33 protein-coding genes and 1 tRNA gene (2 of these 34 cut by a window edge) are annotated in these 57,671 nt (G+C 39.9%); 24 read left to right on the top strand and 10 right to left on the bottom strand.

Annotation, left to right across the window (positions count from 1 at the left end; genetic code table 11):
- From lacZ to QX565_RS16875, 3 genes are all read left to right on the top strand, one after another.
- Nucleotides 1–122, top strand: the final stretch of a protein-coding gene (gene lacZ / locus QX565_RS16885; RefSeq protein WP_289293615.1) for a beta-galactosidase, LacZ type. Its footprint begins 3,019 nt before the window's first position; only the last 122 of its 3,141 coding nucleotides appear in the window; the start codon falls outside the window, past its left edge; it ends in the stop codon at nucleotides 120–122.
- A 17-nt stretch (nucleotides 123–139) separates the two neighbouring features.
- Entirely contained in the window at nucleotides 140–2,074 is a 1,935-nt protein-coding gene (locus tag QX565_RS16880) for an MGH1-like glycoside hydrolase domain-containing protein (RefSeq protein ID WP_289293613.1), read from the top strand.
- Nucleotides 2,075–2,294: 220 nt separating this feature from the next.
- Nucleotides 2,295–5,186: a M43 family zinc metalloprotease gene (locus QX565_RS16875; protein ID WP_221649106.1), complete on the top strand. Its 2,892-nt coding sequence runs from the start codon at nucleotides 2,295–2,297 to the stop codon at nucleotides 5,184–5,186.
- A 78-nt stretch (nucleotides 5,187–5,264) separates the two neighbouring features.
- Here the strand turns inward: QX565_RS16875 and QX565_RS16870 are convergent, their stop codons facing one another.
- From QX565_RS16870 to rpsO, 3 genes are all read right to left on the bottom strand, one after another.
- Nucleotides 5,265–6,914, bottom strand: a complete 1,650-nt coding sequence (locus tag QX565_RS16870; protein WP_289293611.1) for an AMP-binding protein — start codon at nucleotides 6,912–6,914, stop codon at nucleotides 5,265–5,267.
- A 104-nt stretch (nucleotides 6,915–7,018) separates the two neighbouring features.
- Nucleotides 7,019–7,594 carry a helix-turn-helix domain-containing protein gene (locus QX565_RS16865; RefSeq protein WP_002558243.1) on the bottom strand — a complete coding sequence of 192 codons (576 nt, stop codon included), beginning with the start codon at nucleotides 7,592–7,594 and terminating at the stop codon, nucleotides 7,019–7,021.
- A 437-nt stretch (nucleotides 7,595–8,031) separates the two neighbouring features.
- On the bottom strand, nucleotides 8,032–8,301 hold the full coding sequence (gene rpsO, locus QX565_RS16860; protein WP_002558242.1) for a 30S ribosomal protein S15: 270 nt from the start codon (nucleotides 8,299–8,301) through the stop codon (nucleotides 8,032–8,034).
- Between the two features lie 156 nt (nucleotides 8,302–8,457).
- Here rpsO and typA point away from each other — a divergent pair, with 156 nt between their 5' ends.
- Nucleotides 8,458–10,257 carry a translational GTPase TypA gene (gene typA / locus QX565_RS16855; RefSeq protein WP_221649108.1) on the top strand — a complete coding sequence of 600 codons (1,800 nt, stop codon included), beginning with the start codon at nucleotides 8,458–8,460 and terminating at the stop codon, nucleotides 10,255–10,257.
- A gap of 178 nt (nucleotides 10,258–10,435) precedes the next feature.
- Nucleotides 10,436–11,875 carry a chitobiase/beta-hexosaminidase C-terminal domain-containing protein gene (locus QX565_RS16850; protein WP_289293609.1) on the top strand — a complete coding sequence of 480 codons (1,440 nt, stop codon included), beginning with the start codon at nucleotides 10,436–10,438 and terminating at the stop codon, nucleotides 11,873–11,875.
- A 97-nt stretch (nucleotides 11,876–11,972) separates the two neighbouring features.
- Here the strand turns inward: QX565_RS16850 and QX565_RS16845 are convergent, their stop codons facing one another.
- From QX565_RS16845 to pckA, 3 genes are all read right to left on the bottom strand, one after another.
- A complete protein-coding gene (locus QX565_RS16845; protein ID WP_289293607.1) occupies nucleotides 11,973–12,983 on the bottom strand; it encodes a hypothetical protein in 1,011 nt (336 codons plus the stop codon).
- A 25-nt stretch (nucleotides 12,984–13,008) separates the two neighbouring features.
- A complete protein-coding gene (locus QX565_RS16840; protein WP_289293606.1) occupies nucleotides 13,009–14,034 on the bottom strand; it encodes a hypothetical protein in 1,026 nt (341 codons plus the stop codon).
- Nucleotides 14,035–14,242: 208 nt separating this feature from the next.
- Nucleotides 14,243–15,850: a phosphoenolpyruvate carboxykinase (ATP) gene (pckA, locus tag QX565_RS16835; protein WP_289293604.1), complete on the bottom strand. Its 1,608-nt coding sequence runs from the start codon at nucleotides 15,848–15,850 to the stop codon at nucleotides 14,243–14,245.
- Between the two features lie 264 nt (nucleotides 15,851–16,114).
- Between pckA and upp the strand changes: the two genes are divergently transcribed.
- Complete coding sequence (gene upp / locus QX565_RS16830; protein WP_025867053.1) at nucleotides 16,115–16,768, top strand: uracil phosphoribosyltransferase; 654 nt, start codon at nucleotides 16,115–16,117, stop codon at nucleotides 16,766–16,768.
- Between the two features lie 269 nt (nucleotides 16,769–17,037).
- Here the strand turns inward: upp and QX565_RS16825 are convergent, their stop codons facing one another.
- Both QX565_RS16825 and QX565_RS16820 read right to left on the bottom strand, forming a co-directional pair.
- A complete protein-coding gene (locus QX565_RS16825; RefSeq protein ID WP_025867052.1) occupies nucleotides 17,038–18,048 on the bottom strand; it encodes a 2-oxoacid:ferredoxin oxidoreductase subunit beta in 1,011 nt (336 codons plus the stop codon).
- A 3-nt stretch (nucleotides 18,049–18,051) separates the two neighbouring features.
- The gene (locus QX565_RS16820) at nucleotides 18,052–19,902 is read right to left on the bottom strand and encodes a 2-oxoacid:acceptor oxidoreductase subunit alpha (RefSeq protein WP_195350561.1); all 1,851 of its coding nucleotides are present in this window, start codon (nucleotides 19,900–19,902) and stop codon (nucleotides 18,052–18,054) included.
- A 503-nt stretch (nucleotides 19,903–20,405) separates the two neighbouring features.
- On the opposite strand from QX565_RS16820, the gene QX565_RS16815 reads away from it, so the two are divergent.
- From QX565_RS16815 to QX565_RS16730, 18 genes are all read left to right on the top strand, one after another.
- Nucleotides 20,406–20,477: transfer RNA gene (locus QX565_RS16815), tRNA-Arg, on the top strand.
- Between the two features lie 223 nt (nucleotides 20,478–20,700).
- Entirely contained in the window at nucleotides 20,701–24,795 is a 4,095-nt protein-coding gene (locus QX565_RS16810; RefSeq protein ID WP_221649112.1) for a hybrid sensor histidine kinase/response regulator transcription factor, read from the top strand.
- A gap of 130 nt (nucleotides 24,796–24,925) precedes the next feature.
- The gene (locus QX565_RS16805) at nucleotides 24,926–25,813 is read left to right on the top strand and encodes an ROK family protein (protein WP_221649113.1); all 888 of its coding nucleotides are present in this window, start codon (nucleotides 24,926–24,928) and stop codon (nucleotides 25,811–25,813) included.
- A gap of 26 nt (nucleotides 25,814–25,839) precedes the next feature.
- Nucleotides 25,840–27,609 (top strand): class I mannose-6-phosphate isomerase, encoded by a 1,770-nt coding sequence (locus QX565_RS16800; RefSeq protein ID WP_289293601.1) that lies wholly within the window; start codon nucleotides 25,840–25,842, stop codon nucleotides 27,607–27,609.
- A 19-nt stretch (nucleotides 27,610–27,628) separates the two neighbouring features.
- Entirely contained in the window at nucleotides 27,629–28,792 is a 1,164-nt protein-coding gene (locus QX565_RS16795) for an MFS transporter (RefSeq protein WP_221649115.1), read from the top strand.
- Between the two features lie 101 nt (nucleotides 28,793–28,893).
- Nucleotides 28,894–29,334 (top strand): lipocalin-like domain-containing protein, encoded by a 441-nt coding sequence (locus QX565_RS16790; protein ID WP_221649116.1) that lies wholly within the window; start codon nucleotides 28,894–28,896, stop codon nucleotides 29,332–29,334.
- A gap of 17 nt (nucleotides 29,335–29,351) precedes the next feature.
- The gene (locus QX565_RS16785) at nucleotides 29,352–29,876 is read left to right on the top strand and encodes a hypothetical protein (protein ID WP_289293598.1); all 525 of its coding nucleotides are present in this window, start codon (nucleotides 29,352–29,354) and stop codon (nucleotides 29,874–29,876) included.
- Between the two features lie 11 nt (nucleotides 29,877–29,887).
- Entirely contained in the window at nucleotides 29,888–32,932 is a 3,045-nt protein-coding gene (locus tag QX565_RS16780; RefSeq protein ID WP_289293597.1) for a SusC/RagA family TonB-linked outer membrane protein, read from the top strand.
- Between the two features lie 6 nt (nucleotides 32,933–32,938).
- A complete protein-coding gene (locus QX565_RS16775) occupies nucleotides 32,939–34,597 on the top strand; it encodes a RagB/SusD family nutrient uptake outer membrane protein (protein ID WP_221649119.1) in 1,659 nt (552 codons plus the stop codon).
- Between the two features lie 49 nt (nucleotides 34,598–34,646).
- Nucleotides 34,647–37,466 (top strand): SusC/RagA family TonB-linked outer membrane protein, encoded by a 2,820-nt coding sequence (locus QX565_RS16770; RefSeq protein WP_289293596.1) that lies wholly within the window; start codon nucleotides 34,647–34,649, stop codon nucleotides 37,464–37,466.
- 12 nt (nucleotides 37,467–37,478) lie between these two features.
- Nucleotides 37,479–39,116, top strand: a complete 1,638-nt coding sequence (locus QX565_RS16765) for a RagB/SusD family nutrient uptake outer membrane protein (protein ID WP_221649121.1) — start codon at nucleotides 37,479–37,481, stop codon at nucleotides 39,114–39,116.
- 34 nt (nucleotides 39,117–39,150) lie between these two features.
- Nucleotides 39,151–39,600 (top strand): hypothetical protein, encoded by a 450-nt coding sequence (locus tag QX565_RS16760; protein ID WP_289293595.1) that lies wholly within the window; start codon nucleotides 39,151–39,153, stop codon nucleotides 39,598–39,600.
- A 1-nt stretch (nucleotide 39,601) separates the two neighbouring features.
- The gene (locus QX565_RS16755; protein ID WP_289293594.1) at nucleotides 39,602–41,887 is read left to right on the top strand and encodes a GH92 family glycosyl hydrolase; all 2,286 of its coding nucleotides are present in this window, start codon (nucleotides 39,602–39,604) and stop codon (nucleotides 41,885–41,887) included.
- A 16-nt stretch (nucleotides 41,888–41,903) separates the two neighbouring features.
- Complete coding sequence (locus QX565_RS16750; protein WP_289293593.1) at nucleotides 41,904–43,391, top strand: metallopeptidase domain-containing protein; 1,488 nt, start codon at nucleotides 41,904–41,906, stop codon at nucleotides 43,389–43,391.
- A 130-nt stretch (nucleotides 43,392–43,521) separates the two neighbouring features.
- Nucleotides 43,522–46,647 carry a GH92 family glycosyl hydrolase gene (locus QX565_RS16745; RefSeq protein ID WP_289293592.1) on the top strand — a complete coding sequence of 1,042 codons (3,126 nt, stop codon included), beginning with the start codon at nucleotides 43,522–43,524 and terminating at the stop codon, nucleotides 46,645–46,647.
- A gap of 84 nt (nucleotides 46,648–46,731) precedes the next feature.
- Nucleotides 46,732–48,705, top strand: a complete 1,974-nt coding sequence (locus QX565_RS16740; RefSeq protein WP_289293590.1) for a discoidin domain-containing protein — start codon at nucleotides 46,732–46,734, stop codon at nucleotides 48,703–48,705.
- 115 nt (nucleotides 48,706–48,820) lie between these two features.
- Complete coding sequence (locus QX565_RS16735; RefSeq protein ID WP_289293588.1) at nucleotides 48,821–50,164, top strand: TroA family protein; 1,344 nt, start codon at nucleotides 48,821–48,823, stop codon at nucleotides 50,162–50,164.
- A 96-nt stretch (nucleotides 50,165–50,260) separates the two neighbouring features.
- On the top strand, nucleotides 50,261–53,425 hold the full coding sequence (locus QX565_RS16730; protein WP_221649127.1) for a glycoside hydrolase family 2 TIM barrel-domain containing protein: 3,165 nt from the start codon (nucleotides 50,261–50,263) through the stop codon (nucleotides 53,423–53,425).
- 158 nt (nucleotides 53,426–53,583) lie between these two features.
- On the opposite strand, the gene secDF is transcribed toward QX565_RS16730, so the two are convergent.
- Both secDF and QX565_RS16720 read right to left on the bottom strand, forming a co-directional pair.
- Nucleotides 53,584–56,604 carry a protein translocase subunit SecDF gene (secDF, locus tag QX565_RS16725; RefSeq protein WP_289293586.1) on the bottom strand — a complete coding sequence of 1,007 codons (3,021 nt, stop codon included), beginning with the start codon at nucleotides 56,602–56,604 and terminating at the stop codon, nucleotides 53,584–53,586.
- Nucleotides 56,605–56,870: 266 nt separating this feature from the next.
- Nucleotides 56,871–57,671, bottom strand: partial view of a M3 family metallopeptidase gene (locus QX565_RS16720; RefSeq protein ID WP_289293585.1) — the 3' end only. 1,287 nt of this gene lie beyond the right edge of the window; 801 of the gene's 2,088 nt are visible here — the last part of the coding sequence; the start codon falls outside the window, past its right edge — the gene reads right to left on this strand; its stop codon occupies nucleotides 56,871–56,873.

Below are 57,671 nucleotides of genomic sequence, written 5' to 3'. Positions count from 1 at the left end.
GGGGGGCTCAGGTACATCCGGAATACACTATTACTCCGTCAATGAGGAAATATAGTTTTGTCATACAACCCATCCGGACTTTAGAGAAAATAGCTGAGCAGGCTCGTCAGATATGGTTTTAATTAAATTCGTAAAGATTATGAGAAAATATATTATAAGATTTTGTGTACTGATTGGCGTGAGTATACTTTTTAGTAATTGTTCTGAGCAAAAAAAAGAGTTTCATCCTTTGTTAGTACATAAGTATGACAATATTCTGGATATATCTTATACTCCTAATGACTCTCTTTATTGTAGCGGGTGGTTTTCTGATCAAGGAGCGTGGATGGGGTTTACTGTACCACAAAAGGAACGATGGATTAATGGCTTTTGCGGTCCCTTCGATCTGGAAACACGCCGATGGATTTCTCAATCATTGGTAACGGTAGGATTTGCTGAAGCTCCTGATGAAGTTTTCTCTCCGGATTCTGTTGTCTATTTTCCGGGAGAGCTATATATGCGTTCTTCCTCTAGGCATGGGACTATAAGTCAGCGTCTTTTCTTTATTGATAAATCCAACGTACTGCTGGAATGTGTTTCGGATAGTAATAAACCGTTGTGTTTTTATGGTCAGGCATTAGATGATAATTCTTCTTATAGTGTAGTAAATAATTCATGCATGCTTTCTTCACCCTCCGGAGATCAATATCTGATTACCTTTCCGGAAAATGTAAAGATCCATTTCTCCGGTAATAGATATGAGGCGAATGTTTCGTCTGCATCTCCAATTTATGTGGTAATCTCTTCCCTGGAGAATATCAAGGGGCAGATGTTTGATTTTGGTGCTATTGCCAAGATACAATCGAATCCTTCCGGTTTCATCAATAAGCATTATCAGTGTTGGAACGGTTATTTAGAGAAAGTGTTGCGACCTGATATGCCGGAGGAGTACGATCGGATTGCAGTCAAAGCAGTGGTTACCCTCATTGCCAACTGGCGTAGTAGCCGTGCCGGATTATTACATGATGGAGTAGTCCCATCACATGCTGTAGGCTATTTTATGGGATTCTGGGCCTGGGACTCATGGAAACATGCTGCAGCGTTAGCTGACTTTGCTCCGGAACTGGCTAAGAATCAGGTACGTGCCATGTTCGATTATCAATTGGATAACGGAATGATAATAGATTGTATTTATACGGATATCCGTGAAAACAATGCAAGAGATAGTAAACCACCTTTGGCTGTATGGGCCGTGAGTAAGATATTTGAAGCAACAGCCGATACTGCTTTTGTGGAAGAGATGTACCCTCAGTTACTTAACTATTATCATTGGTGGTATCTGGATCGTGATCATGATTCAAATGGTATCTGTGAGTTCGGTTCGGTAGATGGAACGCTTGAGGCGGCAGCCTGGGAGAGTGGAATGGACAATGCTATTAGATTTGATCATGCAAAAATGGTAAAGAATAGCGATACAGCCTGGAGTTTTGATCAGGAATCGGTTGATCTGAATGCTTTTCTGGCTTATGAATATTCTCTGCTGAAAAAACTTGCGGTAGTGGCGAAACAGCCATTCAGTGAAAAGGAATATGCAGATATTATAAGTACTTATTTTTATGATAAAGAGTCCGGATTCTTTTTTGATAAAAAGTTGGATGGAACATTTGTGAAAGAACCAGGCAGTGAGGCTTATATACCTTTTTGGGCAGGTATCGCAACTAAGGAGCAGATGAAGGAGGCTATGAAGCTATTTACGGATTCTACAAAGTTCTCTACTTATATCCCTTTTCCTACTGTTGCGGCCGATAATCCGAAGTTTATACCCCGCGGATACTGGAGAGGGCCTATATGGTTGGATCAGACTTATTTTGCTATTTCCGGATTACGAAGATATGGCTATGTGGAGGAGGCAGATGCATATACCCGTCAGGTATTCGACAGGCTTCATGGACTGAAGGGAGATGGTGCAATACATGAAAACTACGAAACGTATACAGGTAAACAGTTGAAAGCTCCCCACTTTAGTTGGTCGGCTGCACATCTTCTGATGTTGTATGAGGAGTACAACAGGCAAGCTTCTGTTACCGGATTATAAGTTACTACAATTTATTAAGTAATCGTTCTAAATTATATGATATTATTATTGAAACGCAGAAACTCACAGATTCACGCAAAGCATATCATCGCTCAAGTATAGCGCAGTCATTTAATCTGCGAAAATCTACGATCATTTGCGTTTCAATAAAACGCTGTCATAGTATGAACTAAATTTGAAATACTACTTATTCTATATAAACCATTTAAAATTTTTTGCAATGAAGAACAGAACAAGTTATTGGACTACATTACTGTGTCTATTAGTAGCTTTGGGAGGTACTGCGCAAAACGTGCCGGGTTATGTACCGGGAGCGCCTTTGCCATGTCGTGCCCATGAACAGATTCAGCGTTATTTTGAGGAAAACCCGACTGCTTTAAAGAGACACAATCAACTACCGCAAACAAGAGTATCAACAGAGCGTCCCGACTCTTATGTGATCCCGGTAGTGTTTCACGTCTTTGGAGAGACTTTTAATGGGGCAAAGCTCAATGATGAGATAATAAAGGATGCTCTGAGAAAAACGAATGAAGATTTTCAGGGTATAACAGCAAATTCCGGTGATGATAATCCTGACTTTAACAAACTTCAGGCTAATATGAATATTACTTTCAAATTGGCCGAAAAGGGACCCGACGGAGAAGCGACTACCGGTATTCTGTATCATCGTCTTGAAAGTGGGTTCGGGAACTATTATGCACCCCGAATGGCACTGTATGCCTGGGACAACCATAAATATATGAATGTGTATGTGATGAATGATCTTTATGGTGATGGAGTGACCAATAATTCGGGCGTATCCTGGTATCCGGATGTAGAAATGATGGAAGAAAATCTGGCCCGTGTAGTATATAATGGTGCTTATATCGGAATGAATACGGATGAAAATTTCCGTCGGGTATTAACCCATGAATTCGGGCATTTCCTGAACTTGGCTCATACTTTCGATGACAATGGCGGACGTTGGCCCGACGGTTGTAAAGCAAATAAGGCAGGACAACCTAATCCGGGTGACTGGGTAGATGACACGCCTAAAGCAGATGTGGCTCTGATGGGAGCAGCTGACCGGAATTGTGAGAATGAATTGACCAACTGGACGAATTATATGAATTATTCCTATGTGCGTACGTCTATGTTCACAAAGGGTCAGATAGACCGGATGCTCGATGCGCTGGATCATCCGGCTCGTATAGAATTGTGGCAAAAAGAAACTGCCGACCAAGTCTTTTTTATAGAGGAAGCTACCAAACGCATCGCTTTGACCAGTCGTGGAGACATCCTGGAGGCACCTGCCAATGATGGAACTTTTGAGGGTACATTTGAGTTCACATTAATCAATGGAGTACTGGCTGATAAAGACTTTGTGTACGGTACTGATTTTGTTATTGATGGATTGCCGGAAGGATTGACTCCTAAGTTGCAGAAGAAAAGTAACACGGTACTTATTTTATCTTTCCAGGGTAAGGCAGTAGTAAACGACCGGAACATAGAATTAGCTGTAATTTTCAAGAATGGAATGTTAGAGAGTGGTGAGTTATATGATTGTAAATTGCCGTTGACGTTGGAATGTCGTCCCGATTATGGTATTAAGTATGTAGATTGTGAGGATATCAATATTTCATCTGCTCATGGTTGGGAGATTATTAAGTTAGATACAAAATATGAGAATTCTGAATTTGGGTTAATGTGGAACTCTAACCAGGGTAGTTATTACGGTAACCTGTATATCGAATCATATGAGAAGAAGATGATGGGAGCCAGAACCAATCTGACTGTAGTTAATTATGGAGAAAAGATTGGTGATTCTTCTGATTGGACAACAGGTATTGGAGCTTATCCGAATCTGGGAACTTTAGTCTCTAAAGGCTATGCAAACTGGAAAGGAAAAATTGCATTTGTGGGTATTCAGTTTGAAGGAACTCTGGCTGGTGAGATATTATATGGCTGGCTGAGAATATCTGTAGCCGATGATGGTAATTCGTTCACCTTATTGGATTATGCCTTTAATGAAGCTCCGGGAAGTGCTATCATAGCGGGACAAAAGAGTGGGGACATGGGTAAATCGGAATTGATATTCGGTACTACTTCTGTGATGGAAAATGCAGAGTTGAATGACGGGACAATTACGCAAACTATAAATCTGGTTGTTATGGGAGATAATGCATTCAACCGGACAGGTATCTTGACCGAGGGAACGGATTATACATTGAATGTACCCCAGGGCCTGATTTCTCAATTGGAGGTTGTATCAGAGAAGCAAGCTGTTTTATCTTTCAAAGGAAAGGCCGAAAGCCATGAAGCAAAGGATATGGATGTAACCGAATTAACATTGAAGCCAACTGTATTCAACCATTCGGATATTGAAAATTTATCAGCGCAATTGAGCTTTGATTTTCTGAATCCATATCAGATTATAGTTGGAGATCTCGGGATAGGTGCCGGAGAAGAATATGGAAACTGGACTTATTTTTATGCTCCCGAAGATTTGGATAACGGCTATGGTGCCTGGGAATTTGGTGTAAAACATTTGAAACTGGAAACCTACCTTAAACCAATGGTTTGCCTGGAAAATACGAGGAATATTGCACCTTTGGCCGAAGGAACAGAGATTGGGGTTAAATCCAACTGGGTTACTCCCGGAGATTATCCCAATCAGCTGGATATTGCCACCAGCCAGTTTACCAGCTGGTATGGCCGTACTGCATATGCTGGTTTTGCTTTTGAGTATTTAGGTAATATGTTGTATGGCTGGTTTGAAATAACAGTAAGTGCTGATGGAGGCTATTACGTAGTCAACCGGTTTGCTTACAATGAAAAGCCGGGTGAACCTATTTTTGCCGGTAAGATTGATACAGGTGGAGGAAGTGCTATTCATAATCCGGGTCTTCAGGCTGTCTCTTTGTCTCCCAATCCTGTAAGTGATCTGTTACATATAACTGCTCCGGAGCGTACTCACATATCTGTTTATGGTATTAATGGAACAAAAGTATGGAGTGGCGTAATGACTACCGGACAAACAGATGTCTCAGTGTCGTATTGGGAAAAAGGTTTCTACTTTGTTCATTTGTCTAAGGACGGAGTGAATGTGGTACAAAAGATTATGGTAAAATAGAAAAGAAAGATAAAGAAAAGGCCAGCCGATAATTAATCAGCTGGCTTTTTTTTATTTTGAAGTATATTGCTGCAAGAGTTATATTATCTCGATTCCCTGTTCTTTACAGAGTTGCAGTCCCAGATCTTTTAATTTGAATTTCTGTATCTTTCCGCTACCTGTCATTGGAAATTCGTCGATAAAGAAGATGTATTTGGGTATCTTATAACGGGATATCTTGTTTTTGCAGAAGTCTCTTACATCTGATTCGTGCATCTTTACTCCTTCGCGGAGAATGATAAAGGCTCCTACAGCTTCTCCGTATTTCTTAGAGGGAATTCCTGCCACCTGTACATCTTTTATACCGTCTAACTTATAGAGGAATTCTTCTATTTCGCGTGGATAGATGTTCTCTCCTCCACGAATAATCATATCTTTAATACGGCCGGTGATGCGGTAATTACCGTCTTCGTCTTTGATACCAAGATCACCCGAGTGCAGGAAGTTATTCTTATCAATTACTTCGGCCGTGGCCTGAGGATTTTTATAATATCCTTTCATTGTGTTATAACCCCGGTTACACATTTCACCTTGTACTCCTACCGGACATTCTTCTCCTGTTTCCGGATTGATTACTTTTACTTCGGTGAATTCAAAATCATGTCCCACTGTATTACAACGAACGTCAAACGAGTCATCAATTCGTGTAGCCGTCATGCCGGGGGCTGCTTCTGTAAGTCCGTATACACTGGTTACTTTCATGTACATTTTCTCTTCCACCTGTTTCATTAATTCTACCGGACAGAGAGAACCTGCCATAATTCCGGTACGGAGGCTGGACATATCGAACATGTCGAACATCGGGTGGTTCAGTTCGGCAATGAACATAGTGGGAACTCCGTAAAGTGCCGTACAGCGTTCTTTATGAATAGATGCTAATACTACCAGTGGGTCGAAACGTTCTACCATTACTTGTGTACAGCCATGGGTGAGGCAGTTCATTGTGGCCAGCACCACACCGAAACAGTGGAATAACGGCACACAGCAACATAATTTGTCATCTGCTGTGAATTTCATATGCTCACCGGTGAGGTAACCATTGTTGGCAATATTATAATGGGTAAGCATTACTCCTTTAGGAAATCCGGTGGTTCCTGATGTATACTGCATGTTTACTACATCATGGCAGTCTACCTGGCTTTTCAACTGATTCAGCTTTTCGTCTTCCACATTATTTCCCAGTAACAGAATTTCGGCAGTGTTATACATGCCCCTGTGTTTTTCCTGGCCTACATATATCACATTTTTCATGTAGGGGAAACGTTCGCTCTTCAGATGTCCCCGTTCACAGGTTTTTAATTCAGGAAGCATGGTATAAGTCATCTGTACAAAATCGCTGTCTTTCTCTCCGTTGACAATACACAGTGTGTGCATATCGGAATTCTGGCAGAGATATTCCAATTCAGCCTGCTTATAATTGGTATTTACAGTTACGTAGACGGCACCTATCTTGGCGCAAGCGTATAGTAGCGTAAGCCAGTCGGGTACATTGGCAGCCCAGATTCCTACGTGTGTACCTCTTTCTACTCCGATGGCGATAAGACCTTTAGCCATATCGTCTACGCGACGGTCGAGTTGTTTCCATGTGAAACGCAGATTACGGTCGGAGTATACAATGTATTCTTTGTCGGGAGTTTCCTCAGCCCAATGTTCAAGCCATTGGCCGAGAGTTCGGTTGTATAATTGCATGATAAATGGTGATAAGTGTTGAGTGATAAGCGATTAGTGATTAGTGAGAAGAGATAAGTACGATGGATATGCGATACTTATCACTTCTCACTAATCGCTAATCACTAAATAGGTGTATAGATTACGGCCAGAATTTTTGCTGCCTTTCCTTCATAAGCATGTACGTGGTGCGGGACAATGGAGTCATAGTAAATGCTGTCACCTTCTTCAAGCAAATAACTGGCTTTACCATAACTGATTTCCATGATGCCTTCCATAACCATGATAAATTCTTCGCCTTCGTGAGAAGAGAGTACAAAGTCATTGTCAGCGGTAGGAGCTACATCAATAATGAACGGCTCCATGTGGCGGTCGGCTTTAGACTTAGATAAAGAGTGATACTCCATGTGCTTGCGCGAATGAATGGCATTGTTGGAGAAGCTGATGGAATCTTTGGCTTCTTCCTTACGGCATACCACAGGACCTGTTTCGTCCTGATCGTCAAGGAATGTTCCCAAGCGTACTCCCAATACACGTGCTATCTTGATCAGTGGTGCAAGTGACGGAAGGTCGATATTCCCCTCGATGCGTTCTACTTGTTCTACTGCCAGGCCGGAGCGCTGTGCTAATTCTTCTATTGTAATCGATTTGTTTTCGCGGAGGGCTTTTATTTTTTCTCCGACAATCTTACTTGTATCCATATTGATAGTATTTATTGTCTATAAGGTTATAATTTAGAGCTATTAAGTTGCAAAAATAGCAAATTCTTTATAGCATCGCAATTATAAGTGTAGAAAATGTCAATTTACTGTTTCCTCTTGCGGGGACAAACTTCAATCAATCGTTTGGTTACTGGCATATACTTTCTGCCTCGGTGAAGGGTATTGTACGACATGTACATCTCGTGCAGTCCCAGATGTACATGTCGTACAGTCCCAGATGCACATGTCGTACTGTACGAGATGTACATGTCGTACAATGTTCTGTTACGACTTCTTTAAAGGCTGTCTATGGTATAGCGTACGAAGGGTTTAATGAAAGTTCGGGTAGGACAATAACTGAGGGAGGACTAAAAAAAAGAAGTCGCTTCTTCTTCTCAGAGAAACGACTTCTTTTAATCTTGTTTGTAACAAGCGGATTACTTACGCAATCCAAGAGTTTTGATAATGGCACGATATCTTTCGATATCTTTTGCTTTCAAATAGTCGAGTAAGCGACGACGCTTACCTACCAACATTGTCAAAGCTCTTTCAGTACTATAATCTTTTCTGTTGAGCTTCATATGCTCAGTCAGATGGGAGATACGGTATGAAAACAAAGCTATCTGAGCCTCAGCTGAGCCAGTATCAGAGTTAGACTTTCCGTATTTTCCGAAGATTTCTTGCTTTTTAGCAGCATCTAAATACATAATTCTTAGTTTTTTGTAATATATAAACTTTACTTTTGAGCGTGCAAAGATAGCCATTATCTTTATATCCCACAACGTTTTGCAGGAAAAAAAATCTCTATAGGTCTTTTTTCTAATCCAATTTTCGTACCTTTGCCGGCAAATATTAGGTATTATATGCAAAACATTAGGAACATTGCAATTATTGCCCATGTTGACCATGGGAAAACGACGTTAGTCGATAAGATGCTTCTGGCCGGAAATTTGTTCCGCGACAATCAGACAAACGGTGAACTAATTCTGGATAACAATGACCTGGAACGTGAACGAGGTATAACGATTCTCTCTAAAAACGTTTCTATCACTTATAACGGAACTAAGATTAACATTATTGATACTCCGGGGCACAGTGACTTCGGTGGCGAAGTAGAACGTGTGCTCAATATGGCCGACGGATGTATTCTGTTGGTAGATGCTTTTGAAGGCCCGATGCCTCAAACTCGCTTCGTATTGCAAAAAGCATTGGAGATCGGTTTGAAGCCTATTGTGGTTATTAATAAAGTAGACAAACCCAACTGTCGTCCGGACGAGGTACATGAAATGGTATTTGACCTGATGTTCAGTCTTGATGCTACAGAAGAACAGCTTGATTTTCCAACTATCTATGGTTCGGCAAAGAATGGATGGATGAGTACCGATTGGCAGAAGCCTACAGATACTATTCTTCCGTTGTTGGATTGTATTATTGAGAATATTCCGGCTCCTACGCAATTGGACGGTACACCTCAGATGTTGATTACTTCATTGGACTATTCTTCTTATACAGGTCGTATCGCCGTAGGGCGTGTACATCGTGGCGTGTTGAAGGAAGGCATGAATGTGTCATTGGCAAAAAGAGATGGCAGCTTTGTGAAATCGAAGATTAAAGAGGTACACGTATTTGAAGGACTGGGTCGTGTGAAAACGACGGAAGTAGAGTCCGGAGATATTTGTGCTTTGGTAGGTATTGATGGTTTTGAGATCGGTGATACGATCTGTGATTATGAAAATCCGGAAGCATTGCCGCCAATCGCTATTGACGAACCTACTATGAGTATGTTGTTTACTATCAACGATTCTCCCTTCTATGGTAAAGACGGTAAGTTTGTAACTTCACGTCATATACATGATCGGTTGATGAAGGAACTCGATAAAAACCTTGCCCTTCGCATTCGTAAGAGTGAAGAGGATGGTAAGTGGGTTGTTTCCGGTCGTGGCGTTCTTCACTTGTCTGTACTTATCGAAACGATGCGTCGTGAAGGATACGAGTTGCAGGTAGGACAGCCGCAGGTTATCTATAAAGAGATAGATGGTGTAAAGTGCGAACCGATAGAGGAGTTGACCGTAAATGTCCCCGAAGAATATTCAAGTAAGATTATCGACATGGTAACCCGCCGTAAGGGGGAGATGACGATGATGGAAAGCAACGGTGAACGTGTAAATCTTGAATTTGATATGCCGTCACGTGGTATCATCGGTCTTCGTACCAATGTGTTGACTGCTTCTGCTGGTGAAGCTATTATGGCTCATCGCTTCAAAGAATATCAACCGTTCAAGGGTGAGATTGAACGTCGTACCAATGGTTCTATTATAGCCATGGAGGCCGGAACGGCATTTGCTTATGCAATTGACAAGTTACAAGATCGTGGAAAGTTCTTTATTTTCCCACAGGAAGAGGTGTATGCCGGACAGGTGGTAGGTGAACATTCTCACGAAAAAGATCTGGTGGTGAATGTAACTAAATCGAAAAAACTGACTAATACCCGTGCTTCCGGTACGGATGATAAAGCGAGGCTGATCCCTCCTGTACAATTCTCACTTGAGGAAGCTTTGGAGTATATCAAGGAAGATGAATATGTTGAAGTTACTCCGAAAGCAATGCGTATGCGTAAAGTCATTTTAGATGAAAACGAACGTAAACGTGCGAATAAAAATTAACGCTTTTGTAATATAGTAAGGAAAAGCCCGGCTGGAGTCATCTTGCCGGGCTTTATTTTGCTTGTAATTGCTCTTGGTATTACAATGCGGTAACATTGTGAAATTTTAAATATTGAGCGCTTGCTTAATTTTAAATATTGTATAACTTTGTGGAATAATAACTTAAAAACATTATGATATGAAAAAACTATTACTTTCGTTATTTATGGTGGTGGTTGCAATGGGGATGACAAATGCAACAGAAAAGACTGTTCTAACAAATTCTTCGGCTTCTACGTGGACAGGAGATGCCGAAGGATATTCTACTACTATTGATGGGATGACTATTTCCTATACAAAAGGAGGATCGCCTGCAGTTGCTCCATCTGCTGATCATATAAGAGTTTATAAAGGAGCAACTTTGACAGTAAAGAGCGCTAATGGAGAGGCTATTACAAGCATTGTAATCAATTGTACTGAGAAAAAATATTGTGCTGATATTATTGTTGGAGGTGAAACGCTCACTGCAAATACTACTGATAATACAATTACTTGGACTGGGAATGTGTCTGAGTTTGTGGCAAAGTCTGATATTGCCCAGATACGTATCAAGTCAATTGTGATTTCTTATGGTAAACCGGCTGCAGTAGCTACTCCGGCATTCTCTCCGAATGGTGGAACTTATTATGAAGCACAGAATGTGATTATTTCTTGTAGTACTGCTGATGCAACTATTCATTATACTATTGACGGAACAGAACCTACTACAGCTTCTACTGTTTATACTGCTCCTATTAAAGTAGAAACTACTACTACGATCAAGGCTATAGCTTCTAAAGGTAATGATCTCAGTGATGTTGCTTCAGCAACCTATAATATGGCTGTAAGTGTAGATAATATTGCTAAGTTCTATGAATTGGGTAAGGATGCTGCTGTCGAATTTGTTAATCCTGTGAATGTTCTCTATCAGAATGGTATATACTTATTCGTACAGGATGCAACTGGAGCATTACAGATTTATGGTGCTGTTGGACAAACGTATAAGAATGGTGATGTAATTCCTGCAGGCTTCCAAGGAGTCGTTGGAGAATTTGCTGGTGCTCTTCAATTAGGTTCTCCGGTACAAGCCTCGTTTAAGGCAGGAACTACAGGTGCAACTATTGCTCCGACTATTGTTACAGCTGCACAGGTAACTAACGACATGGCTAATAGGCTGATCAAAATAGGTAATGTTAGTGTCGCTTCTGATGGTAAGTCAATTACTGATGCGAGTGGTAGCCTCAATATTTATTCTCGTTTTACTGATGTTACAATCCCTCAGGACGAAAAGAAATATGATATCACTGCTATCGTGAACCTCCGTAATGGGGATATTCAGTTATTCCCAACCAACTTTACTGAATCCCAAAACGTAGGTATTACTGGTACTGAAAGTGATAACGCTATTGCAACCGTTTTTGCTGGTGATAAAGCTATCAAGATTGATGCTGCTGAAAGTGCTCAGGTGCTTGTTGTCAATACTGTCGGTCAGGTGGTGGCAAGCAAAATAATTGCTGCTGGTGCTAATACAGTTGAGGTACCTGCTGGTCTTTATCTTGTTAAAGTAAATAATGCTGTAACTAAGGTGATCATTAAGTAACTTTGATTATTAAGATATGAAAAAAGGAAAGTGTATGTACGACAATGAGTCGGTATACACTTTCCTTTTTAGTTTTATCAGTTAATATCTTGTTTCATTAATTTCCTCCTTGCCAGGGAAGGTCAGTTGTCGGATCATTTTCCAGTTCACCTTCATCAGCTATTTTTATACTTAGATCGGCGTCTGTACCAAAGTTGTCAATGTCGCTGATAGCGATAACCGATTTATAATTGCGTTTAAAAGAACGGTTATATTCCATTATTTTCCCCTGACTGACTCCATCCTTAAAAAGTTCCACTCTGAACATTGCATTTTCTGAAATAATATTACCACTTGTGATTTTTCCGGTTAAAGTTCTGAAAGATATGTAGGTATAATCTGTCTCATTCTTTTCCGGTGTCAGGACCCATTTAGGAGAATCATCCAGTTGAACTTCCAGTTTGTAGTTCTTACGCAAGCCGTTTGCTACGAATTTTACAGCAAAGTAACGTCGGTATAGTTCTAATTCATTATTTGCAGTATGTGTTTCCAGGGAGTCAATAAGTCCATGATATCGTAAAATAGATGGGCGAGAGATATCTTCTTGTGCTTTAGTTCCTATTTTACTGTTATCTGCATCAAAGAGGAATAGCTGTGTACCGTCAGGTTGATCTGCTATAAGAAACTTGTTTTCTACTGTACCATATACTTTCCCGTTGCGGTCAAGAGTGAAAGGGCGGGCTAATTTTCCATCTACTTCGAGGGAGTCTGTTGCATTTCTTACCATTGTGCAAGCTACACGATATTTGTAACCGTCTAACAGATTTAATTTCAGGTTACTAATGTTGTCAAATATCCCATATGCATAAGGTTTACTTTGGAGACGTCCACTTGTGTCTCTGATCCATTGAGAAACAGTAATACCATAAATGTCTTTTTTCTCATTTGCAGCACGTGAAAGCGGAGTTTCTGTGGTGCTACATTCACCTCCAATATTAAAAGTTACCTCTGAATAGGTTTCCGGTTCAGGAACTTTACTAATTTGTGACAGATCTTTTTCTTCGATGCAAGAACTTAATATTGCCACTGCTAAAGCGCTGATGGTAGCAAGTTTTTTAGAATAATTCATGATGATATATGTTTATTTTATTGTTTTAGATAATTTCCTGGTGTTCAGAATCAGTGGGGTTACCAGCTATTTCTCCTTCGCCCATAGTAAAATGACTTTCTCCTGTGGCCTGATCTATATTGATGAATTTGATAATATTTCGTTTGTTTCGTTTTAGCGTGATGAGAGGAGCATCTTGATAGATGGAGTGCCATTCTTTGTCTTTGGTTGAGTAATATCTCACTAAAATAGAACTTTGATCACTTGCATTGATTCCTCCGTTCCATCTGTCGGCTGTTTTGCTGAGTGCCAATAATCGTTCTTCCGTTTTTATCGTTCCATCTCCACCGGTTCCGAGAATGGTAAAGGGAGATGTTCCTGAAAGAGTTATTTCAATAATATCTCCTTGCGGAATATCTTTCGATTCGAATGTCAGTGTACAGTATGCCCGTAGCAATTCGATGTTCACATTGACATGTGAAGTTGTTGATTGGCTCAGATCGACAATGTTGCTTCCGTAATAACGATGGTTGGAAGGGTAAGAGCATATTTTGCCTTCTGTAACTTCTGTGTTGCCTGAATAAGTTCCCTGATAAAACTGATTATTTTTATCGAATGGAGCCAGAGAGACAATTAATCTATTGGTGACCGGAGCATAAATACTGCCATCTTGCGTCAGAGCAAAAGGACGTCCATATTTTATAACCCCATTGTCGATAATGTGATGAGGAAGTTCATTTTCTCCTAAATAGGTACAGTCAAAACGGTATTTATACCCATCGATGAGGCTGATACTTACTTGGCTTACATCATCGAACAGACCAGAAACGTATGGTTCGTAATTTTTTAATCCCTTACCTTGCCAAAATACATTAATAGTATACAACCCTTTCGGTTGTTCACTGCTACGGCTCATTGGTAATTCGCTTTGTTCAATAGAAGGTGCGATACAGAGAGATACTTGGGTGGTGCTCACCGGATCTGTAGGGTAGTCAGAAGCTTCATCACTGTTGCATGCTACAACGAAGAATGAAATTAGAAAAAAGGCAAAGGCAATGAATGGTGATTTCATTTTACTTTGGAGTTTAATATTGCAAAAGTGAGAGCCAAATTCTTGCTAAAAAAACATGAATAAGAGTCTGATTATTTGTTGTTAAGTTTGTCTTGTACAAAAGTAAGTGTTTTAACTGTAAGAAACAAAAAAAGCGACCCCCTTTTGGGAATCGCTTTTATTATTATAATCAGTATTTGAACTTTCGTTCGAAACGATTTGCTTTATCTTACAATTTCGGACCAGCAGCAACCAATGCTTTACCAGCTTCGTTACCTTCAAACTTAGCGAAGTTCTTGATGAAACGAGCAGACAGGTCTTTTGCTTTTTCTTCCCATTTGCAAGCACATTCGTAAGTGTCGCGTGGGTCAAGAATTTTAGGATCAACTCCCGGAAGTTCAGTAGGAACAACAAAGTCGAAGAAAGGAATAACCTTAGTAGGAGCTTTGTCGATAGAACCGTCAAGGATAGCATCGATGATACCACGAGTATCTTTGATAGAAATACGTTTGCCAGAACCGTTCCAACCTGTGTTAACCAAGTAAGCCTTAGCACCAGATTTTTCCATCTTCTTCACCAGTTCTTCAGCATATTTTGTTGGGTGCAATGACAAGAAAGCAGCACCGAAACAAGCAGAGAATGTAGGAGTCGGTTCAGTGATACCACGTTCTGTACCTGCCAATTTAGCTGTAAATCCAGACAAGAAGTAATATTTAGTTTGTTCAGCGTTCAGGATAGATACCGGAGGCAATACACCGAATGCGTCAGCTGACAAGAAGATAACTTGTTTTGCAGCCGGGCCTTTAGATACCGGTTTAACGATGTTTTCGATGTGATAGATCGGGTAAGAAACACGAGTGTTTTCTGTAACTGACTTATCAGCGAAATCGATTTTACCGTTAGCATCAACAGTAACGTTTTCAAGAAGAGCATCACGTTTGATGGCGTTGTAGATATCCGGTTCGCTGTCTTTATCCAAGTTGATAACCTTAGCGTAGCAACCACCTTCGAAGTTGAATACACCTTCGTCGTCCCATCCGTGTTCGTCGTCACCAATCAACAGACGTTTCGGGTCAGTAGACAAAGTTGTTTTACCTGTACCAGACAGACCGAAGAAAATAGCTGTGTTTTTACCTTCTTTGTCTGTGTTAGCAGAGCAGTGCATAGAAGCCATACCGTTCAATGGGAGCAAGTAGTTCATGTAAGAGAACATACCTTTCTTCATTTCACCACCGTACCAGGTGTTCAGGATAACCTGAATCTTTTCTGTAAGGTTGAATACAACTGCAGTTTCTGAGTTCAGACCCAGTTCTTTATAGTTTTCAACTTTAGCCTTAGAAGCGTTCATGATAACGAAATCAGGTTCACCGAAGTTAGCCAGTTCTTCAGCTGTCGGACGGATGAACATGTTTGTTACGAAATGAGCCTGCCAAGCAACTTCCATGATGAAACGCAGTTTCAGACGAGAGTTAGGGTTAGCACCGCAGAATGCATCAACAACAAACAATCTTTTGTTAGAAAGTTCTTTAGTTGCCAATTCTTTAACGGCTTTCCAGCATTTTTCATCTACTGGTTTGTTATCGTTTTTGTATTCGTCAGAAGTCCACCATACTGTGTTTTCGCTGGTAGCATCTTTAACGAAGAATTTATCTTTAGGAGAACGACCTGTGTATACACCTGTCATTACGTTTACAGCACCCAGTTCTGTTTTCTGGCCTTTTTCAAAACCTTCCAAACCCGGTTTGGTTTCTTCAGCGAACAATACATCGTAAGACGGGTTGTGTAAAATCTCTGTTACACCTGTAATACCGTACTTGCTTAAATCTAAATTTGCCATTTTCTTTTGAATTAATTTAAATTGGTATTTTGTTTTATTATCTCATTCTGGCATTTAAGGGAAAGGATGTTTTTAAACATCTCCTTGTAAATCGGCTACAAAAGTAGTATTTTCTTTGGAAAGAAATAACGTATTAGAGAAATTTTTCCCTAATCGAATCTCTTTTATATATTACTAACAATATCTGCTAACTGAATGTTGCAATTTGAAAGATTATCATTTACTTTGCATCGTATAAATTCTGAATAAATAAAGGCTAATAAAATGAAGATAATTGATTTTAGTGAAACAAATTCTATTCTGAATCAGTATGTATCAGAAATAAGGAATATAGAAGTTCAAAATGACCGTCTGCGTTTTCGTCGTAACATTGAGCGGATAGGTGAGATTATGGCTTATGAAATGAGTAAGACGTTTGCTTATTCTGTAAAGGAGATTCAGACTCCTTTGGGGATTTCACCGGTCAGTACACCGGATAGTCAGTTGGTAATCAGTACTATTCTTCGTGCCGGGTTGCCATTTCACCAGGGCTTTCTGAGCTATTTTGACTATGCAGAAAATGCCTTCGTTTCGGCATATCGTAAGTATAAGGATACATTGAAATTTGATATACATATTGAGTATATTGCTTCACCACGTATCGATGGAAAAACTTTGATAATTACTGATCCGATGCTTGCGACGGGAAGCAGTATGGAGCTTAGTTATCAGGCTATGCTTACTAAAGGGCATCCGGCAGAAATTCATGTAGCTTCTATTATTGCCAGCAGGCAGGCGGTGGAACATATTGCTTCGATATTTCCGGAAGATAAAACGACTATTTGGTGTGCAGCTATTGATCCGGAGATTAACGAGCATTCGTATATTGTTCCGGGATTAGGTGATGCCGGTGATCTGGCTTACGGAGAAAAAGAATAGGAGAGCTGTGAATCATTATTCTTCTCAATATATATGAAACAACTTTCTCAATGCATATGAAACAGTGTTCTCAATGTATTGAGAATTTTTTCTCAAAGCTTTGAGAAAAGACTCTCAAAGGGTTGAAACAGATAGACCCTCTAAAGCCAATAAGAAGTATATAAAGCAGAGGATGTTTATATAGAATGCTGAAGGGGTGATAAGAAAAAAGAGGTCGCACTGTAACCGTCTTAGGTAAGTGCAACCTCTTTTCTGTTTGTATATAGTAATTATTTTACTTCCCAGGTATCGTTGGTCATAAGTAGTTCGTTGAAATTGTGATATTTCTTCTTACCTTTTACTTCCTCGATCTGCTCTACTACGGCATCATTGTAAGTAGGAGCTTCCACATCGCGAATTACACCTAAAGCAATCGGGAACTCGGGACCTTCCATCAGTGCAAGTTTCAGTTGCAGTGTGTTGTCTGCGCAGTGGGCATCGTGTATCAGAATATCTTTCTCTGTGATACCATTTTCTCCCAGCTTTACTACTTTCAATCCGAAACCTTGCTGCATTAACCCAAACTCTTTGTTTTCACCAAAGATCATCGGTTTGCCATGCTCCAGATAGATTGCATTTTTAGCGCGTCCTTCTTTGGTAGCAACGCTCTCGTGGGTACCGTCGTTGAAGATAACGCAGTTTTGCAGTACTTCTACGACAGAAGCGCCTTTATGGTTGGCTGCTGCTTTCAGTACCTCTACAGAAGCGGCACCATCAACAGCTATACAACGGGCAAAGAAGCGTCCACGTGCTCCAAAACAAAGCTCTGCAGGGTGGAAAGGATCTTCTACTGTTCCGTAAGGAGATGATTTACTGACAAATCCACGTTCCGAAGTCGGAGAATATTGCCCTTTAGTCAGTCCATAAATACGATTGTTTAGCAGAATCATATTCAGGTCTATATTACGACGAACGGCGTGGATAAAATGATTACCACCGATAGCCAGTCCGTCACCATCACCGGATATCTGCCAGATAGTCAAGTCGGGATTAGCAACTTTGGCACCTGTAGCTACGGCGGCAGCACGTCCATGGATGGTGTGGAAGCCGTAGGTGTTTACGTAATAAGGCAGACGGGAGGAGCAGCCGATACCGGAGATTACTGCGATATTGTGCGGAGCAACTCCCAAGTCGGCCATTGCTTTATGCAGAGAGTTCAGGAAAGCATGGTCACCACATCCCGGGCACCAACGGGGCTGACCTGATTTATAATCTTTTGCTGTATATACTGTTTCGCTCATCTCTTATTCCTCCAATAATTTAGTGAATGCATCTACAAGTTCTCTCGTAACGAAAGGTTGCCCCTTCACCTGGTTGAATTGGCTGACATTCAGTCCGGGCACTTTCATTCGCAGGTATCCGGCAAATTGCCCCAGGTTCTGTTCGGCTACTATAATCTTTTTGTATTTCTTCAGTACGTCGGCTGTGTTCTTGGGTAACGGATTGATGTACTGGAAATGAGCAAGGGCTACTTTCTTACCGTTCTTACGCATATGTTCTACAGCCGAATAGAGATGTCCGTATGTTCCACCCCATCCTACTACCAGTAGGTCAGCATCTGCATCACCTTGTACTTCGAGTTCAGGAATACTATCGGCAATCTTATCTACTTTGGCTTGGCGTAACAACGTCATCTTATGGTGATTCTCAGGTTCAGTAGAGATCACTCCTGTTTCGTTGCTTTTTTCCAGTCCGCCGATACGGTGCATAAATCCTTCTGTTCCCGGAACAGCCCAGTAACGTGTACCGGTCTTCTCGTTGCGTTGGAACGGAGTCCATGTTTCCGCCATGTCCGGAGTGACGTATGGAGGATTAATAGCCGGGTATTCTTCCAGATTAGGTAACTTCCAGGCAGCAGAACCATTGGCGATGAAAGCATCAGTCAGCAATACTACCGGAGTCATGTGTTCCAGGGCTATCTTGGCTGCCATATAAGCAGCATCAAAGCAATTGGTAGGTGAAATAGCGGCAATAACAGGCATCGGGCTTTCGCCATTACGGCCGTAAAGCGCTTGTAACAGGTCGGTTTGTTCCGATTTAGTAGGAAGCCCAGTCGAAGGACCGCCACGTTGTACATTGACTATTACCAACGGAAGTTCGGCAATGACAGCGAGGTTCATCGCTTCGCTTTTTAAGCATACACCCGGTCCGGAAGTAGTAGTAACAGCGAGGTCGCCTGCAAAAGCAGCTCCTACGGCTGAAGCACATCCGGCAATTTCGTCTTCACACTGTACTGTTTTTACACCCAGTGATTTATGTTTTGAAAGCTCGTGTAGAATGTCTGTAGCCGGAGTAATAGGATAAGAACCCAGGTAGAGTTCCAGTCCTGCTTTCTCAGCAGCGGCAATCAGACCATATGAAGTGGCTTTGTTACCATTAATATCGGTATAGAGTCCTTTTGCTTTCGGACTTTTACTTTCTATTTTATAAGTAGAGGTAGAAGCATGGGTATTGGCGCCGTAATTATAACCGTCGTTCAATACTTTTATATTTGCTGTGGCAATCTCGGGCTTTTTAGCAAACTTCTGGCGAAGCATGTTTTCTGCAGCTTCGAGGTTACGGTTGAAGAGCCAGCAAACCAGTCCCAGTGCAAACATGTTTTTGCAACGGAGTATAGCTTTGTTATCCAGTCCGGAATCTTTCAGACTCTCTTTGCACATAGATGAAATAGGTACTTCAAGTACTTCTTGCTTAACACCTAATTCTTCAAACGGGTTATCTGTTGTGAATTTTGCTTTTTCCAGATCTTTTGCTCCAAAAGAATCGGAATCAGTGATGATCAATCCTTGCGGTTTACAGAACTTAATCTGTGTTTTCAGTGCTGCGGGGTTCATTGCAACCAATACGTTGCAGCGGTCGCCCGGAGTAAATATCTTACTTGCTCCAATATGTACCTGGAAGCCGGATACACCCGTTAATGACCCTTGCGGGGCACGGATATCTGCCGGATAGTCAGGGAATGTACAGATGTCATTTCCTACTGTTGCCGACACGTTCGAGAAGATGTTGCCGGCCAATTGCATACCGTCGCCGGAATCGCCGGAGAAGCGCACTACCACTTGCTCCAATTCTTTAACCATCATTTCGTCTGCCATAATTTTACTTACTATATTTAATTTTAGGATCGACTTTCTTCGTTTTGCATAAATATAACCCCTTTTTAAGTGGTTTGTGTATATTCATTTATTGTGCAGAAGGTTTCGCAAAGGTCGTAAAGTTAAACGACTTAGCAAAATCTTTTTCTGTTTATCTGTAGCCTCCTGTCAAAAGAATTATGTTATGGGGCTATTTTGGTATTTAGAGTAAGCAAAATGCGCTGTTCTGTGTCTTGTTTGTGTTTTAAATGATTGCATATTGTTATTGCTCTTTTATGCTGAAAATGACGAAATGTTGCAGTTTTTATGCAAAATACAATCTATCTGTTAGTTTTTAGGGTGTATTATCTTGCAATGATGAGAATATTCTTGTTCTTTACTGACTCTATTTTATAGTATATTTTATGACTGCCTTATTATTGTTCGGATACTCTATAAATCTGTATGTTCTGTCTTGTTAAATCAAGAGAATACGTTATCTTTGCAACCGAAATCTAAAAGGAGGTCCTGTAGTTCAACGGATAGAATAGAAGTTTCCTAAACTTTAGATAGGGGTTCGATTCCCCTCGGGACTACTTTCAGAGAAGCAATTATCTTACAATGGATAATTGCTTTTTTATTTTTAAATACAGTGTGAATAGAGTATTATGATAGAATGAACAAATTTTAGATAATATGCAGTAATTTGTATGAAACGTGATTGATTGTTTGACAATTGATTGCGTTTTGTTTTTTTGTATTATTTTTGTGCCTGCCATGAAATGTGTTTTATATCTATACTTTAAGAAAACCAGGAACATGATGTACCGACTTATATTTTATTTGTTCTTTTTGTGCAGTTCATTAGCTGTGAATGCAAATTCCACTTATTTTGCTCATGAGCGTTTTGAAAAATTCGGGATACAGGATGGACTTTCCAGTAGTAAGGTCTTTGATATAAAACAAGATAAGGATGGGTATATCTGGTGTGCTACGGATGAAGGATTTTGCCGTTTTGACGGGATTGACTTTAAAAGTTACAAATGGTCATTGGGTAATTCTTTAGATTTTACCAATCAGCAGTCTCTTAAAATATGCTGTGATAAAAGCTGTATCTATGTCGGCACAAACTTTGGTCTGTTAATGTATGATGTAGAGACAGACACCTATAAAATTCTAAAAAATAATACGCTTCAGCCGGGGAGGGATCTATATTCTGTCCGTTCGATAATAAAGAGAAAAGAAGGAGGTTTGTGGATAGGTACCTATGGAGACGGAGTCTACTCCTTTGATCCTGAAACCGGTTCTTTCAATCGTTTTTATTATCAAGCTTCGGATGACCGTGTCTTGAGTTTATATGAATCGAATGATGGACTACTATATGTAGGTACACATTTCGGTGGGCTGGATGTTATTCATTTGAATACACGTTCAGTAACCAATTATAGCGTACAAAATCATAATTTTCCGGATAGCCAGGTGGAAGCTATTTCTCAGGATTCTTATGGAAATATCTGGATTGGAACCTGGAAAGGACTGCTACGCTTTGTAAAAGGGAAGAAAGAGCCGGAATTGATAGAATTGGATGAATTGAAAGATGCGAAAGTAAATTGTATAGAAGAGAATAGATTAGGGCAGCTATGGATTGGCACAGAATATTTTCTATGCTCCATTAAATTGAAAACGGGTGGAGAGGAAATAAAGAAAACAGATATCAAATTCTATTATGAATCGGAGACGGAAACAGGGTTGTCTTATAAAACAATCAGGTGTGTGTTGAGTGATAAGAATGATAATTTATGGATTGGTACCTATGGTGGTGGAGTGAATTTTGTGAATCAGCATAAACAGAAGTTCAATTATATCACAAGTGATATTCTTCTGACAAACAGCCTGTCCTATAAACATGTTTCTTCTTTTAGTGAAGACAGGTATGGTAACCTTTGGATCACTACTGATGGTGGGGGCATTAATTATTGGGATATCGGAAATAATACATTCAAGGAGATCACTGCTAAGACGGACGGATATAATTTAAGTGATGATGCAACTCTATGTTCATTGATTGATTCGGACAATGATCTTTGGGTCGGAACTTATAATTGTGTTTTGAATAGGATGAAAGATGGAACAAAGAGGTTCATTCATTATACATATCAGAAAGATAATTCTAGTTCACTTTTACATAGTGACTTGAGTTGTTTGTACGAAGATTCCAAAAAGAATATCTGGGTAGGACAGCGTGCCGGACTGTCTTATTTTGATAAGAAAAATAGCTCTTTCCATATCGTAGAACCATTGAGATGGAGTCCTGTAACTGCACTTCAGGAATATAAAAATGAATTGATCGTCGGAACTTTTGGCGGTTTGTATAAGTATGATTATGAGACTGGAAATGTCGAACCGTTTAGTTCTAAATTAAAGAATGTACAGGTTAATTCTTTTCTGTTTGATAAACATGGAAACATGTGGATTGGTACAGAAGGACAGGGCTTATGGGAGTATACCGTAAAGACCGATTCTCTGACGATATACGGACAAGCAAATGGGCTGAACAGTTCTATTGTGCGGGAGTTAATCTTGGTGGGTGATGAACTGTGGATGGGAACAAATAAAGACATTGTGAAGATATCTACGGAAACAAAAGAGATCGATTCTTATAGTGCATCTGATGGAGTTCAGCCAGGAAGTTTTTTAAAGAATTCGGGATTAATGATGAAATCGGGAATGATTGCTTTGGGTGGTACGGAAGGGATGAATATTTTTGATCCTTCTGTTATTATGAAAGATAAAACTCCGGTTTCGGTTGTTTTTACTGATTTTTTGTTATTCAATCAGCATGTTGCAATCAGGAGTGAACAGAATCCGGATTCACCTTTGGTCAAAAATATAAATTCTACTGATAGAATAGAGCTGAACTATGATGAGTCAGTTTTTACTATAGAGTATTTGGGGATTAATTATTCCTCTCCGGAACGTATTCAGTATGCCTATTTTTTGAAAGGTGCAGATACGGAGTGGAATAAAGTTGGTACTATGCGTTCTGTTACCTATCGGAATTTGAAGCCTGGTAATTACTGTTTTATGGTAATGGCATCTTCGCCTTCTGGAAATTTTAATGAAGATAATGTACGTACTTTGTATATTCTGGTAAAACCACCTTTCTGGCAAACATGGTGGGCTTATATCATTTATTTTGTTTTATTATTGGGTCTTTTATATCTGTGCTGGAATATTGCTATGATGAAAATCAGAGTCCGAGATAAGATAAATTATGAACGATTGGAGAAACAGAAACAAAAAGAGTTATATCAGGCCAAATTACAGTTCTTTACAAATGCTTCGCATGAGTTGAAGAATCCACTCACTTTGATTCTGGCACCACTGGAGAAATTATTATTAGGAGAGACAGATAGTAAGAAGAGGTATTTACTGTCTCTTATAAAAAGAAACACGATGCGGGTGATCAAGAACGTGAATGAAGTAATTGATATCCGTAAGATAGATTATGGGCAACTAAAACTTAAGGTAAAGGAGATAGATGTAGTCTCTTTTTTTAAAGAAATAACTGATACATTTGAAGGAGTAGTGGAAGACAAAAACATCAATTTTGTTTTTAATACAAGTGCAGATCGGTTGATTGGCTGGGTTTCTCCTAAATTTATGGACAAGATTGTGTATAACATTCTGTCTAACGCTTTTAAATATGTGAAAGATTATGATGAGATTGTGATGAATGTCTTTGTAGAACGGACTGATATAGGTAATTTGTTGCATATTGAAATATCGGATACAGGTATTGGCATTGATAAAAAGGACTTGAAAAAGATATTCGATTGCTTCTATCAGGTGGAATTGAATGATAAAAATATTGTGTATCCGGGTTCGGGTATTGGACTGTATCTGGTAAAATCTTTGGTAGATTTACATAAAGGGCATATTTCTGTTGAGAGTGAATTGAATGTTGGTTCCAGGTTTGCAATTGTTATTCCATTTGATAAAGCAAGTTATTCCAAAGAGGAGATAGCTGATACTGATAAGAAAGACGAGTCTTATGTTACGTTCGTTAAAGAACCATTGCAGGAAAATACAGAGATAATTGAGGAAAAAACAGAAGAGAAGAATGTTAAAAAATATAAGATTCTTGTTGTAGATGATGAGGCTGAGATTCGTGATTTTCTTGCTCTGGAATTACGTGAAGAATACGAAGTATATACAGCAGCAGATGGGGTGGAAGGATGTGAAAGTGCATTGAGTTTTATTCCGGATTTGATTATCAGTGACATTATCATGCCGAATATGGATGGTATAGAACTTTGTGGGAAAATAAAATCAAATATAAACACGTCTCATATTCCAATTATTCTGTTGACGGCTAAAGAAACCCATGAGGATAGGCTGGTTGGGTTGGAAGTGGGAGCGAATTCTTATATACCCAAGCCGTTTGATATCCGGCATCTTCGGATTCGCATCGAACAACTGATCAAATATCAGGAGGTTGTTAAAGAGAAATTTATGAAAAAAGTGTCTCTTGTATCCGGTGAGGAGCCGGATGCAGGAACAGCACCTGCGGCATCCAATGATGATATTCTGATACAAAAGATTATAAATTATATCAATGAAAATATTTCTGATCCTGATATAAAAGGAGAGAGTATTGCCAATCATGTGGGGATGAGCCGGATGAATCTTCACCGGAAACTGAAAGCGTTAGTTGGGCTTTCTTCCGGAGATTTTATCAGAACGGTTCGGTTGGAGAATGCGAAGAAGGAGTTACTGAATACAAATAAAACAATTACGGAGATTACTTATGATCTGGGTTTTTCTTCCCCTTCTTATTTTTATATTTGTTTTGTGAAGAAATTTGGTGTATCTCCTACTGAATTTAGGGGGCAGCATGAATCTCCAGTATAAGAGTAAGATCTTCAACATCCTGTTGCAGGCTATTCTGAGCGGGATGTTACAGCATATATACAGTATGTTACAGTAGCTAATCTTTTATAGTTGGATATGTTCTATGTTTGCAGAAAATAAATCTGAAAACATGGGAAATTACACTATTGGAGTAGATATTGGAGGGAGTCATATCTCCTCTTGCCTAGTTAACTTGCAGGATAAATCGATCTTGGAAGAGTCTATAAAATCTCAAAAAATCAATAGTCAGGATTCTGCTCAAAGGATTCTGGAACAATGGGTATGCTGTCTGAAGTCCACCATCTCTTCAATAAATGAAACTCCTGTAGGAATTGGATTTTCTTTCCCAGGACCTTTTGACTATGAAAAAGGAGTGTCGTTGGTTGAAGGAGTCAATAAGTTTGATAAACTGTTTGGATTGGACTTAACCTCTTCACTTATCTCCCGGTTCCGGAGGATGAAAATAAGCAATTTCAGGTATGTGAATGATGCCGGAGCATTTGCCATAGGTGAAGCTTTTGCCGGAGTGGTGAAGAATCATAAGCGAGTGATGGCTCTCACATTGGGTACCGGACTGGGTTCCGGGTTTGTGGTAAACGGACAATTAATAACGACGGGAGAGTCTGTTCCGCCCAATGGATGGGTCTATAATCTAACGTTTGAAGATACTATAGCTGATAATTCTTTTTCTACACGTTGGTTTTGTAACCGATATGAAGCATTGACAGGGATGCGGATTGAAGGAGTACGTGAAATTGCAGAAAAGATTGGTACTGATATTTACAGTAAGCAGGTGTTTGAGGAGTATGGCTATCGTTTGGGGAGTTTTATTATTCCTGTTTACACTAGATTTAAAGGGGATATCATTGTTTTGGGAGGTAATATCTCAAAAGCTTATCCTCTTTTCAAAGAATCTTTATTGCAAAGAATTCGGGAAGAAGGGCTGGATATGCCCATATCAGTCTCTTCGTTACAAGATAATGCGGCAATGCTTGGTGCTGGTCTTCTTTTTATTTGAAAAATAACTTTTAAAATATGACAAATATGAAATCATTGAGAAAAACATCTCAGATTCTGCTTCCTATGCAGAAAGAGAAAAACCTGACGGCGGGTAGTTATGATATATATCCTGTTCATTCAATAGCAGAAAATCAAATTTTTGTAGGTTACCGGAAACTTGCCGAAGCAATTCGTAACGAACGGAATGTGATTATAGACGGATACGCAGGAATCTTTTTTGATGAAATAAAAACTCGTCTGAATGAGGTTTTAGCTGAGTTGGATGTAGAAGTAACCTGGTGGAATATAGATGCCGCCCTAAAAACGGAAGAAGAGATTAATGATTTGGTTACACCCTATTTGGGAGGTGACGATCCTATTTTCGGAAAACGTTGTGACCTGGAGCTAAAAGATCTTTTCTGTATTGGAAAATTGTCTAAAATTCACCCCGATTCATCTGCTTCCCTGAATATACTTATAGGTTGTGGGGCAGCTTTAGCCGGTTGGAAAGGGAAATTGATTTATATTGATATACCTAAGAATGAAATTCAATTTAGGGCACGTGCCGGGAAAGTGACAAATTTAGGGGTAACAAAGGTCGTGGCTCCCAAAGTAATGTATAAACGTTTCTATTTCGTAGACTGGGTACTTCTTAATAAACATAAAAAAAATATTTTCCCGGATATTGATGTGATGGTTGACGGACAACATTTGGATACTATCACCTGGATGCAAGGAAATACTTTAAGAGAAGGATTGAAAGTGATGGGACAGGCTGGTTTTCGTGTTCGTCCCTGGTTTGAACCGGGTGCCTGGGGAGGGCAGTGGATAAAGGAACATATAGAAGGGCTGGAAAAGGAAGTACCTAATTATGCCTGGTCTTTTGAGCTGATTGTGCCGGAGAATGGTTTGTTGTTTGAGAGTTCCGGGAATATGTTGGAGGTATCGTTTGATTCTTTAATGTATGTAGCCGGAGAGAATGTGGTTGGTACAGACTGCTACAATGAATATGGCGATGAGTTTCCGATACGGATGGACTATCTGGATAATTTTGATGGTGGGAATCTCTCTATACAATGTCATCCCAGAAAAGAGTACATACAAAAAAACTTCGGGGAGGTACTAACTCAGGAAGAAACTTATTATATTACAGACTGTAAAGATAATGCCGTGGTTTATCTGGGTTTTCAGGATAATATTGAGCCGGCCGAGTTTGAGAAGGCACTTACAAAAAGCTTTGTTGAAAATACTCCATTGGAAGTTGATCGTTATGTGCAATCATTACCTGCAAAGAAACACGAACTGTTTTTGATACCTCCCGGCACTTTACATAGTTCCGGCCGCAACAATCTAGTTCTTGAAATAAGTACTACTCCCTATATTTTTACATTTAAAATGTATGATTGGCTGGCGCTTGACTTAGATGGTACTCCTCGTCCTTTAAATATAAAAAGGGGGATGGAGAATTTATATTTCGACCGTTGTGGAGAGAAAGTACGGAATGAACACGTTTCTAAGCCTGCCTTATTGGAGAAAGGAAAAGACTGGGAATTATATCATCTTCCTACACATCCAAATCACTCTTATGATGTACATCGTGTACATTTCAAATCGGAAGTAACATTGAATACAGCGGGTAAGTGCCATGTATTAAATCTGGTGGAAGGCGACTTTATCTATATTGAGATCTCCGGACAAAAGAGAGTACGGTTGAACTATGCTGAAACATATGTGATTTCTGCTGCTGCCGGAGATTATAAACTGAGCTGCGGTTCTCAGCGTGAGGCAATGGTGGTAAAAGCATTTATGAAGTAATAGGGCAGGGGGAAATAGTATGAAACGTACGCAGGTAATAGCATTACTACCAGTTTTGACCAGTTTTTTTGTGATGGGGTTTTGTGATCTTGTGGGGATAGCATCCAACTATATGCAATCTGATTTTTCTTTGTCTGAAACCCAAAAGAACTTTTTACCTTCAATGGTTTTTATCTGGTTTTTTGTGTTTTCGGTTCCGTTTGGTGCCTTTATGAATCGGGTGGGTAGAAAAAACACAGTTCTGATTAGTCTGGGTTTTACAGCTTTAGCCATGCTATTGCCATTGTTGGATTATTCGTATGTATCTTGCCTGACTGCGTTTGCATTGCTGGGTATTGGGAATACAATTTTGCAAGTTTCATTGAATCCGTTATTAATGAATATTGTGGATGAAAATAAATTGGCCAGCAGTTTAACTGCAGGTCAATTTATTAAAGCCATATCCTCTTTTGCCGGACCTATTGTTGCCGTTTGGGCGGCTGGCTTTTGGGGAAACTGGATTTATATGTTTTCCGTTTTTGCTCTGATAACACTTATTGTTGGTTGTTGGTTGCTATGTACACCTGTCCCTAAAGAGGTCACGAAGAATACGATTTGGTCATTAAAACCCTATCTGACCTTATTGAAAGATAAAACGATCCTTTTGTTGTTTCTTGGAATCGTTTTCATTGTGGGAGTAGATGTCGGCCTGAATGTAATGATACCTGGTTTCTTAATGGAGCGCTGTGGTATGGAGTTAAGTGAAGCCGGTTATGGTATTAGCCTATATTTCGTATTTCGTACCATTGGTGCCTTTCTTGGAACATTTATATTGGCACGCTTTTCCGCTATAAAGTTTCTTCGGCTTAGTATGATTATCACGCTATGCGTATTTGTTTTTATGCTTTTTGTGTCCGAAAGTCAGATGCTTCTGGCTATTATAGCTATTGTTGGCTTCTTTTGTGCAAATGTGTTTAGTATCATTTTCTCAAAGGCGTTACAACTCTATCCCGGTAGTGCCAATGAACTTTCCGGATTGATGATTATGGGAATATCGGGTGGGGCGGTTGTACCACCATTGATGGCGGTCTTTTCTCAATGGACTGGTAGTTTTAACGGTTCATTGGCGATAATCGGACTTTGTATTGCTTATTTGCTTTACTGTTCTTTTGTACTGAGAACCGAAAATAGAAGTATTGACTGATTTTCAGACAAATGTTACAACGAATAGAAGAGTTGTTACCAGAGTGATTTATAGAAAAACACATTCTGCATACTTTTGTGACATGTAAAAATCTTATTATTATGAAAATAAAAAAAATCCCACTGTTGTGTGTCTTATTCATTTCTTTTTTGGGAATTGCCTGTGATAAGGATGATAACATTGATTTATCCGGCTCCTGGCAATTGATTTCGCAAACCTGGAACGGCGAAGAGCAGGAACTTGATGAATGTGCGAAAGGCAAATTATTGTATTTTGCAGAAAAAAATGTTTGCTATCTCTATCTACCCTGTGAACAGAAGGATTTAAGAACCGCCTGGAATTATGACGGTGACAATCGAATTCTGAATATTTCGGACTTATTACCGATAACTTTTTATGTAGAAGAACGGTCTGATAACAGATTAGTTTTAAAACATTACACCTATTCTGCAACCGGACAACTGGATACTTATATAGAGACTTATAAAGCAGTCGAAACTGTATTGGAAGATGGTAAACTGAGGCTGAAAGAATCATATTAATAAAATATTAAGATACTATGAATAAATATCTGTTAGGTTTAGTATTTCTACTGTTCATCTTTTCTTCTTGTTCGAAAGATGAGGATTTTGCAAATGAATTGCCGGGATATTGGAAACAAGTTGCGGCTTATGACGACGGAGAACTATGCAGTACTGATAAAGAAAATAACCTTTCTATCCTGTTTGAGGCAAATGGAGTGTATCGAATGTTTGATCCTTGTGCTGAAAAAGAACATGCCGGGACATGGCTTGTGACCGATGAGGATTGGTTAACAATGTCCATGGATAAAATTGCAGGTAAAAATACCTCTGATGGTTCGTACCGTTATACTCCGGTCACGGTCCGTTTTACAATTATCCGATTGGACGGAGATGAAATGGAACTTCGTATAAAGACTTTCCTGGGAGAACGAAAGAAGACAGTTATGTTCTCACAAATGGAACAGGATTCTCAACCGGCTACCCCCGAAGAAGCCTTGGAACTGGATACCAAAAATAAAGAACTGCATACCTATACTTATCAGTTTAGAAGAATTCATTAAAATATAATATTATGAAAGGATATGCTATAACGCTTTTATTATTCTTTTTTTCGTGTGCAATATCGGCACAGGACCTGGTAGTGAAAGGGATAGTATTAGATAAGAATACTGGAGAACCACTGATCGGTGCTACCATTTTGGTGAAAGATACTTCTATTGGTGTTGTTACTGATCTGGATGGTAACTTCACTTTGAAGTTACCTAAAAAAAATGTACAATTAGTAATTAGTTATATAGGTTATGAGGCTCAAACTATTACCCCACAATTCGGAAAGAAGATTAAAATTGAAATGGGAGGGGATTCGGCTGTGGCTTTAGATGAAGTAGTGGTGGTGGCTTTTGGTACTCAGAAGAAAGAATCGATGGTAGGTTCCATTTCTACGGTAAAAAGTAAAACGCTTACCACAGTTCCTGCTTCCAACCTAACACAATCGCTTGCCGGTAAAGCTTCCGGTGTGACGATTGTACAGAGTTCCGGCGAGATTGGTCGTGATGAAGCGGATATATATATACGTGGAAAAGCGACATTTGCCAATGAAAATACAAAGCCGCTTATCGTAGTGGACGGTATTATACGTGAAAGTTTTGCACAGATTGACCCAAACGAAATTGAAAGTATAAATATCCTGAAGGATGCCTCGGCTACTGCCGTTTACGGTGTGAAAGGAGCGAATGGTGTTATTATTGTTACTACTAAAAGAGGAGTAGCCGGTAAACCGGAAGTTTCGATTACATCGCAGGTTGCTGTGAATGTTCCTATACGTTTGTATAAGCCTTTGGATGCTTACCGTTCGGCATTATTGCGTAATGAGATGCTGAATAATGGTGGGCAGCAGGCTGAATACAGCTCAACCGATCTTATGAAGTACCGGACAAAGGTATCTCCATATACTCATCCTGATGTAGATTGGATGGATGAGATTATGAAGTCCGGTTCTGTTCAGCAGCAGTACAATGTGAATGTACGTGGCGGAACAAAATCAATGCGTTATTTCGTTTCCGGTGGATTCTTTAATCAGAACTCTCCGTTTAAGGGAGATGATATAACCAATTACAATCGTTATAATTTTCGTTCGAATCTGGACTTTGATATTACAAAGGATTTAAGTGCATCCATTAATATTGGTGCTCGTATCGAAGACAGGCATTACCCCACTTCCATGCAATATAGTAGCTGGGATATCTATCATGCCGCTATTGCTAATTCCGGGCGTAAATATCCTGCTTTCAATATGGATGGTTCTTACGGAGGCGATAAAGATTACTCAAATATACACGCTTTGATCCGTGATTCCGGAGAATTTAAAGAAAATCGGAATGTGCTGGAAGCCGGTCTGAACGTCACTTATAAATTGAACTGGCTTCTCCCGGGACTTGCCGTCAGAGGACAAGTGGCTTATGATGACGACAGTAAACATGGTAAAATCTATCGGAAGAATGTAGCTCTTTATCAATATCTTTATGCTACGGACAGCTACATTATGCATGGAGAAAATCGGCCGTTACGCTGGGACTGGCAGTATGTGGATAACTTTCGGAAGATTTATCTGGAGGGAGGGTTGACCTACGATCGTGAATTTGGAAAACATAATGTAAGTGCATTGTTTCTTTTCAACAGGCTTTCTCATGGAAATAATGTCGATTTACCTTATGCCAGTCAAGGTATGGTCGGACGGTTTGTATATGGGTACGATACACGCTATCTTGCCGAGGTTAACTTTGGCTATAATGGGTCTGAAAATTTTGCCAAAGGAAAAAGATATGGTTTGTTCCCTTCGTTTGCCCTGGGTTGGGTTATCTCAAACGAGCCTTTCTATAAAGAGTCGGGCATGAGCAAGATTGTCAATAGTTTAAAAATCAGAGGCTCTCTCGGATGGGTTGGCAATGATCGGGTTTGGGCGTACGACCCGGTAGCCAATTCCAGTGCGGAAGCACGTTTCATTTATCTTCAGCAGTATGAGTATGTAAACGTTAGCAACACAGACAATACATATATTTTTGGTATCGGTGATAACCGTATAGAAGGCGTACGTCAAGGGCGTGTTGCCAACAAAGATGTTTCCTGGGAAAAATCCAGAAAACTTAATATCGGTTTGGAAGCCGGACTGTTCAACAACGCATTGACGTTTAATATCGATTATTTTCATGAAAGAAGATCGGATATTCTGACTCAGGTACAGACTATGCCGGCATTTGTAGGAACTACTTTCTCTCCGGCTAATCTCGGTATTGTGCAGAATCAGGGCGTAGAGTTGGAGGTAAATCACAGTAAGTTTATTGGTGAGGATTTCTCGTATTCTATCAAGGGAAACATGAGTTTTGCACGGAATAAAGTCATCAATATGGGGACTCCTCTTGGAGTTTTACCTTATCAACGGGCAGAAGGATATCCCATTGATACACCTCTTAAGCTGATTACTCTGGGTTATTTTCAGGATTACAACGATATTGAAAGAAGTCCTTCCCAGTTGGCTCTGGAAGGAAATACGGAGGTACATCCGGGCGATTTGAAGTACAAGGATATCAATGGAGACGGTGTGATTGATCGTGCTGATTTCGTAAGAACCGGTTATCCTTTGGTTCCCGAAATTCAATATGGTATCAATCTTTCATTGTCTTACAAAGGGTTCGATGTCGGAGTTCTGTTTCAGGGTTCTACCCATGTTTCTTTTGATAAAAACTGGGAAGCTATGTGGGCATTCTCTAACGGAGATAATGTGTATGACAAACATTGGTCCTATTGGACGCCCGAAATGGGAGATGGTAATGCCAAGTATACTCAGTTGTACGGTAAATACCAGAATAATGAAGCCGGAGCCGATTATACATTATCCGACGGAAGTTACATTCGTTTGAAAAATCTGGATGTCGGTTATACTATTCCCAAGAAGCTGACCGAGAAAATTTTCATTAAGAATGTCCGGATTTATTTTTCCGCACTTAACCTGGTTACTTGGGCTAAAGAACCTTATCTCGATCCGGATAATCGAAATAACAGAGCTGGTAATATGCCACCGATGAAAGCTTACAATTTTGGTTTAAATATTAATTTCTAGGGTATTATGAGAACATATAAAATATTCTTCTGTCTGCTGGCCATTTTCTTTTACGGATGTGATGATTATTTGGACAGAGCACCAGACCTTAATCTGGATGAAAACAAAATATTTAGTAATTACGAAACTGCCTATAAGTTCCAAGCTGATATTTATACCAACCTTCAGAAAGGATTTAATGTACTTGGAAGCTTCGATCCCGCTCCCATAGCCTGCGCTACGGATGAAGCCGAATCTCGTTTTGGTTGGAATACCAGTAATTCGTTTAATGTCGGTTCCTACGATGACGTGGATAATTGCATTTCCCGCAATTATGAGGGAATACGTAAAGCCAATATTTTCTTGTCCAAACAAGATATCATCCCTTTCCCAAATCAGGAAATGAAAAATAGGTTGATTGGAGAAACTTTGTTCCTGCGAGCTTTCTTTTTCCATGAAATCATAAAAAGATATGGTGGAATGCCTATTTTGAACGATAAGATATTATATCCGAACGATAAGCTTGAACTCCCCAGAAATAGTTATATGGAATGTGTAAATGCCATATTGAACGATTTGAAGAATGCTATCGGACTATTGCCTGTGACAGTAAATGAAAATGAACAAGGTCGGGTAACCCGAGGGGTAGCAATGGCACTTAAGTCACGGGTATTATTATATGCGGCCAGCCCGTTGTGGGATAAAGAGAATACAAATCCTGACAAGTGGAAATTGGCTTACGAAGCGGCAGGAGACGTAATAAACCTGAAAGATGAAAATGGAGTTCCGGCATATCAGTTGTTTAACCGGGGCAATGGGGCTTCTGACTATGAGAAAGTCTTTTTGCTACGTCCGGATGAGGGAAATACGGAGGTGATATTTTGGTACAACAATGTTCCGGTCGGATTCAGTAGTAGTGAAATAAAGGTATGGGCACCTTCCGGTGAAGGATTTGGCGGAGTAGGTGCTGTTGCTCCGACACAGAATTTTGTCGATTTGTATGAAATGAGTAATGGCAAACCGATAACCGATGGTACTTCCGGTTATGATTCCCAGGACCCTTATAAGAATAGAGACCCTCGTTTTTATAAGACAATTATTTATAATGGCTGTGTGTGGCAGGGAGTTACAGCGGAGTTGTATATGGGTGGTAAACACCGCCTCTCTAAAGAGAAATGCCGTACGGGTTATTATGTACGAAAATATTTGCCGGAGAGCTTAACTGAAAAATCATCGAATAAGGCTTATCATAACTGGATCTATTTCCGTTTGGCGGAGATCTATCTGAACTATGCGGAGGCTTTGAACGAAAGTATGCAAAAACCGTCTTCAGATGTATATGATGCTGTGGAAGCAGTGCGTACACGAAGCGGTATGCCACTTTTACCTCGTAATTTATCTCAAGCAGAAATGCGGCAACGGATTAAAAATGAAAGAGCAGTGGAACTTGCCTTCGAAGAGCATCGTTGGTGGGATGTACGTCGGTGGAAAGACGGAGAAGAATGTTTCAACGGCTCCATGTACGAAATGGAGATAACGAAGAATAGTGACAATAGCTATACCTATAATAAAGTGGTTTTCGAAGAACGGATTTTTACGGATAAAATGAATCTATATCCTATTCCGAAGAGTGAAATGGATAAGAATGCTCTATATCAACAAAATCCCGGATGGAATAATTATTGATTATACATATAAGATATGTAAATAGTATTAATTGAAAATGAGTAAGAATATGAAATATAATATCGGGCATTTATCTTTCAAGCTTTTAAGTCTGCTTTTTATGACAATGGCTTGTTATTCTTTTCCGGCTTTTTCACAAGAGAGCAAGAATGCAGCTCGACAGGATACGGTCAGAAGTAAATCGGATGATAGAAAGTATCTGCAAACCTCGGCTGTGTCGACCATTAATTATTCGGATTTGGATAAAGCATCCGTTTCTAATCTGGAAAATGCATTGACTGGAAAAGCTTCCGGATTGACTGTGCTGCGAAAATCGGGAGATGAACCGGGGAATAGTCTTTCGGATATTTATATACGTGGTATCGGAACTTACGGACAATTCCGCTCTCCTCTATTTCTGGTTGATGATGTCGAACGGGATATTAGCCAAATGGATATTGAAGAAATCGAATCTGTTTCTATATTGAAAGACGGAGCAGCCAATGCCCGGTATGGTCAAAGAGGAGCTAACGGAACCGTCTTTGTCACCACCAAGAGAGGAATCGTAGGCAAACCGGAAATTTCCTTAACGGCTCAGTATGGATTTCAGCAGCCTGCACGTTTACCGGATTTTTTGTCTTCCCGCGAGTACGTTTCCTTATACAATAAGGCGTTGCAGAATGATGGGATGTCTGTTCCTTCCGATGATAGATACAATCCGGAAATGTACAACGGAACCCAGAATCCTTATTTGTTTCCGGATGTAGACTGGTATTCTTCCTTTCTGAAAGATAATACTCCGCAACAACAATATAAAGTATCTGTCCGTGGTGGTACGGAACAGGTCAAATACTTTGTATTATTTAGTTTTTTAGGTAAAAACGGACTCTATAAATATTCGGATGTAAATTCCGGATTTAATACGAATGTGAACTATAACCGTTATAACATTCGCTCTAATATTGATGCGGCCGTGACGAAATCACTTGATATCTCTTTAGACCTCGCCGGTAGGATAGAGGATAAGAACATGCCTAACAGCAGCTCTTCTGATATATTCAATGTTTTGTCAACCATTGCACCTAATGCAATGCCGATTGTGTATGAAGACGGAAAAATTGCGGGAACCTCACAGTACAGGCAGAATCCTTACGGTATGATATCCCATACAGGATATCGTAAAGACCGGAATAAAGTTTTGCAGGTAAAGGCTCAGGCACGGCAGAGATTGGATATTGTAACGAAAGGATTGAATGTCCGGGCAATGGTTGCTTTTGATGGAGTTTCCGGTTATGGTACGGGTAAGACAAGCAACTATGCTACTTATGAATTGCAGAGAGATAACACTTATTCTGTATACGGAGAAGACAAGCAATTGTCGTTAGCTCAGGAAAAATTATATGATTATTATCAGTATCAACTCGCTTTCGATGCAGGTTTTTCGTACGAACGTACGTTCGGAAAGCATGAAGTGCTTGCAGATATGCGTTATTATCAGTCTCAACTGTTTGTGCAGGGTGATAATCCGGCTTATGCCCGTCAGGGAATGAGTGGGAAGGCGACTTACTGTTTTGATAAAAGATACATCGGGGAGTTCAGTTTTGCTTACGACGGTAGCGATGAGTATGCACCGGGACATCGGTTTGGTTTCTTTCCCAGCGTATCCGGAGCGTGGATTATTTCTAATGAATCATTCTTTAATAAGAATGTTGTCAACTATCTTAAGTTGAGAGCTTCTTATGGAGAAGCCGGAAACTGTAAAACCGATTTTGAGCGCTATGCTTATCAATCGCATTGGTCGGGATTCGATCAATCCTACGGGGGATATATTTTCGGTAGTGGTTTTGCATGGAGCGATGGTGCGTGGGAAGGACGGTTGGCAAATCCGGATTTGACCTGGGAAACGACACGTAATGTGAATGTAGGTATCGATTTCGAACTGTTCTCTAAGTTGTCCGTATCGGTAGACGCTTTCTGGCATAAACGTACGGATATTGTTTCAGAGAAACAAAATACTTCTTCCTGGATTATCGGTGCTCCGTTTCCATATGTAAATATAGGTACGGTAGTCAATCGGGGTATGGAAGTCTCATTGACGCATAATAACCGGATTAATAAGTTCGGATATTTCGTTCAGGCGAACATTTCGTTGGCAAAGAATAAAATTCTGGCTATGGACGAAGTGGAAGGATTGAAAGAATATCAGAAAAGAACAGGAAAGTCTGTTTCTCAACTTTGGGGATTAGAAGCACTCGGATTTTACATGAACGAAGAAGATATCAGGAACAGTCCTATTTCTACATTTTATAAAATTCGTCCCGGAGACTTGAAATACAAGAATCAGAATTCCGGTGAAGATAATCATATAAACTTGTATGATGAAGTGCCCATTGGCAAACCGACTGTTCCGGAGATAACTATGGGTTTATCATTAGGTATTGATTATGCCGGATTCGATTTTTCGGCTATGTTGTCCGGAGTTGCCAATCGTTCGGTATACCTGAATAATGTTGCTGTTTGGGCTTTACAGAATAATAATAAGGTAACGGCTTTGGCCTATGGAGCCTGGGAAAAAGGAGTACGTGAGGCCGATGCAACCTTTCCGCGTCTGACTACCGAGAACAACCTGAATAACTATCGTTCTTCTTCTTTCTGGATTAAGAATGGTAATTTCTTAAGGTTGAGTAATGTAGAAATCGGATATCAATTACCTAAATCACTTTTGAAAAAGGTAAATATCAAACAACTTCGTCTCTATGTGAACGGACAGAATTTACTTACTGTGGATAAACTAGGCAAGTATGATGTCGATCCGGAGGTGGTTGATGCCGGTGTAACAGGATACCCGGTGATGCGTTCATTTAATATTGGTGTAAATCTGAAATTTTAAATCTTGGACTATATGAAATACATATCTAAATTATTTTTGTTGCTGACTTTGTTTTTGAGCTCGTGCAGCATATTGGATAAAGACATAGATACAAATCTGGACAAAGATGATATTTTTACAGACGAGCGTTTTGCCCAGGGTTTTCTGAACAGTACTTATCGGGAATTGATGAATGGTTTTAACAGACTTGACAATGCTATGTTCGCGTGTGCTTCGGACGAAGCAATATGTTCTTATTCGGGATCGGCTGTTCATGGATACAACAATGGGGCTATCACTCCTTTCTATAATCCGGAAGAAGAAGTTTGGAAAACAATGTACGCAGGTATCCGTAAGGCAAATGTGTTTTTGCGGGAGTTGGATACAACTATTAAAGATGCCGGCCTGATTGATAAAAACGAGCAATCGAAAGCTACTTATACACGTATGAGGGGGGAAGCTTTATTTCTGAGAGCTTTTTATCATTTTGAATTGGCTAAACGTTTTTCAAATATTCAGTTAATTGACAAAGTATTAACTGAAGAGGAAGCAATGTTTGTGAAACAATCTACATTTGCGGAAGCAATTGAATTTATAGTTAAGGACTGTGTGAATGCTGCAACTTATTTGGATAACTTTAATAAGGATGCAGCTGAATACGGACGGGCTACTTGTCTGTCTGCTTTAGCATTGAAATCCAGAGCCTTACTTTATCTTGCCAGTAAATTGAATAATCCTGCTGGAGATAAACAATTGTGGAAAGATGCAGCTGATGCCGCTAAAGAAATTATGGATATCCAAGTAAAAAATCCTTCTCGGGTTGGCTTGCTAAGTGCTTACTATTCTGTATTCACTACGCCTTATAATAATGAGATATTATTTGCTACCAGTTCGGAAAGTTCGAATGAAATAGAATTGTATAATAATCCGATCAGTTACGGTGGTAAAGGATATACTAATCCTACGCAGGAATTAGTAGATGCTTATGAAACGACAAAGGGATATCCTATTGATGACCCCCGTTCCGGATACAATCCAGAAAATCCCTATAAGAGCCGTGACCCACGTATGGAGTATACTATATCTTATAACGGATTGAAGTTTAGTGGTACTCCGATTGAAACTTTCGTTGGTGGTAAAGACGGATTGAACAAAACTCCTACAGCTACAAGAACGGGATATTATATGCGCAAGTTTATCGATCAGAACCTTGATCTCTCGAAAGACCAAAAGCGTCGTCGTCCATGGATATTATTTCGGTATGCAGAAATTTTACTGAATTATGCCGAAGCAATGAATGAATATTTGGAAGCTCCTGACCAATCGGTATACGATGCAGTAAATCAGATAAGAAAAAGGGCTAAAATTCCTCAGTTGAATATACGTATGGAATTGTCCAAAGAAGAGATGCGCGAACGTATCCGGAATGAACGGAGGGTGGAACTGGCTTTTGAAGAGCATCGTTTTTGGGATGTCCGGCGTTGGAATGAAGGGAATACTTATTTTAACCGGCCGATTCATGGCATGCGAATCACGGTGAATGGTGAAGAAATAGAATATGAACAGTTTGTGGTCGAAGAGCGGATGTTTGAAACAAAAATGAATTACTATCCTATTCCTCAGTCAGAACTACAGAAAAATGGAGGGTTGGTTCAGAATCCGGGATGGTAATAATGTATGTTGAATGAAATTTAATAAATAAAATATGAATCTGCAAAAAAGAATATGGATTATAAGCATGTCAATAGCCACAGTGTTTATGTCTTCCTGTGAACGGGATTTGAATAAGGGTGTCGATTATTACTCTCCGCAGGCAGATATCGCTGTAGATACTTTTGAGGTGGACAGGGGGGAAACTATAGAGATAAAAGCATTGGTGAGGGACGATAGCGGCATTGCTTATCTGGCATTGGAATATGCGAACTGGAATCTGAAAGATGAACAATCTTTCGATGAAGGCAACAGGGCATCCGAATATGGATATGCATATAATGTAAAAGTTCCTTTGGATGCTTTATACGAATGGGAAGAAATATACACAAAGCACGATGGTACCCAATTTACCATTAAGCAACGTTATCATAAACTCTCTTTGACTTGTTATGACGGAGTTAAGAATAAGAATATTTTTTATTTCTATGTAAAAGTGAAGTAATATGCGAATAAAGTATAGATTGATAATACTGTTGTGTTATTTGTTTGCGGCGTTTCAGGTAAATGCCGATGAAAAAGAACCGGTGGATTACGTAAATTGTTTTATCGGAACATCCAACTCCCGATGGATGTTGGGGCCGTATGCACAGATGCCTTTCGGTATGGTACAAATAGGTCCGGATAATCAGGGAAACCGATGGATGGGAGGATATGAATATGCAATAAACAGCGTGTCGGCATTCAGTCATATACACGCCTGGACCATGGGCGGACTTTCTATGATGCCCGCTACTGCTGATTTCACAATTGAGAATCCCGGACCTGATTCTCCTTACAAGGGAGCTAATGCGGGATATCATTCCCGTATTCTGAAAGATACGGAAAAAGCATCTCCGGGATATTACGAAGTGGAGTTGTACGATCATCAGGTAAAGGTTGCAATGACGGCAACTACTCGTTGTAGTTTCCAAAAATACATTTTTCCGGATTGTGAAGATTCCCGAGTCTTAATAGATCTTTTGTTTCCTACCGAATGGGATTACGGATTCTCTGTGAAAGATGCAGTTATCGAGAAGATCAGTAATACCCGGATTGAAGGATATGCGAAATGCGTATCTGGAACTTGGAGTAGCTGGAATGATTGGACACTCTATTTCTCTATCCGTTTCAGTAAGCCGTTCGACTTTTTTAATGGTTGGAAAGATACGGAAATAATAGAGAATGTAGGCGAGATTTCCGGTTCAGGTGAGATGGGTGCTTACGTTACTTATAAAACAGCGGATAAAGAAGAGATTTTGGTACAGACCGGTTTATCGTTGGTTAGCATGGAAGGAGCCCGGTTGAATTTACAAGAGGAGGTGGCGGAACCCTTCGGATGGGATTTTGATGCCTGTGTAAATAATGCACGTCAAACCTGGAATAACCTGTTGGGAAAGGTCAAAGTAGAGGGCGGTACTGAACAGGACAAATGCAAGTTTTATACAAATCTGTATCGTGCGTATGCAGGTAAGCAAACCTGGAATGACATAGACGGAAAGTATAGGGATGCTTGTGAAAATATACGGCAGCTAAAACCGGGAGAGGCTGTCTATGGCGGTGATGCATTCTGGAATTCATATTGGAATCTGAACGGATTATGGTCTATTCTTTCTCCTGAGATTATAGATAATTGGGTTACGACCCAGCTAGAGATGTATAAGCATACGGGTTGGACCGGTAAAGGGCCGGCAGGTATCGAGTATTCCGGTATTATGGAAGGTTCGCATGAAGTAGCTTTGATGGTAGCTGCATATCAGAAAAAAATACGTAAGGACGGTGAAGATATTTATAAGGCTATTTATAAAATGGTTACCAACCCCGGTGGAGAACATCCTTGTGGAGGAACATACGGACAGATTGATCTGGATGCTTACATTAAGTATGGTTATATGCCGAGTGAGATCAATGTTGTGTCTAAAACACTGGATTATGCTTATGATGATTTTTGTGTAGCCCAACTGGCAAAAGCACTTGGGAAAAAGAAGGAAGCTGCTTTCTTGGAGACACGCTCCATGAATTATAAAAATGTCTATCATCCGGAGTATAAATATGTATGTTGCAAAGATTCGTCCGGTAATTGGGACAATCAGTTTGATGTATTTTCGAATGTGGGATTTATTGAAGGTAATTCCTGGCAATATTCCTGGTATGTACCTCATGACATTGAAGGATTGATTGAGTTAATCGGTAAGGATAAAGCGTTGGAACGGTTGTCCGAAGGATTTGAAAAGTCACGGAAGCACAACTTTGCAGCGCATGTATTTGACCGTACGATGGGACAATCTGCCGAATTTTACATCAATCAGGGAAATGAAGTGAATATGAACTCCGCCTTTATATTCAATTATTTGGGTAAACCGGCTTTATGCCAGCAATATACGAGAGAGATACTTGATAGCTTTTACGGTGATTCTCCTTATAAAGGTTGGGAAGGTGATGAAGATGAAGGACAGATGGGGGGATGGTTTGTAATGTCCGCTATGGGGCTGTTCGAGATGGATGGGGGAGTAACTTCTGCTTCAGAACTTGATATTACTTCTCCTTTGTTCAATAAGATTACAATTACTCTTGATCCCCGATATTATACGGGCAAAGAGTTTGTTATTGAGGCTTTGAATAATTCACCTGAAAACCGTTACATCCGTAGTGCCCGGTTGAATGGTAAACTGCTGAAGAACTTTCGTATTCCATTCAGTGCGATTGCGAATGGTGGAAAGTTGGTTCTTGAAATGGGAAACAAACCTTTATAATTGGGAGAATTGATTTATGAAAGATTGGAGATTTATTGTTTGTTGTTTACTGTTTGCCACGATTACCGGTGGGTTATCTGCTGAGGCCGATAACAGATGGATGGGCGAAAGAAACCGGATTGTTGTGTTGGCTCGTTTTCTTGATGATCCGGATTTTGATGAATCCGGTAGTTATTATGAAGAGTTTTTCAATGGTGCCGGAGAGATGTCGGTCCAGTCTTATATACGTACTGTATCGAATGGTAAATTGAAGGTGAACACATCTGTTTTTCCTGTACCCGGTCAAGATACTTCGGAACGTTCTTATGAATTGAAATACTGTTTTTACTGTTACGACAGTACTTGGGCAAAGAGTTTCCCTGAATGCAGGGGAAAGGATATCAGCGCAGGGCTTGCAGATGTTTCTATCGGTTTTATTATAAAAGAACTGGCTGAAAAAATAGCGGCGAAGATTGATGGAGATGTTTATGATAAAGACGGTGACGGATATATCGATGATTTTGTAATCGTTTTCCGGGGAGGTGGCCGGGGAATGGATAAAGGAGTGCATTCTCCTCAGACCGGAGAGCTTTCCGACCGTTACATTCAGGCAAACGGAGATATTGAACTGGGTGGAAAGAAAATCAGAGACTATACGATTCTTTATGAGCGGAATTCTCTGGCTACCCATTGCCGCTATCTGTTGAATAAGCTGGGATTCCCTTATTTATACCGTTCCCGTTCAGAGTATCCCCGTCCGGTTGGCATGTGGGATGTAATGGATGGGCCTGGATTAACTCTCCCTTTGGTATACAATCGTTGGAAATATTCGGGTGGTATGTGGACGGAAGAGATTCCGGCAGTCAGAAGTAACGTTACTTATACATTAAATTCTGCCAATAAACCGACAAATAATGCCTATAAAATTCTTACTGACGATCCGAATGAATTCTTTGTTCTGGAATACCGCAATAATCAGAATGTTTATGAACGCAATTTACCGGAATCCGGATTATTGATTTACCGGGTAAATACTACACAAAGCGGTTCTGTAGATCGGATTCCGGAATTTTATGTATTTCGCAAAGATGGCGGACTTAATGAGACAGGGGATTTGAATGCTGCCTTGTTCTCGGATGTAAATGGTCGAAATTTGTTTGATACAACTTCTAATCCGTATCCATTCATCAGTAACGGTGAATTGGCCGAAATTGTGATCTCAAATATTAAGGTAGAGGGAGAAACTCTGACTTTTACTACAGGGGATTTGCCCAGTTCAATAGAGGAAGTGAATTCTTCGGCCCAATTCAAGCTCTATTATAATCGTGATACCAAATTGTTGTCCGTGGTTGGTGATTGGGAAAATGTCTGTGTAAAAGGATTATCAGGGGTGGAATTAATATCTGAACAAATACCATTGGGCGGTGACTGTCATTCTGTTAGTTTATGCGGTTTACCAAAAGGGTTTTATTTGGTGGTTGTTAGCAAGGACGGCCATTCTGAAACTCGAAAGATACTGCTTTGAATTTATAAGCTATATTCAATCAGTAAATTATAAAAAATGTATGCTTTATGCTTCTGAAGTATTTTTTTAACAGTGCATACGAATTCATATTAAATTGATAATATCCAAATTGAAAAAATAAAGAGTTATTATGAGAAAGGTAATTTCCTTTTGTTTGTTGATCTGCTTTATCGCTTCTCAGGCTTCTGCCAAAGTGGTATGGACGATTGGTCGTGGAGATAATTCCGGAGCCGATTTGGCGATGGGACCCTCTGAATATAAAAAATTCCTGGCAAATGATTTCGGGTATGAAGATCGTTATTATATCATCGGTACTTCAGTGGCTAAAAAGGATTTTCCTTATGTATTACCCGGCCCCGACGATACGTGGGGAGGAACATGGCATACTTCCGGTTGGAGAACGCATGAAACGAATATTTTATTTAATGTTGCAAAATTGCCGAAGAAAGGTGAATTTAAATTGATTGTCGACTTGGTAGATGCTAATCCGACCCGTTCACTAGTGAAAGTAACAGTAAATTCAGTAGAGAGAAAATTTGAGATAAAAGGCCACTCTAAAGAAGTACTTGAAGGCGATATGAAAGAAGCGAAAGAACAAATATTGGAGTTTCCCGTTAAAGCCACCGACTTGAAGGAAGGAGGGAATACTGTTAAGATTTCGATACTTGAGGGCGGCTGGATTGTATTCGATCAGATTCGCCTGGAAGGGAACAGTGATATATTGGGTGAAAATAATGAATTTGCTTTCCTGCGTAATGTATCATCTGCTACTTATGAAATAGAACAGAATGGAGTAAAATTTCAGCCTTTGTTAGTAGATGTAGAACATCTGAAAGGGCAACCGGAATTAATGGTAAAACTTGATGGAGTAGAAATCTTTACAGCCTTGTTGGATACTGCACGTTATATTTTTGAAGTTCCGATGCCTGCTGTCAAAAAGAATAAAAAGAGTGAGTATCAGGTTTTTGCGAATAATCAGTTGCTGGAGAAAGGTTCTGTAATTCGCTCTCCTCAAACTTTACAAACTTTTGCTGACTATGTAGATACGAAAATAGGTACGGCACATTCGCGTTGGATGATTGCTCCCGGTCCTTGGATGCCGTTTAGTATGGTAAAATTGAGTCCTGATAATCAAAATGGAGGTTGGCAAGCTGGTTATCAGCCTACATTCGAAACATTAGGTTGTTTCAGTCATATTCATGAATGGACAATGGGCGGGCTTGGAATAATGCCTACGAATGGTAAACTGTTTACGCAAGTAGGTGATCAGTTCCGGCCGGATGAGGGATATCGTTCGCGTATTGATAAAAAAAGTGAAGAAGCTCCTTTGGGCTATTATAAAGTATTTCTTACTGATACGGAAATTCTAGCAGAAGTAACCGCTACGGAAAGAGCTAGTTTTCAGAAGTATACTTTTCCGAAAGACCGGGATGGACGTGTTATGATAGATTTGCATATTCAGGCGGAATATGATTATAAACTTTCGGACGTTGAAGTAGAACAAGTAAGCGATTACAGAATTGAAGGATATTGCCATCAATATTCTCCTGGTGTATGGAGTAATGATGCTGATCAGGATTATGTGGTGAATTTTGTGATAGAGTTCGACGCTCCTATCAAGAAAATAGGCGGATGGAAAAATACACAACTCGTAGATTCGAATTGTATTTCTGGAAAAGATTTGAAAGATGCCGGTTTATATGTAGAGTTTGATACACGGACACATCCGGTAGTTCAGCTTCGTACCGGTATTTCGTTTGTCAGTATAGCTAATGCGTCAGAAAATCTGCAAAAAGAGATTACCGACCGCTTTGATTGGGATTTTAATGCTGTTGTGCAGAATCAGAAGAAAGTATGGAATGACATTCTGGACCGTTTAACTATAACAACGAATGATCGTATTGAAAAAGTACGTTTCTATACAAATATGTACAGGGCACTTTGTCGTAATCTTTTTAGTGATATAAACGGTGAATGGATGTCTCCCGATGAAAAAGTGCGTAAGTTTACTAATCCGGAACATGCGGCTTTAGGATGTGATGCTTTTTGGAATTCGTTTTGGAACTTGAATCCATTCTGGAATCTTGTAACTCCGGAATGGAGTTCTAAGTGGGTGAACTCGCAACTGGCGATGTATGATTCAAACGGTTGGCTGGCCAAAGGTCCTGCCGGAATGGAGTATATCCCGGTGATGGTGGCTGAACATGAGATTCCTCTGATTGTAGCGGCATATCAGATGGGAATCCGTGATTTTGATTCGGAGAAAGCTTTCGAGGCTATGAAGAAGATGCAGACCACTCCTGCCACGCATGTTGCAGGTGGGTTTGCCGGGAATCGTGATTTGATTCCTTATCTCCAGTATAAATATGTACCTATTGAAAAAGGACGTTTCTCAAATACCTTAGAATACTCATATGATGATTGGACGGTTGGACAAATGGCTAAAGCATTGGGTAAATATACGGAGTATGATACTTTTAACGAACGTGGTTACTGGTGGAAAAATGCCATTAATCCCGAGAATGGGTTTGCGCATATGCGTGATACTGCCGGTAACTTTATATCTGACTTTGATCCGTTTCAATCGGGGCGTGATCATCATTATGTGGAAGGTAATTCTTGGCAGTTGAGTTTCTTTGTTCCTCAAGATGTTCCAGCTCTGATTAATATGTTAGGTGAGAAAAAATTTGTTGATCGTCTGAACTGGGGATTTGAAGCAAGTGAACCTTGGAGATACAATGCTCCGAATGATCAGTATTGGGATTATCCGGTAGTGCAAGGTAACCAGCAATCTATGCACTTTGCTTTCTTGTTTAATTGGGCAAATAAACCTTGGTTAACTCAGAAATGGTCTCGTTCTATCATCGATAACTATTATGGTTCCGGTATTGCCAATGCATATTTGGGCGATGAAGACCAGGGGCAAATGAGTTCATGGTTTGTGATGGCTACATTAGGGCTCTTCCAAACTGATGGAGGATGCCGTGTTGATCCCATTTACGAGATAACCAGTCCTCTTTATGAAAAAGTAGTAATCGATTTGGGCGAGCGCTATAATCGTGGCAAAACTTTTACAATTGAAGCCCGTAATGTATCCAGGAGTAATAAATATATTCAAAGTGCTACTTTGAACGGAAAAGAATTGGAACAATTTTATTTTCCGGCCTCAGAACTACTCAAGGGGGGAGAGTTAATTCTGGAAATGGGAGACAAACCAAATACTTCCTGGGGAGTAATTGAACCCTGTAAAAAATAAATGATATGATTATCCGCTTGTAGATTATTATTTGGCCTTCTAATAATGAGTTAAATTTTAATGAATCTATCAATTAATAAATAAATGATGAAGAAATTGATTTATATGCTGCTTGCTTTTTTCTGTTCGTTGTCGTTAAGTGCGGCTGGAACTGAAAATATTATTCCATTTGTCAGCGTGTCTGCTAGTAACTCGGATGGTATCATGCTGTCTGGCAATTTGGTGAACTTTTCGGGTATGTCGGAGAAATCTTTGGATGCTACGCATGACGATGCTGCCGATGGCTCTACCATGTGGTGTAGTCGGTCAGGAGTGTTGGGAGATGTGAAGCTGACATTCGATTTAAAGAAATCCTATCGTTTGCAGGGATTGTATATCTGGAATTTCAACCGACCCGGCAATTTGAACAAGGGGGTGAAGAATATGCGAATAGAATATTCCGATGACTATACCAATTGGACAGAATTGGCTGCTCCCGAAAATCCCGGTTACGTGGTTGATGCAAACTATCCGTTCCAGTTAGCACAGGCCTCCGGAATTGACGGACTGAATGCTACCAATCTGAATGATGGAAAGAATACTCCGATCCGTCTATCGGGTATTCAGGCTCGTTATGTACGTCTTCAGATTACTAAAACTATTGGTAATGGTAATTGGGGAGGTAATGCTTTCGGATTGAGTGAGGTTTTGTTTACAACTGATGAGGAGGTCAGTGATGCTTTGAATGTTACAGTCGATTTCGGGAAAATAAATAATACTTGCGGTAATATGTTATTTGGTGGATGCCAGAACCCTTCTTTACCCCATTCGCGTAAGATATTGCCTCAGTTGACAGAGGCCGGGTTCAATTGTATTCGTTGTGATATGTGGCTTGAGAAAATTTTGCCTTCCAATATAACTTATCAAGACTATATTAATAATGTAAATGATGTGCAGAATCCGGATACCTGGGACTTCTCGGACCTGGAACTGGCTGTTCGTGCCAAGAAGAGCGGGATGAAAGTAATGATGATTATTGCTTATTGTCCGGGATGGTTAGCATACAACGGAACCAGTAAAGGGGTACCGATGGATTTGGATGTTTATGCAGATATTGTTCGTAAAGTATATAGCCGTTACTACAAATATATAGACTGGGTAGAGGTCTATAATGAGCCGGGTTATTTCATGACGATTGATAAGAGCCCGTATGCATCGGCAGGAGCAGCTTTGGCGGATATTTATATGACTTGTGTAAAAGTAGTAAGGGAGATTACTCCCGATATGCCGATGGGAGGAACTTCTGTTGTGACTCATTCGGATGGTGGAGTCGGTGGCAGTACGAATCGTGATTTTTTTGCCGACATACGTATTAATAAGGATAACTTCAATTTCTATTCTCATCATGTATATGGCGATTATGGCATTCCTACAGAGCAAGAGACTGTAACAAGGGTAAAGGGACAGTTGGCAAAATTCGGCTATGGTGATTTACCGGTTTATTTCACAGAATGGAGTACATCTATTAGCAATGCTGCGGATTCGGTAACTTATATCGGAACAAAATCACATCTGTTTGTCGGGAATTGTTTGGTAAACTGGATGCGCGACGGTCTGGCAGGAGCTATGCATTGGAACTATTTACAGGCTATTGCAGAAAACGGAACGACTGAACAAGGCATTTCAGCAGATGCACACGGGCTTTATGCATGGGATGTACGCAATAAAAAAGGAAGATTACTGCCTAAAGCGTATGTATTCAGATTATTGTCGAAAACACTTGGACTCGGTATAGGTGAAAATCGGGTTGTGGAGACTGATTATACAGAAGCTGAGGAGTACTTGAATGTGGTTTCATTAATTAATAATAATGGTGAGGCCTGTACGGTTATAGTCAATAAATATCAGTATCCTGTTAAGATTGCTCTTTTTTCGGAAGCGGACTATTCAAAGATTGAAAAATATACGGTGACTTATACGGAAAGAGGAATGAATGGTGCAGAAACCGCTTTTTCTAATAAAAAAAGCCTCATAATACTGGCGCCAAACTCGGTGACAGGTATAAAATATATAAAATAAGCCGGTTGTTACCAATTAGCGAGTGAATGTTACTAGCGTGAATCCCGCTTTTTAGACTCCTCGCTAACTTGCGGTCGTTTTCAAAACAGATTGTATAACTTTAAATAACTTTATCATGAAAAGGAAAATTATTACTTTATGTACGGCAGTGTTTGCATTGGGGGTTAATGCACAAATTTCTACTCCTCTGTGGGAGGACTTTGAAGGTAGTTCTTTAGTATTAGAGAATATTTCTTATGAAGGAACGGGAGAAGAGAGGATAGGTGTTGAAGATAATCCTCAGAAGAACAGTATTAATAAATCGGAAAAGTGTTATGCGATTACTGCTACCAACCAGCATGATTGGTGGCATAAAGTAAATATGTTACCGGCCGAAGGCGTGTATTTCAAACCTGCGTCGGATAAGCACGTTTATCTTCATTTTAAAATGTATCGCACAAGAATCGGGGGGGCAAGTGAAATACATATATATGACGAAAGCGGTGTTAATCAGTTACATCAATTGATGTTCAACAATACAAAGGCAAACTCCTGGGAGGATATTGTAATTGATTTGTCGGAGTATTTGAAGAATGCTAAAGGTATTGGGAAGATAATGATACAGCCGGAGTTACAATGGGGTGGTCCGGGAGCTGTACCCGAAACAAAGTATTTATTTGATGATTTCCAATTGTTGGATACCTTCTATCCGGATGGAGCAAATAAACTTGAAATTACTGACATTGTGAACTTCGATGACCCTGATATGACAGCTACGAATTTGTTGGATTGGACTCTGTTTGATCCGAATGCTTCTTGTTCGATAGTAGATAATCCGGCTTCAGAATCTGTAAATCTGACTAAGAAAGCGTTGTGCTATAATAAACCTGCTTCTGCTACATGGTGGCATGCTTTGCAATTGCCGATTAATGGTTATGTTAAGGCATCTTATCCGAATACAAATCTTCACATTATGATGTATACGGGTGGACAAACAGTCAGAGTTATTGTTAAGGATCATATGGGTAATCAGGCTAGATCTGAATATATGCCTTATGATGCAAATGCTTGGGAAGATTTTGTTATGGATATATCCGAACTGAAAGGTGAATCGATTGCTGCTATCGAATTTCTATTCGGATTCAATGGCGAAGATAATTGGGATAATCCTGCCGGTAAGTTCTATATCGATGAAATCGTGTTGAATGATGAATTTGATGGACGTGAAGAGGTCTCAACCGGCTTGCAGAATGTGAATGATACTGAAACAGCGGTAAGGATTTATTCGGTAGATGGAACTATTTATGCAAAAGGTAACGGTTTAAACAAGGTAAATGTATATTCGGTGGATGGAATAGCGGTTGGTGAGAAAATCGGAGATATAAATGAAGCTTCTGTTATATTGCCCCGTGGCATGTATGTAGTGAAAGCACAGACTGTAAATGGTGATGTAGTGACACGAAAGATTGTAAATGAATAATATAGGTTAATCAATAGGTATTATACTCCCTGATGCATTAATGTGGAAATATTTATGTATCGGGGAGTTATTGTTTGTTTTAAAATATAGGAGAGAATGAAGATTATATATATTGTATTATGTATGCTTGGTATATCTGCATCTGCACAGCAGAAAGAGTATGAAAATCCTCGTATAACCGGGATAAACAGAGAAGACGGACGTGCTACGTTTTGGTATTATTCGGATAGAAATGAAGCATTGAGAGGGGGATATGAGAATGCTCCGGATAATATATTGCTGAATGGTAAATGGAAATTCCATTTTTGCGACAAACCTACCGAACGTTTGGCTGACTTTTATCAGATGGACTTTGATGTGTCTCAGTGGGATGATATTGATGTACCAGGTAGTTGGCCTTTACAAGGGTATGATAAACCTTTGTATATGAATCATCCTTACGAATTTAATTATGTGAATCCTTATCCGTATCGTGTTCCTACGGAATGGAATCCTGTAGGAGCATTCCGGCGTACAATTCATGTACCTTTGGCATGGAAGAACAAACGTGTGGTACTTCATCTGGGAGCTGTCAAGTCTGCTTTTTATATTTGGGTGAATGGGCAAAAGGTTGGGTATTCTCAGGATTCTAAGATGCAGGCGGAGTTTGATGTAACTTCTTACATACAATATGGGAAAGAGAATGTGATAGCTCTTGAAGTCTATCGCTTTTCCATTGGTTCTTATTTGGAATGCCAGGACTTTTGGCGATTGGCGGGTATAAAAAGAGATGTATGGTTATATGCTACATCTCCGGTGTTTCTAAAAGATTTCTTTGTTATAGGAGATTTGGATAAACAATACAAGAACGGTCTGTTGGAATTGAACTATACGCTAAAAAATACTCAGGCACGGAAAACCTCGGTTAATGTCTCTTTCTCTTTAGTTAATAAAGAGAATAAAGAAGTCTGGGGAGAAAAACAAACCATTACCTTGTCCGGATTGAAAGAACAAAATATGAATTTGGAAAAGGTAATTGAGAACTGTACACACTGGACTGCTGAAACACCGTATTTATATACATTATTAATTGGGATAGAGGAGATAGATGGTAAAACCACGTATAGCTCATGTAAAGTAGGATTTCGTAAAGTCGAAATAAAGAATGCACAGCTTTTGGTAAATGGGGTTCCTATCTATATAAAAGGAGCTAACCGACATGAACATCATCCTAAATATGGACATTATATTCCTCGTGAAACAATGGAGAAGGATATTGAGTTGATGAAACAATTTAATATCAATGCGATTCGTACCTGTCATTATCCGTGCGATCCCTATTTCTATGAGCTGTGTGATAAATATGGGATATATGTAGTTGATGAGGCTAATATTGAATCGCATGGTTTGGGAGCGGCTTTACAGAATGTAATAGATCCTCAAAAACACATAGCCTGTGATCCCGAATGGACAGATATTCATTTGGATCGTATGAATCGTATGTTTCAGAGAGATAAAAACCATCCTTCAGTTATTATCTGGTCTATGGGTAATGAATGTGGTGACGGCCTCAATTTTATCGAAGGTTATAAAATGCTGAAAACACTTGATAAGAGTCGGTTGGTACAGTTTGAGCAGGCAGGGACTTTACCGCATACGGATATTTATTGTCCCATGTATATGAAAGGAGAGATTATGAAGAACTATGCCTTGTCGCCCGATACTCGTATGCCTCTCATTCAATGTGAGTATGCACATTCTATGGGTAATAGTCTTGGGAATTTTCAGGATTACTGGGATCTGATAGAGACTTATCCGGTGTTACAAGGTGGTTTTGTATGGGATTTTGTAGATCAGGGAATGGATGCGTATCGTAATGGGGTACATTACTATGAGTACGGAGGTGGATTTGGTCAGGAAAAGATTCGTAATGATGGGGCATTTTGTATTAATGGATTGTTTTCTCCGGATAGAAAACCTAATCCCCATGCGTATGAGGCTAGGAAAGTTTTACAAAGCTTGCGCGTACGGCGTAGTAAATTGGGAGAGAAGATGTTTGAAGTGACAAATACGTTTTCATTTACCAATGCTGATAAATATCAGTTGGTGTGGAATGTTTTGCAGGATGGGAACGTAGTAGAAAGTGGTAGTATACCGTTTGCATTAACGCCTCGCGCAACTGGCTTGTTGACTATACCCTATCAAACGATTCTTTCTGATCAATATGAATACTTTTTGAATGTCGAATTCAAGCAAAAGGAAGCAGACGGTTTGTTGCCTAAGGGTTGGACAGTCGCTTATGATCAGATTCCATTGAACCGTTCGGCTAAAAAAATGACCGTTGATACGCTAAGCCAAACATTGACTTATTGGGAGAATGATACTGTGATCGGTATAAAAGGAGAACGTGGGCTGAATTTGCTTTTTGATAAACAAAAAGGTGGATTGAAATCTTTGCAATATGAGAATTTTGACTATCTGAAATCTTCCCTTCTACCCGATTTTTGGCGTGTTAATACAGATAATGATGACTGGGATAGTGAGAACAATGTCTGGAAAGATGCAGCTTCTAAAATGAAAGTATTACAGGTTACAGCAGAACCTGTTGCTGCTGTGTCTAAGAGAATAAAGCAATATGGTCAGATAAAGGTACATATTAAAACTCAATTTACTGTTTCGGATAAACCCCAGCACACTATTTTCTTTGATACGGATTACACAGTGTATGCTGATGGTACGATACGAGTAGATAACTATTTTACACCGAATTATTATAATGGAGAATCCAATATGTCCATTCCCCGGATAGGACAGGTTGCCAATATAAATTCAGAACTTTCATTGGCACAATGGTATGGACGTGGTCCTTGGGAGAACTATTCGGATCGTAAAACTGCTGCATTAGTAGGAAGATATGAGATACCGGTTTATGAACTTCCTTATAACTATATCCGTCCGCAAGAGAATGGGTATCGTACAGATGTTCGTTGGTTGCAATTAAAGAGTCCCAATGGACATGTTTTGAAAGTAACAGGTGAACCAATATTCTGTTTTAATATTCAGTTTACGGGACAGAACGGATATTTTACTAAAGAAGGTACACGGATGCGTTCGTCAGTAGATATGGTAGAAGAGAAAGATTATTATCTGAATATTGATTATGCACAAAAAGGAGTAGGCGGTGATAATTCTTGGGGAAAGCCTGTACATTCCGAATATTTGGTTCTGTTGAGATATCATGCTTATAGCTTTTGGCTACAACCGGAGTTGTTATCTTTTTAAGGTTATCACCCTTTCAGCGCATAAGAACTCTTTTATTGGATAGCTATTTTCTGTAAGTTTCTATTCCAGTATTATAAAGTCTCAGCCTTATTATAAAAAAGAAGAGGAGAAAGCTATCATAACTTTCTCCTCTTCTTTTTTATATAAGTTGTCTGTTATTATTCTACAGCAACAGTCGCAGTTTCTGCCGTTTCTTTCTTTTTACTCATCATTGTATAGGCAATAGGAGAAGCAATGAACAGAGAAGACAGTGTACCGATAACAACACCCAGGATCATTGCGAATGCGAAGCTGCGGATAGAGTCACCGCCCAGGATGAAGATACACAGCAACACGATCAATGTACTCAATGAAGTATTAATAGTACGGGCCAATGTTGTATTCAGTGAGTCATTGAACAGCAAACGTTTGTTACGTTTCGGATACAAATTGAAGAACTCACGCACACGGTCAAAGATTACCACCTTATCATTGATAGAGTAACCGATAGCTGTCAGGATAGCACCAATAAATGTCTGGTCAATTTCCAGTGAGAACGGAACCAATCCCCACAACAGCGAATAAGCACCGATAATCATCACAGTATCGCATGTCAATGCTACCACAGAACCCACACTATAAGCAATATTGCGGAAGCGAAGCAGGATATACAGACCGATAGCAATCAGAGCCAGAACAACAGACCAGATAGCAGATGTTTTGATATCGTCTGCAATACTCGGACCTACCTTTTGTGAACTGACAATACTACCACCTGTATGGTTGTCACGGTCAATGAAAGTTGCTAATGAAATGTTTTGAGTTAACAATGGTTTCAGTGTTTCGTACAGATATGCCTCAATCTCAGAATCTACATTATTACCTTCTTCTTCGATGCGGTAGTTAGTACTGATACGAACGGTTTTCTTGTCAGTACCGATAGAGATTACACTTACATTGGCATCACCGAATTTACTTGCAATCAATTCACGTACCTGTTCCGGTTCTACTTGTTGTTCAAACTGCACCTTGAAGTTACGTCCACCGGTGAAGTCGATACTCTGACTCAAACCACGGATTGCGAATGAAGCAATACATACCAGAATGATAACACCTGTGATTATGAAGTAACGTTTATTGTTCTTCATGAAGTCGAAATGAGTATTTACCAGCAGATTCTTAGAGATTGCAGAGGTAAATGTCAGATTCAACAACTTGTCTTTATTCATGAAGTGTTCGTAAACGATACGAGTCATGAATACTGCTGTAAAGAATGAGCAGAGGATACCGATAATCAAGGTAGTGGCAAAACCACGGATAGGACCTGTACCAAAGTTAAACAGGATAATACCGGTGATGATTGAAGTTAAGTTGGAGTCGAAAATTGCAGAGAATGCATTTGAGTAACCATCGGCTAATGCTTTCTTTACACCTTTACCACTACGCAACTCTTCTTTCGTACGTTCATAGATAAGTACGTTTGCATCTACTGCCATACCAAGTGAAAGCACCATACCGGCAATACCCGACATTGTCAGTGCTGCCTGGAAGGATGAAAGAATACCCAGCGTGAAGAAGAAATTGAGGAACAATGCACCATTAGCAATCATGCCCGGGATAAATCCGTACATAGCACACATGTAAATCATTAGCAGGATAAGTGCCACAACGAATGAGAATACACCTGCGTTGATAGATTCCTGACCTAATGACGGACCTACGATATCTTCCTGTACAATGTGTGCAGGAGCAGGCATCTTACCTGACTTCAAAACGTTTGCTAAGTCTTTTGATTGTTCCGGAGTAAAGTTACCTGTGATGATTGAGTTACCACCTGTGATTTCTGTACTTACGTTCGGAGCAGAGTATACATAATTATCAAGTACGATAGCAATGGAACGTCCAATATTTTGCTTGGTCAATTGTGCCCAACGGCGTGCACCGTCAGAGTTCATAGACATGCTTACAGACGGTTTACCGTGTTGATCGTAATCGTCTTTTGCATCTGTTACTACATCACCTTCAAGTGGAGCTTTGCCATTACGTTCAGTAGACTTGATAGCATACAATTCGAAAATTTGTCCTTTCGGAGCGAAGTCAGCTGCAGCAACACCCCATTTTAAGCGCAAGTCTTTGGGAAGTTCAGCCATTACTTCTTTCATGGAGAGGTATCTGTTTATCTCAGCAGTGTCTTTATGATTGGCGTAACCAATGATAGGACCCTGACCACTTGTATTCAACTGCAAAATAGCCAACAATGGATGCTCTTTCTTGATTTGCTCCATGTTGCTGGAAGCTTCTTGCTTGTCACCTTTCAGTGTGGCCTTAATACTGTCAGTAACGCTAATGGCTTTTGCAGGAGCTGCTTCTGCTACAACTTCTTCTGTAACGGTTGTGGTAGTATCGGTTACTACAGAGCTTGCCAAAACATTACGTATTCTGCTGTCTACAGCTTCCATAACAGGCAATACTTCTTTGGCTGTATATGTTTCCCAAAATTCCAGGTTGGCAGAACCTTGAAGAAGTTTTCTCACACGTTCCGGCTCTTTGATACCCGGAAGTTCTACCATGATGCGTCCCATTTTATCTTCGAGGCTTTGGATATTGGGTTGAACCACACCAAAACGGTCGATACGGGTACGGAGTACGTTATAAGAGTTCTCTACGGCTGCTTTTACCTCAGAACGTAATACTTTCTCTACTTCAGCATCAGATGATTTCTGGTTAACTTTGTCTTTCAACTGTTGTGTCGCGAAAAGTTCAGAAAGTTTGGCGTCCGGTGCTATTCTGCGATATTCCTTAACGAATAGGGTGATCACATCGTCCTGGCTGTTGACAGCTTGTTTGGCAGCAGTTGCCAATGCCTGATTGAAGTTTTCATCAGGTTTGTTGTCAGCCAGTGCTTTAATAACATCAGGTACCGATACTTCAAGGATGACGTTCATACCACCTTTAAGGTCCAGACCTAAACTAATCTCCATTTCACGACATTGTTTCAGCGTGTAATTCCACTTCCATATTTTCCAGACTGGCTCATTAGCGAGAGAGTCCAGGTATTCTTGTTCTACTTTAGCATTGCCATTCGCTACTTCTTTTGCCTTATTAGTATAGTGGCGGGGAACGAAGGAAAAAAAGAGGGAGAACACGCATACCAGCGTGAGAAGTACCGCAAAAACTTTTACAAATCCTTTGTTTTGCATTTTACTTTTAATTTATTATGATTACTTTTTAATTTAATTCTGTCGCATATAAGGCTGCAAATATAGTTTTTTTTTCACATTCAGTGGTAATTAGGAGTCAAATATTTGAGGTTTAGGGCACATTTTGCTCCTAATGTAGAAATTTATCCGGGAGAAACAAAATATCCCCGGAGGATTCTGAATTACCTCAGGGGATATTAAAGTTTACTTGAAGTTAAAAAAGCTCAGCATTCAGCTTGTTATTTTTAACCTTAGATTATTTTTCATTACTTCATACCTCTGTTTTTCAACATCGGTTCCAGTTGTGGCTCTGTTCCGCGGAAGTTTTTATAGAGTACCATCGGATCTTCACTGTTTCCTTTTTCAAGTACGTTGTGGCGGAACAAATTAGCTGTTGTTTTATCAAAGATACCATTCTCTTTGAAGGCTTCAAAGGCATCATTGTCCAAAACGTTGGCCCAGAGGTAACTATAGTAACCAGCGGCATATCCGCCAATGATGTGGTTGAAATACGTTGTGCGATAACGTGGTGCTATTTCAGGAATAAGTCCGAGCTTATCCATTATTTCTTTTTCATAGGAAATTACATCCAGATTCTTTACATCAGTAAGGTTGTGAAGATTCATGTCTAAGATAGCAGCTGCGAGTAATTCTGTTGTCATGAATCCCTGGTTGAAGGTCTTTTGTTTCAGAATCTTGTCGATGATTGAATTAGGAATGATTTCGCCGGTTTGGTAATGTTTTGCATACATCTTCAGTACTTCTGGTTCGGTAGCCCAGTGTTCATTGATTTGTGAAGGAAGTTCTACAAAATCGCGTACAACATTGGTTCCTGAGATACCTTGGTAATTACATTTGGTCAGTAGGCCATGAAGCCCGTGTCCGAATTCATGGAAGAGTGTTTCTACTTCGTCCATGGTAAGTAATGATGGGGTATTACCTACAGGTTTAGTGAAGCTGGCAACATTACAAACCAGTGGACGGATGTCCCCTTTTTGTTCGCGATAATTACTCATCCATGCACCACCGCTCTTTCCGGGACGGGGATAATAGTCTACATAGAAGAT

Origin of the sequence: Bacteroides sp. 41_26, assembly GCF_949740115.1 — a bacterium.
GTDB lineage: Bacteria > Bacteroidota > Bacteroidia > Bacteroidales > Bacteroidaceae > Bacteroides > Bacteroides nordii.
The sequence above is the reverse complement of the archived record's forward strand: the minus strand, read 5'-3'. Positions and strand labels throughout refer to the sequence as shown.

Excerpts from the sequence above, each read along its gene's own strand:
- QX565_RS16795 (WP_221649115.1), top strand. The coding sequence starts at position 27,629 with ATGAAACGTACGCAGGTAATAGCATTACTACCAGTTTTGACCAGTTTT.
- QX565_RS16785 (WP_289293598.1), top strand. The coding sequence starts at position 29,352 with ATGAATAAATATCTGTTAGGTTTAGTATTTCTACTGTTCATCTTTTCT.
- QX565_RS16870 (WP_289293611.1), bottom strand. The coding sequence starts at position 6,914 with ATGCAATTATACAACCGAACTCTCGGCCAATGGCTTGAACATTGGGCT.
- QX565_RS16735 (WP_289293588.1), top strand. The coding sequence starts at position 48,821 with ATGAAAAGGAAAATTATTACTTTATGTACGGCAGTGTTTGCATTGGGG.
- QX565_RS16755 (WP_289293594.1), top strand. The coding sequence starts at position 39,602 with ATGCGAATAAAGTATAGATTGATAATACTGTTGTGTTATTTGTTTGCG.
- QX565_RS16865 (WP_002558243.1), bottom strand. The coding sequence starts at position 7,594 with ATGGATACAAGTAAGATTGTCGGAGAAAAAATAAAAGCCCTCCGCGAA.
- QX565_RS16845 (WP_289293607.1), bottom strand. The coding sequence starts at position 12,983 with ATGAATTATTCTAAAAAACTTGCTACCATCAGCGCTTTAGCAGTGGCA.
- QX565_RS16775 (WP_221649119.1), top strand. The coding sequence starts at position 32,939 with ATGAGAACATATAAAATATTCTTCTGTCTGCTGGCCATTTTCTTTTAC.
- QX565_RS16760 (WP_289293595.1), top strand. The coding sequence starts at position 39,151 with ATGAATCTGCAAAAAAGAATATGGATTATAAGCATGTCAATAGCCACA.
- QX565_RS16825 (WP_025867052.1), bottom strand. The coding sequence starts at position 18,048 with ATGAGCGAAACAGTATATACAGCAAAAGATTATAAATCAGGTCAGCCC.
- pckA (WP_289293604.1), bottom strand. The coding sequence starts at position 15,850 with ATGGCAAATTTAGATTTAAGCAAGTACGGTATTACAGGTGTAACAGAG.
- QX565_RS16875 (WP_221649106.1), top strand. The coding sequence starts at position 2,295 with ATGAAGAACAGAACAAGTTATTGGACTACATTACTGTGTCTATTAGTA.
- QX565_RS16745 (WP_289293592.1), top strand. The coding sequence starts at position 43,522 with ATGAGAAAGGTAATTTCCTTTTGTTTGTTGATCTGCTTTATCGCTTCT.
- QX565_RS16750 (WP_289293593.1), top strand. The coding sequence starts at position 41,904 with ATGAAAGATTGGAGATTTATTGTTTGTTGTTTACTGTTTGCCACGATT.
- QX565_RS16810 (WP_221649112.1), top strand. The coding sequence starts at position 20,701 with ATGATGTACCGACTTATATTTTATTTGTTCTTTTTGTGCAGTTCATTA.
- QX565_RS16740 (WP_289293590.1), top strand. The coding sequence starts at position 46,732 with ATGATGAAGAAATTGATTTATATGCTGCTTGCTTTTTTCTGTTCGTTG.
- QX565_RS16800 (WP_289293601.1), top strand. The coding sequence starts at position 25,840 with ATGAAATCATTGAGAAAAACATCTCAGATTCTGCTTCCTATGCAGAAA.
- upp (WP_025867053.1), top strand. The coding sequence starts at position 16,115 with ATGAAGATAATTGATTTTAGTGAAACAAATTCTATTCTGAATCAGTAT.
- typA (WP_221649108.1), top strand. The coding sequence starts at position 8,458 with ATGCAAAACATTAGGAACATTGCAATTATTGCCCATGTTGACCATGGG.
- QX565_RS16770 (WP_289293596.1), top strand. The coding sequence starts at position 34,647 with ATGAAATATAATATCGGGCATTTATCTTTCAAGCTTTTAAGTCTGCTT.
- QX565_RS16780 (WP_289293597.1), top strand. The coding sequence starts at position 29,888 with ATGAAAGGATATGCTATAACGCTTTTATTATTCTTTTTTTCGTGTGCA.
- QX565_RS16790 (WP_221649116.1), top strand. The coding sequence starts at position 28,894 with ATGAAAATAAAAAAAATCCCACTGTTGTGTGTCTTATTCATTTCTTTT.
- QX565_RS16840 (WP_289293606.1), bottom strand. The coding sequence starts at position 14,034 with ATGAAATCACCATTCATTGCCTTTGCCTTTTTTCTAATTTCATTCTTC.
- secDF (WP_289293586.1), bottom strand. The coding sequence starts at position 56,604 with ATGCAAAACAAAGGATTTGTAAAAGTTTTTGCGGTACTTCTCACGCTG.
- QX565_RS16820 (WP_195350561.1), bottom strand. The coding sequence starts at position 19,902 with ATGGCAGACGAAATGATGGTTAAAGAATTGGAGCAAGTGGTAGTGCGC.
- QX565_RS16850 (WP_289293609.1), top strand. The coding sequence starts at position 10,436 with ATGAAAAAACTATTACTTTCGTTATTTATGGTGGTGGTTGCAATGGGG.
- QX565_RS16880 (WP_289293613.1), top strand. The coding sequence starts at position 140 with ATGAGAAAATATATTATAAGATTTTGTGTACTGATTGGCGTGAGTATA.
- QX565_RS16805 (WP_221649113.1), top strand. The coding sequence starts at position 24,926 with ATGGGAAATTACACTATTGGAGTAGATATTGGAGGGAGTCATATCTCC.
- rpsO (WP_002558242.1), bottom strand. The coding sequence starts at position 8,301 with ATGTATTTAGATGCTGCTAAAAAGCAAGAAATCTTCGGAAAATACGGA.
- QX565_RS16765 (WP_221649121.1), top strand. The coding sequence starts at position 37,479 with ATGAAATACATATCTAAATTATTTTTGTTGCTGACTTTGTTTTTGAGC.
- QX565_RS16730 (WP_221649127.1), top strand. The coding sequence starts at position 50,261 with ATGAAGATTATATATATTGTATTATGTATGCTTGGTATATCTGCATCT.